Genomic DNA, 56673 nt, shown 5'->3' on the forward strand with positions numbered 1-56673 from the left:
ACAGGGCCAGCAGCCCGCCCTCGGGCTTGAGCGGTTCGGCGCGCGGCCGGATCACCGCGCGGTCCACCCAGGCGTCGCCCTGCTCGTCCAGCAGTTCGCCTACCGTGCGGCCGGTCACGGTCAGGCAGTCCAGGTGCAGCAGGTCGCGCAACTCGCGCAGGATGGCCTGCACGCCGCCGGCCGCGTACAGGTCTTCCATGTAGTGCGAGCCCGTGGGCTTGAGGTCGACCAGTACCGGCGTCTCTTCCGACAACCGGTTCAGCCGCGCGGCGTCCACCGGCAGCCCGAGCCTCCCGGCGATCGCCGTCAGGTGCAGGACCGCATTGGTCGAACCGCTGATCGCCAGCAGCACGCGCAGCGCGTTGTCCACCGACTTGCCGGTCACGATGGCATCGGGCCTCAGGCCTTCCCGCGCCAGGCGGACCGCCTGCGCGCCCGTGGCCTCGGCGGCCCGCAAGCGGTCGGCGTGGACCGCCGGGATCGCCGCCGTATGCGGCAGCATCATGCCCAGCGCCTCGGCCACGCAGGCCATGGTGCTGGCCGTACCCATGACCGCGCAAGTCCCTGCCGTGGTCGCCAGATTGCCTTCGATCGCGCCGATCTCGTGCGCGTCGATGGCACCCGCGCGATAGCGGCCCCAGTGGCGCCGGCAGTCGGTACAGGCGCCCAGGCGCTCGCCCCGGTGGCGCCCGGTCATCATGGGCCCCCCCACCAGTTGGATGGCGGGACATCCGGCCGACAGCGCCCCCATCAGCTGCGCGGGTACCGTCTTGTCGCAGCCCCCCACCAGCACCACCGCATCCATGGGCTGGGCGCGGATCATCTCCTCGACGTCCATCGACATCAGGTTGCGGAACATCATGCTGGTCGGATGCAGGAACGGCTCGCCCAGCGAGATGCTGGGGAATTCCATGGGCAGCCCGCCCGCCGCCAGCACGCCCCGCCTGACCGCCTGGACCAGCTCGGGAAAATGCCGGTGGCAGTTGTTGAAATCGCCGCCCGGATGCGCGATGCCGATGACGGGCCGTGCCAGCGCCTCGCGCGTGTGCCCCATGGACAGGGCGAACGAGCGACGCAGGAAGCGCGCGAATTCGGTGTCGCCGTAGTGGGTCAGGCCCCGGTCCAGGCCCCTGGGCGGATCGTCATGCATGGGCCGCTCCCATGCCATCGCGCACGGCCGGGTTCACCATGGCGCGCGGCTGTCGTCCCGCCAGGGCATCGAGCAGATTGGCCACCGCCAGTTCCATCATCGCGCGCCGCGTCTCCACCGTGGCGCTGCCCGCATGCGCCTGCAGCACCACATTGGGCATCGCGCACAGCGGACTGGCCGGGTCCAGCGGTTCGCGCTCCATCACGTCCAGTCCCGCGCCCGCGATGCGGCCTTCCTGCAGCGCGCGGATCAGCGCGGCCTCGTCCACCACCGGTCCACGCGACGTATTGACCAGATAGGCCGAATGCTTCATCGCCGCGAATTCGCGCATGCCTACCGAGCCGCGCGTCTCGGCGGACAGGGGGACATGCACGCTCAGGAAATCGGCCTCGGCCAGCAGTTCATCGCGCGAACGGTAGGCCGCCAGCCCCAGTTCCTCGGATGGCGTGTCGCGGTTGCGATTGTGATAGACCACCCGCATGTCGAAGGCCTGCGCGCGCCGCGCCACCATGCGGCCGATGCGCCCCATGCCCAGCAGCCCCAACGTCTTGCCCGCCAGGTCAGCGGTCAGCGGCGCGGGTCCCTTCAGCCAATCGCCCCGGCGCACGTAGGCATCCCCCTGCACCATATCCCGCGCCAGGCAGATCACGAACCCCATGGTGAGATCGGCCACCGCGCGATCGAGCACGCCTGGCGTATTGCAGACCAGCACGCCGCCGCGCGTGGCGCGTGGCACGTCGATGTTGTCGTAGCCCACGGCGAAGTTGGACACCACCGATACGGCCGGCAACGCGTCCAGCGCATCGGCGTCCATCGGGGTGCGTACCGTGCACAGCACACCGCGCGCCGTCTCGCGGTCGGCGGCGGACACGGCCTGGTCCAGGCGCTGGCCGATGGGGACGTCGACGATCCGGCAGGCCGCCTCGATGGCCGAACGCAGGTCGGGCGGCACGGGTGCGCTGACGATGACAGTAGGTAGGGATTGCGGCATGGCACTTCTCCGGATCAGACGGACGAACGAATGCCGTGCTCGCGCGCGCACGCGCGGACACGAGTGAAAATGGAACGGCAGGAATGGAACGAGCGGGCGTGGCCGGCCCGGGTCAACGCGCGGGCTTTTCCTGGATGGCGCTGCGCAGGCGCGTTTCGGTGTTCTCGACGTGGACCCGCGCGCATTGCCGCGCCGCTTCCGGATCGCCCTTCTCGATGGCGGCCAGCAACCGGGCATGCTCTTTCTGCGCCAGGGCGCCGCGCCCCGATACCTTGGCCGACCGGCTGCGCGAGACCTCCAGGTTCTTGCGCAGCAGGACCGCCAGGAAGTCGAAGAACATGATGTAGTTGCGATTGCGGGTCGCACGCGCCACCGCCCGGTGAAAACGCAGGTCCGCGTCCACCCCGCGCGCGATCTCGCCGCTGTCGATGGCCTTGCCCATCTCCGACAGCGCGGCACGCATCTCGGCCAGGTCCTCGGACGTGCGGCGCTCGGCGGCCAGCGCCGCCGCTTCGATCTCGAACCCCCGGCGCAACTCGACGATGCCCAGGGTCTGCTCGACGTCCTCCTCGCTGGCCGCATGCATGCGCAGCACCGACAGGGGCGTATTCGCGATCACCGCCAGGCCACGGCCTTGCTTGCTGCTGACGATGCCTTCGGCCTTCAGGCGCGAGACGGCCTCTCGCAGCACGGTGCGGGATACGCCCAGCCGGTCGGCGATCACCTGCTCGGGCGGCAGGACTTCGCCAAGCTGGTAACGCCCGCCGGTGATCTCGTCCATCAGCATCCGTGTGATGCGCTCGGTCAGGTTGGGTTCGGCGCGCGCGGGCTCTGGCGTGTCTTTGAGCAGGGCCATGGGAGTCTCCTTTGTACGATAATAGCATTAGACTCCCTCCTCCCATTCGAAGCAGAACCCCTGGCGGCGCAATGCCGGGCCAACGCCGCCATAGGCATCGGCGGCGTAGCGGCTGGATACCGCATCCGACCAGCTCTGCGCGCCTTCGCGCCCCAGGCCGCGCGAATAGGCGTCCATGTCCGCGTCCAAGGCATCGATGGCCCCCGCCACCCGGTCGCGGTCATAGGCTTCCGCATGCCAGCTCGCTTCCAGCGCCATGCGGGGCTTGCGGACCTCGGACGCCGTGTTCAGGTATCCCAGGCACACCCCGGCCAGCGGCGCGACCAGGCGCGGCAGACGCAGCAGTTCGATGACTTCGAGCATGCCGCGGCGCACGCCGCCGATCGGGCAGACCCCCAGCCCGGCGGCGCGCGCGGCCGCCATCATCGTGCCCATCAGGATGCCCGTGTCCAGCGCGCCGATCAGCACGCTGTTGACGTTGTCCAGGACGGCCTGGCGGCGGCCATGGCGGCCGGCCGCCAGCTCGGTCTTGTAGAAATCCATCAGCAGCACGACGAACACCGGCGCGCGCGCTATCCAGGCCTGGTTGCCGCTGCAGCGCGCCAGCGCTGCCTTGGTCCGCGGGTCCCGCACCGCGACCCAGGACACGTTCTGCGCATTGTTCCAGGTGGGTGCCCGGCGGGTGGCCTCGAACACGGCGGCCAACGTGTCGTCGCCCACCGGGCGGTCGGAAAAATCGCGCTCGCTCCGGTGCGCGCAAAGATGTTCCAGCACGGGATTCACGGTGTTCTCCATGGATATGATTATAGTATAATCATATTTAATCTCGCCACCGATGTTTTTCTTCAGGAGCCGTTCCGCCATGCCGCATGCCGATTTCATCCACATTCCCGTGCCCCAGGGCAAGTCCCCCATCAGCCGCGCGGTTGGCGTTCCGCCCGGCGCCATCACCTACTACCTCAGCGGGCAGATGCCCACCGTGGTGGATCCCGCCGCTCCCGCCGACAGCCGCCAGGCCTATGGCGATACGCGCACGCAGACGCGCACCACGCTCGAACGGCTCGACGGCATCCTGCGCGACCTGGGCATGTCCATGCGCAACGTGGTCCACGTCCGCGCCTGCCTGGTCGCCGATCCCGACAAGGGCAACCGGATGGACTTCGAGGGTTTCAACGCCGGCTATGCCGACTTCTTCGCCAGCCAGCCGGACGGGCATCCGGCGCGCATGGTGTACCAGGTGGCTGGACTGGTGAATCCCGGATGGCTGCTGGAAATCGAGGCCATGGTCGCCCGCTGAGCGCGTGGCCGGCCGGTAGGCCGGCCATCGCGGGCCGCTCAGGCCAGGGTGTAGGCCGTCTTCACGGTGGTGTAGAACTCGGCCGCATAGGTCCCCTGCTCGCGCGGTCCATAGCTCGATCCCTTGCGGCCGCCGAACGGCGCATGCGGATCCACCCCGGCCGTCGGGCAGTTCACCATCACCATGCCGGCCTGGGCATGCCGCTTGAAGTGCGTGGCATGCTTGAGCGAGGTCGTGCAGATCCCTGCCGACAGGCCGAACTCGGTATCGTTGGCCAGGGCCAGCGCCTCGTCATAGTCCGCCACGGGAATCACCGCCGCGACCGGTCCGAAGATTTCCTCGCGGCAGATGCGCATGTCGTTGGAACAATCGGTGAACAGCGCCGGCTCCAGGTAGTAGCCCTCCCTGGCGCGCGCCACCCGCCGGCCGCCCTGGGCCAGCGTGGCGCCTTCGTCGCGGCCGATGCGCAGGTATTCCTCGTCCTGCTGCAACTGGCGCGCATCCACCACCGGCCCGATGTCGGTGCCGGGCGCCAGCGCGTCGTCCACGCGCAGCGCGGCCATGCGTTCCTTCATCGCCCGCACGAAGCGCTCGTGGATGCCGCGCTGGACGATCAGCCGGCTTGACGCGGTGCAGCGCTGTCCGGTCGAGAAAAAAGACCCCTGGACGGCGCACTCGACGGCCTGGCCCAGATCGGCATCGTCCAGCACGACCAGCGGATTCTTGCCGCCCATTTCCATCTGCACCTTGGCCAGCCGCCGCGTGGCGGCCTGCGCCACCTGCCTGCCGGTCGCCACCGACCCGGTGAAGCTCAGCGCGTCGATGCGCGCGTCGTCCAGCATGGCCTGTCCGACCACGGCGCCGCGTCCCATGACGAGATTGAAGACCCCCTCGGGCAGGCCGGCGCGGCTGATGATCTCCGCCAGCGCCCACGCGCTGCCGGGCACCAGGTCAGCCGGCTTGAAGACCACCGTGTTGCCGTACGCCAGTGCCGGGGCGATCTTCCAGGCGGGGATGGCCAGCGGAAAATTCCATGGCGTGATCAGCCCCACGACGCCCACGGGTTCGCGCGTGACCTCCACGTCCACGCCGGTCCTGGCCTGGGGCAGCCGGTCGCCCCGCACCCGCAGCGCCTCGCCGGCGAAGAAGCGGAAGATGGCGGCCGCGCGCACCGTCTCGCCCACGGCCTCGGGCAGGGTCTTGCCCTCCTCGCGGGCCAGCAGCCGCCCCAGTTCGTCCTTGCGCCGCAGGAGCTCGACGCCGATCGCATCCAGGCATTCGGCGCGCTGCGTGGCGCTGGCCAGGCCCCATCGGTGGGCCGCGTCGCGCGCCGCGGTGATCGCCAGGTCCACCTGCGCCGGGGTGGCGTGCGCGTATTCGCCGACCAGGTCGGCCACGTCGGAAGGATTGATGTCGCGCGTGGCGCCGTCGCCTTCCAGCCATTGTCCCGCTATGTAGTTCGCATGCATGTCTTCGATTCTTCCGTGGCTGGCGCCGCTCAGGGCAGCATGACCTCGATCAGTCGCGGTCCGCGTTCGGCCATGGCGCGCCGGAACGAGCGCCGCAATTCGCTTACCGTCGTGGCGCGTTCGGCATGGACGCCGAAACCCGCGGCCATGCCCAGCCAGTCCAGGTCGGGGCGCGAGAGCTGCAGCAGGTCCCTCACCGGCGGCGAAGCGAGTTCATAGCCGTTGCGGCGCATCTCGTCGATCAGGATGTTGTAGCGGCGGTTGGACGCGATGAGGATGGTCACGTCGGCGTTCTCGCGCGCCATCGACCACAGGGCCTGTACCGTGTAAAGCGCGCTGCCGTCCGATTGCAGGCCCACGACCTTGCGGTCCGGCGCGGCGATGGCGGCGCCGAACGCGGCCGGTATGCCCTGGCCGATCGCGCCGCCGGTCAGCACGATGCTGGCATGGCGCGCGGTCCGCGCGGCAATGGCGTTGAAGGGGAAGGCCAGGGTCTTGCCCTCGGCCGAGATGATGGCCTGTTCCGGCAGCCAGGCGGCCACCACCCGCGCGGCGCTTTCGGGCGTCAGGTCCTCGCCCAGGTCCTGGTCGCTCACGCGCTCGGCCGGCGCCAGGCCGCGCCGGGCCAGCTTCAGGTCGTCGGCCAGGGCCGCCAGCGTGGCGGAGCCGCCCCGCCCTTCCTGGCACAGCTCGACCATGCGCGCCGGATCGCCCAGGTAGCTGGGATAGCCCTCCACGCCGAAGAAGGCCACCGGCCGCCTGGCGCCGACCAGCGCCACGAGCTCGAAGCCCAGCAGATAGGCGTGGGCCTGCTCGGCAGCGGGATTGAAGCGGCGGATGGCCGGCAGGCCGCCGCCGTGTTCGCTGCGCGCGGGAAAAGTCTCGCCCACGACCTCGACGTTGGCCAGGCCCTGGAACCGCAATGCTTCCATCAGCGCCGGCTCGTGCAGGGCGTCGCCGCCCAGCAGCAACAGGGTCTTCCTGCCCGCGGCGACATGTGCCGCCACCTGTTCGACCAGGCTGGCTTCCAGCACCGCCGGAGAGTCCGGCACGCGGGCGGCGAACACGGGCTCGTCCATCGCCGCCGCCTGCAGGTCCATGGGCAGGATCAGGGTATGGATGCCTCCTTGCGGCGCCATCGCATTGGCCAGGGACTGGCGTACCGACATCACCAGCGACGCGGGCGAATCGGCCCGGTAGACGCCGGCCGATACCGGCCGCGCCAGCGACTCGATATCGCTGGCCAGCGGCGGATCGGCCTCGACGTGCCAAGACATGTGCTCGCCGATCACGTTGTAGACCGACGAGCCGGCTCGCCGGGCGTTGTGCAGGTTGGCGATGGCGTTGGCGAACCCGGGTCCCAGGTGGGTCAGCGTCATCGCCGGCGTGCCGCGCATGCGGTAATAGCCGTCGGCGGCGCCGGAACATACGCCTTCGAAGGCGCACAGGATGGGCCGCACCTGCGGCACGGCATCCATCGCGCCGACGAAGGGCAGTTCGGTCGTGCCGGGATTGGCGAAACAGACCTCGATGCCGGAGGCGGCGGCGCTGCGCAGCAGCCATTCGGCACCGGTCTGCCGGGTGGGAACGTTCATGCCACCAGCTCCTGCCGGGTCGCCTCGACCAGCGCGGCGTCGATGATGTCCATGCCCCGTTCGAACAGGGGCATGGGCGTGTTGAGCGGGAACAGGAAACGGATCACGTTGCCGTAGCTGCCGCATACCAGCAGGATCAACCCGCGCGCCAGCGCGTGCTCGCGCACGGCCTGGGCCAGCGCGGCCGAGGGCCGCCCCTGTTCGTCCAGCAGTTCCATGGCCAGCATGGGACCGAGGCCGCGTACCTGGCCGATGCAGCCATGCCGGGCCCGCGCCGCCTCCAGGCGCCCACGCATCACGCGGGCCAGCTCGTTGCCGGACTCGAGCAGGTTTTCCTGCTCGAACACATCCAGGACGGCATGCGCGGCGGCGATCGCCAGCGGCGCGCCCGCGTAGGTGCTGCCCAGGCCGCCGGGCGCCACGGCATCCATGACCTCGGCACGCCCGACCACGGCCGACAGCGGCATGCCGCCGGCCAGGCTCTTGGCCACCGTCGTCAGGTCCGCCGCCACGCCGAAGTGTTCCATCGCGAACATCTTCCCGGTACGCCCCATGCCGCACTGGATCTCGTCGGCGATAAGCAGCATGCCGTGCCGGTCGCACAGCGCGCGCAGTCCGCGCATCAACGCCTGGGGCGCCGGATGGAAGCCGCCCTCCCCCTGCACGGGCTCGATCACGATGGCGGCCACGCGGGCGGCTTCGACGTCGTAGCGCAGCAGGTCCTCGAGCGCGGCCAGGGACCGGGCCACCGCCTCGGACGTGTCGGCGGACGGAAACGGCACGCGATAGACGTCTCCCGGGAATGGACCGAAACCCGTCTTGTAGGGCGCGACCTTCCCGGTCAGCGCCAGCCCCATCATCGTGCGTCCATGGAAGGCGCCGGTGAAGCCGATGACGGCGGTCCTGCCCGTGGCCGCGCGCGCGATCTTGACCGCGTTCTCCACGGCTTCCGCCCCGGTGGTGAAGAACACCGTCTTCTTGTCGAAATCGCCCGGCACCAGCGCGTTCAGGCGCTCGGCCAGCCTCACGTAGGATGCGTAGGGCACGACCTGATAGCAGGTGTGCGTGAAACGCCGCGCCTGCTCGACGATGGCGGCCTCCACCCGGGGATGCCTGTGGCCGACGTTCAGCACGCCGATGCCGCCGGCGAAGTCGATGTAGCGGCGCCCCGTCTCGTCGGTCAGTTCGCTGCCCGCCGCCTGCGCGGCGTAGATTTCCGTCACCAGGCCCACGCCTCGCGGGCAGGCCGCATTCTTCCTGTCGGTCCAGCTCGCGGTCACGACCCTTCTCCCTGTTGGTTGGCGTCGGCCAGGCCGACGATGTCCTGCGCGAACACGGTCTGTTCGGCATCGCCGACCAGTTCCGGCTCGGACGGATGCTCCACGTAGCGGCAGATCAGCCAGACGCCGTCCTGCGGGTTCTCGACCAGCTCCACGACCGCCCCTTCGTTGGTACGCAGCCGGGCTCCCGGCTTGATGTGGATCAGATTCAGCGCATTGTGTCCGCTCATGCTTCACCCTTCGGCGCGGATGTTGGCCAGCCGCGCCACCTCTTTCCACCGCGCCAGCTCGGCGCGGTTGAAGGCGGCATAGGCGGCCGCATCCTTGGTCGAGACCTGGAATCCCACGGTCTCGAAACGCTGCACGTTCTCGGGCTGCTGCGCGCCGCGCACGATGACCTCGCCCAGCTTCCTGACGACGTCGGCCGGCGTGCCGGCGGCCGCGTAGGCGCCCAGCCAGCTGGTCACGACGAAGTCCGGCATGCCCGACTCCACCATGGTCGGCACGTCGGGCAGTTCCTTGGTGCGGTTGGCGCTGGTCACCGCGATGGCGCGCAGCGTGCCTGCCTTGACCAGCGCGTTGACCGCGGGCGCGTTGGCGAATGCCATGTGGACGTCGCCGTTGCGCAGGCCCGAGATGACCTCGCCGCTGGACCGGTAGGGAATGTGGATCACCTTCGTGCCGGCCTGGAGGTTGAACAGCTCCGAGGTGAAGTGGGCCGAGGTGCCTACGCCGTTCGTGGCGTAGTTCAGCTTGCCGGGATTGGCCTTGGCGTACGCGATCAGTTCGCTCACGTTGCGCGCTTTCACGTCGCGCCCCACCAGCAGCACATTGACGAACTCCGCCACCTGCGCCACCGGCGTGAAGCTCGCCTGCGGGTCCACCGGCAGGTTGGGATTCAGGATGACCGGCAGGATCAGGCCCCCCAGCCCGCCCGACAGCAGCACGTGGCCGTCGTGCGGCTGTTGCAGCACGTATTGCTGGGCGATGGTGCCCGTGCCGCCGCCCTTGTTCTCGACGATGGCGGGCTTGCCGAATTCCTTGCTCAGGATTTCCGCCATCAGCCGGCCGGCGATGTCGGTCACGCCCCCCGGCGGATAAGCGACCACGACCTTCATCATGCGCGACGGAAAGCCGTCCTGGGCCCACGCGGGACAGCCGCCCAGCGCCGCGGCGCCGGCCAGCATCTTCAGCACATCTCGACGATCCATGTTTCGTTACCCCCAGTCAGAAGAAGACGGTCAGCGCCTTGCCCAGCAGCACGGTCTGGTCCAGCAGGATCTCGCGCCGCAGGACCTTCCAGCCCGAGTCCGTGCGGCGCAGCGTGTCGTTGCGCTTGCCGACGAACCAGGCGACCTCGGTATCCAGGCGGTTCTGGTAGACGATGAAGCGCGACCGGGTCCGGACTTCCTCCTCCAGCCCGGCGCCGGAGGTCTCCAGGATGCGCACGTTGGTCAGGAGGTGCGAGGTGCGCGAGGCCGGCTCCTCGGCCCAGTGCATGCCAGTGTTGATCTGCTCCACGCGCTGGCGCAGCGTCTGGATGCCTTCGTCGAACCACGCCGCTTCCACGCCCTCGCGGGTGCGTTCGCGCTCGCGGTTGTCACGCCTGACGTTGCGCGCGATGGGCATCCAATAGCGGATGTCCTCGTGCAGCAACGTCAGCCATTCGTCGAAGCGGCGCTCGTCCAGCAGGTCGGCCTCGCGGTAGAAGAACTGCTCGATCTCGCGCAACAGGAAGGCATGGTCGGTATTCAGGTGAGTGTCGGTCATGGCGCGCTCCGCTTATTCGTCGTAGGTGGGCATGAGTTCGTCCCACGAGCGCCCTTCCATGAACTGCGCCCATCTCGCGTAATAGTTCCGGTTGTTCTCTTCGGTGAACTCGCCCGTCGTCACCGCGCCGCGCAGGCCGGGCACGGGCTTGGCGTGTCCGATGCCCATCTGGTAGTTGTAGTGCAGCGTGCGGGCGATGGTCCCGGTGCTCGACTCGGTGGCGTAGCACCAGTTCTCCATGTCGTCGGACTCGGTCATGCCGCCCGGCCCCGAATAGCGCAGGTAGTAGGCGCGCGCCGCGTCCTTCACCTCCTGCGGGGCGTCCTTGTCCACGAGATAGATGCGCCACATCTCGGTCTCGGTCGCGCTGACCGGGTGGAATACCGCGATGGTGCGCGGCTGGCGGCCGTGCACCGCCATGTTGGGAAATATGGTGCCCACGCTGTGCAGCACGCGCATGGTGCCGGCCAGGTTCTTCTCGCGCTCCTCGTATACCTTGCGGTAGTACTGCTCCACCTCGGGATAGTTCGCGAAGATCGGCGTGTACGGGTTCTCTTCGTAGTACGGCGCGCGGCCGACCAGCCCGTGCCCCAGGTCCTTGAAGGAGATCGACACGCGATGGGGCGTGGGATCGCGCCGGCCCTTGCCGCCCGGTCCGATGCCCACGACGTCCACCGAGCGGTGGCTGATGTCGTGGTAGAGATCGGCGTTGAAGTTCTCGGCCGCGGTCTTCCAGTTGCAGGGAATGCGCCACTTCTGCACGCCGCCTATCATCTCCGATCCGCCGGGACTGCCGTCACGGTGGTCCAGGGCGAAATCCAGGTACAGCTTCATGTCGCCCAGGTACTCTTCGAACGACGGCGCGTTCTCGTCCCAGGTGGCCCAGATCGTGCCCTTGTAGTTGACCAGCTTGGCCACCGACTTCAGGCCCCAGTTCTTCTTGTCCAGCTCGCCGTAGTAATGGGTCTTGAAGCCCGGTACGCCCACCAGCTCGCCAGCCCGCTCCACCAGCTTGCCGTCGGTGGAATAGCTCCAGCCGTGGTAGGGACAGGTGAAGGTGCGATTGTTGCCCTGGTCGTAGCGGCACAGCCGCATGCCGCGATGCAGGCAGCTGTTGAGCAGGACCTGGAGCTGCCCCTGCCGGTCCCGGGTCAGGATGACCGAATCATTGCCCATCCGGCTGACGAAGTAATCGTCGGGATTGGGCACCATGCTCTCGTGCCCGACGAACAGCCAGGCTCGGGAGAAGATGCGCTCCAGTTCTTCCTGGAAGATGTCTTGGTTGACATAGACTTCGCGGCTGACCGTGCCCTGCTCGGCATCGACCAGTTGCTGCGGGGACCACTTCCGACTCATGTATCGTTCTCCGGAATGCGTGAACGGCGGCTGGAATGCGGGCGCGGCCGGATGGCGCGCCGGCATCCTGCCGGACATGTGTCAAAGGTAGAGGCGAGGCCTTCGGGTGTCTACGCAGCCCCAGCCATACCGGGTATGGCTGACGTGAATATCGGCCCCGCGCCCGCGCGGCGGGGCGTCCTCAGCGCAGGACCATTTGCGCGCCGTAGCGGGACAGCAGGCCCCGCGCGGCCCGGACTTCCCACAGCCCGTCGCCGCCCTGCACGCGCGCCATCATGCGGGCCATCAGGGCCAAGTGCCCGGCATCGGGGACGGGACAGGCGTAGCGCACCAGGTTGGTCAGCGCACGCAGCGCCAGCAGCGGAGAATCCAGCGCGCAGGCGGTTTCCAGCGCCCGCTCCAGCCATGGCCGGAACACGCTGGCCGGCTGTCCCTGGCGGAACAACTGCTTGCCCTTGATGCGCTCGAACTCGGACTGGAGGTAGCGGGCCTGGGTCTGCGTGACTTCGCGCAGCCCATGCGTGGTGGCGTCCAGCCCGGCACCGACGTCCTCCACCAGGTCGCATGCATCGGTCCACCGCGCGACCAGCAGGGGCGCGATCCCCTTCATGATGGCGGGAATCCGCTGCACGCACGAGGCCATCTCCGCCAGCGCCGTGGCGTCTCCGCGCACGGCCTTGACCCAGGCCTCGCTGGTCTCGGCGCAGACGGCCCACAGCGGCGTTCCCATCTCGCGCGCGATCTGCAAGGCTTCGGACGACAGGGTGGCGACCTCGTCGACCTCGCGGTTCAGCCGGTGCAGCTCGGTGGCCGACACCAGCGCGTACAGCAGCGAATAGCGGTGGCCGATGCGCCGCGCATGCGCCACCGATTCACGAGAGGCCTGCAAGGCGTCCTCGACCCTGCCGGTATGCCAGCAGGCGATGGACAGGACGGCCAGGTTGGTGACGCGGGCGTCCTCGCCCAGGGCCAGGTTGGCATGCTGGGGCTGGTAGGCCTTGGCGCCGTGTTCGAGATCCGCCACCGCCTCGGCAAAGCGCCCCAGGAAGAAATGGCTGTAGCCCCGCGCATAGTAGGCGTGGGACAGCAGGTTGGGATCCCCGGCGGTGCCCGCCATCCGCAGCAGCGTTTCCGCCAGCGTCAGCGTCATCGAGAAATTGGCCCATGAGCTGGCGCTGGTCCACAGCCCCCAATAGATCGGGAACAGCCGGGGGTCGTCGCCCAGCGGCTGCGCCAGGGTCAGCGCCGAGCGGAAGGTCTCCACCGCCTGCTCGGAACCGAAACCGTAGAGCGCGCACAATTGGATGCCGAACTCCATCCGGATGCGCAACTCCTCCATGATGGCGTCGATGCCCTCGCCCTGCCGCTCGAACCATTCCAGCGCGCTGCGATAGTAGCTGACCGCCTCGCGATATGCGCATTGCGCGGCCGCCTTGCGCGCGGCCTCCAGCAGGTACTTGACGGCGGGCGCGCGGCTGCCGGCGCCGGAGTAATGCCAGGCCAGCACCTCCGGGTTGCCCTCGGCCAGGCTGGATTCGAGCCGCCGGGCCAGGCGCGCGTGCGCCTGGACCCGCGCCACGCGCGTCTGCGACTGGTAGGCCGCCTCGCGCAGCAGGGTATGGCGGAAGGCGTAGGCCTTTTCGTCGCAGCGCACGATGATGTTCTGGCGCAGCATGATGGCCAGCGCCTCGGCCAGCTCGGCGCGAGGCTCGCCCGTGGCGTCGGCCAGCAGGTCCAGCGTGAACTCGCCGCCCACTACCGAGGCGAATTGCGCGACGGGGCGCGCGCGGCCCACGCTGTCGATGCGAGCCATCAGCAAGTCCTGCAGCGAAGCGGGCAGCGACCACGGCGCGGACGGATCCCGCCGGTCCGCCAGCACGTCGCGGGTCAGTTCCTCGGCATACAGCGGAATCCCTTCCGAGCGCTTGATGATGTCGCGCAACAGCTCCGCGTCGATGTCCTCGCCATCGGCCACCGCGTGCACCAGGTCCACCACGGCGAAATCGTCCATGGGCCCCAGGTCCAGATGATCGACCGCGACCGTGTGCTTCCACGGCGGCACGAACTCGGGCCGGGCGGTAATGAGCAGCATCCGGTCGGGCAAAGGATGCTCCACGAGCAGGGCCAGGACGTCGCGCGTGGAAGGATCGGCCCAATGCACGTCGTCGAAGCAGATGACGCCGCCTTCGGGCACCATGACCCGCAGCAATTCGTGGCACAAGGCGCCGATCTCGTCCACCGCGCCGGGCATGCCCGGGCCGGGTGTACCCGCCTGTGCCCCGACCATCATGCGCTGGCCGATCGTCTCGAGTATGCGCTGCGCGCTTTCGGGCAGGGATGACGGTTCGGCGGCAAGGCGCTCGCAGGCGCGCATCCATCGCACGAAGGGGTGATAGGGCATCTGCCTGAGCTCGGACGAGCATTGCAGGACGACGCGCTCGACCTGCAGGGTGTCGCAGAAATGCTCCACGAGAAAGGACTTCCCGAGCCCCGCCTCGCCGCGCACCAGGCCGACGTAGCACCCTCCCCGGTGGTAGGCGTCGACGAGCCGCGCCATTTCCTCGTCCCGCCCGCAGAACGCGCGCGCAGCGTCCTGCCGTTCCGGGGAATGCTTGCCGCTGACCAGGAAAACCTGCACCTCGACACCGCGGGACCAGTCGGTCAGCTGTCCCGCCGGCTCGATACCGTACTCGTCGCCCAGCAGGTGCAGGGTGACGTCGCTGACGGCCACGCCGGCCCCGCCGGCCATGGCGCCAAGCTGGAGCGCCAGGCGCGACACCATCCCGCCCGCGTCGGGAACGTCGTTCTCGGCGGAACTGATGGCGATGCCGGTATGCACGCCCAAGGCGACGCGCACCGGCAGGCTGCTTTCCTCGTCGCCCCAATGCCGCGACCAGATGCTGTTGTGGCACACCAGCGCCGCCGTCACGGCGCGCCGCGCGGAATCCTCCTGCGCGAAGGGATAGCCGAAATAGGCCAGCAACCCGCTGGGAATGCGCACGACGTGGGCGCCCGCGGCCCGCAGCGTCGGTTCGCAGCAGGCCATCAGCTGACGCTGGACCTCGACGATGTCCTCGGGTTCGCCGGTCACCTCGAATTCGCAGGAAAGCACGGTCAGTTGGCGGCGCTCGCCCATCGACGCCTGCCGGCGCGCTCCAGCCTCGCGGCCCGTGCCAGGCGCCTCGAGCAGCGCCGCCACCGAAGCATCCGGCGTGGTTCCCAGTTCCATGTCGAGCAGGTGGCGATAACGCTGAAACTCGCGCCTTGCCCGATCCAGCTGGCCGGCTTTCACCAGCAGGCGCAGCATCTGGTGCCAGGCCGTGTCGTCCAGCGGCGCGACGGTCACCCATTGTTCGGCGCATTCGATGCCCGCCTGCAGGTTCCCTTCCCGCTCGTGGCTCTCGACCAGCATCCCCAGTGCCTGGAGATAGCGCTGGTGATATTGCTCCCGGCGCATCTGCACCCAATTACCGAAGTCGGGCGCATCGTCCAGCTCCAGCCCCTGCAGGAATTCGCCGCGATACAGCGCCACCGCATGCGCGATGCGCTCGGAGTCGATCACCGCACCCATGGCCAGCGCGCGCTGCTCCCCATCCAGCACGGAAGTGAAGGCTCCGACATCGGTCCACAAGCCGGCCTCGGCGCGCAGCCTGAGCACGTCGCGGCTGCTTTCGATCGCATCGGGCTTGAGGGCGTCCTTCAGCAGGAACAGCATGCGCCGCAGGTTTTCCCGGCCGGCCTGCACGCTGGCGTCGGGCCACAGCATGAAGGCCAGCGCCTCGCGCGTATGGAAGCCGCCCTCGAGTGCCAGGTACGCCAGCAACGCTCTTGCCTTGTTGTAACGAATGGAAAGCGGTCCATCCGCGCTTTCCATGGCCAGGGGCCCCAACAGGTACAAAGAGAGCGAAGATCGCATAGCCTCGTGGATTCCGCGCAATAGATGTCTGAAGAGAACCGTGCCGGGAGCGAGCCCGCCAGGCTTACCGCCGCGGCCGAGTCCCAAGCTTACGGTTCATGCGTGACGGCTGTTTCAAGCCGCGCGCCGAAGCCTTTTCGTGGCCCCTTATTTTGCGTTTGGGTGACTTAAATACATCATTTATAGACCGCTTGCTAGAGGTTGTCGTTCCGCGAATCTTTTCCAATTGAAAAGAATGTCACAATCATGCGAACTTGGCATGTGCAACATGTTTCAGTCGGTTTTACGCTGACAAAAAGACAAGACATGAATCGCCGCAGCGAAGGCAGGCCCGCGCTCGGCGGGCCGGGCAGCTCAGTGCACGCGCCGCGCCTTGGCGGCGATCAGCGCGGCGAAGAAGGCCGCGAGTACGAACGCAAGAAATGCGCCCAGGTAGGGCCCCTGCCGCAGGCCCGCATCCAGCATCACGCCAAAGGCAAGCGGTGCCAACGCCGAACCCGTGTCCATGCCGGAGTATACCAATCCGTAGACCGAGCCCGTGGCGCCGCGCGGCGTGACCCGGCGTACCAGCATGTCGCGGGACGGCCCCGCGACGCCCGCGCACAACCCCGCCAGGGCGACGCAGGGTACCGCCGCCGCCACCGGCAGCCAGCCGGTGGCCAGCAGGGCCAACAGCGCGCCGGCCGCCACGAAGGACATGCCGACGATGCGCTCGCTGTAGGGACCGCTGGAGACCAGGAATCCGCCCAGCACCATTCCGCAGGCGCCGGCCACCATGTAGCCGGACAGCGCGGTACTGGCGGTCACGCTGGAGATGCCGTAGATGGAACCCAGGATGGGAATGGTGTAGTTCTGGACCGCCGAGATCGCGACGGACGAAAACATGAAGAACAGGAAGGCCCCCCAGACTACGGGGTTGATCAGCAGCGCGCCCAGCGACGTACCCGCCGGGGCCGCGTCCAGGCGGCGCCCGCGGGCGGGGCGGCGTGCCGCCTCCACCGCCAGCAGGCGCCGGCCCACCACCGTCATGGCCAGGATGACTGCCACCAGCAGGCCCGCGCCGAAGGCGGCGACCCGCCAGTTGAACAGGTGGGTGAGCGTCGTGATGAATATGGGCGTGGTGGCCCAGCCCAGATTCCCGGTGATGCCGTGCGCGCTGAAGGCGTGTCCCAGGCGGGGACTGCTGACACGGCGGTTCAGGATGGAGAAATCAACCGGGTGGAACACCGAATTGCCGATGCCGGCCACCACGGCCGCGGCCATCAGCCAGCCATAGTTGCTGGCCAGCCCGAGCAGCAGGCCCGCCACGACGAAGCAGGCGAGCCCGAACCACAGGACCGGACGCGCGCCCGCACGGTCCACCACGAAGCCGGAACTGGCCTGGCCCACGCCCGAGATCGCATAGAACACCGCGACCAGGACCCCCAGTTCGGCAAATCCCAGTCCGAACTCCGCCGCCAGCGGCGCGAACAACGAAGGAATCACCAGTTGGAAGAAATGGGAGCTCGCATGGGCGATTCCCACCAGTCCGATGACTTTCCAGTCGAGCCTGCGCCGGGCGAACCTCATCCCGGGGGCGGCCAATGCTTGCTGCACGTCGTCTCCTGCTTTATTGCTCTGCGGACTGCGCCGCGAATCCCGCCGTGCCGGCCCTAGGCAGATCGCCGGATGACCGGCCAGGCCCGCTGCAGGTAATACATCATCGACCACACGGTCAGCACGGCGGCGATCTCGATCAGCCTCGACCCCCACCAAAGCGTGTCGATGCCGGCCACGCGTCCGCCGTACAGCAGGCACGGGATCGCGGTCATCTGCGCCGCGGTCTTGAACTTGCCCAGCCAGTGCACGGCGACGCTGGTGCTGGCGCCGATCTTGGCCATCCATTCGCGCAGGGCCGAAATGGTGATCTCGCGGCCGATGATGACCAGTGCGATCATGGCGTCGACCCGCCCCAGGTTCAGCAGCACGAGCAGCGCCGCGCTGACCATGAGCTTGTCGGCCACGGGGTCCAGGAAGGCGCCGAACGAGGATGTCTGGTTCAGCCGCCGCGCCAGCCAGCCATCGAGCCAGTCCGTCAGCGCGGCGAAGATGAACATGCCCGTGGCCACCGCATCGCGCACGGCCGTGGGCAGCACATGCTCCGGTACGTAGTACACGCTGACGACCAGCGGGATCATGGCGATCCGCACCCAGGTCAGGATAATCGGCAGGTTCAGAGGCATGGTCGAATGCTAACAGGCTACGGGGAAAAGTTCTCGGCAGGGGTCAGTGCAGTTGGCGGTGGATGCGCTCGGCCAGTTCCAGGGAGATGCCCTCGACGGACGCCAGGTCCTCCACGCTGGCCGAGATCACCCCGCGCAGGCCGCCGAAGCGCGCCAGCAGGCGCTGCCGGCGCTTGGCGCCGACACCCTCGATTTCCTCCAGCCGCGACACGTTGCGGGCCTTGGCCCGCCTCGCCCGCATGCCGGTGATGGCGAACCGGTGCGCCTCGTCGCGGATCTGCGCGACCAGCATCAGCGCGGCCGACTCGCCCCCCAACGCCAGCGGCTCGCGGCCGTCGGCGAAAACCAGCGTCTCCAAGCCCACCTTGCGCCCTTCCCCCTTGGCGACGCCGACCAGCAGCCCGATGTCCAGCCCCAGTTCGGCGAACACCTGGCGGGCGATCTCGACCTGCCCCTTGCCGCCGTCGATCAGCACGACGTCGGGCATGATCCCTCCCCCATCGGCGATTTTCTCGTAGCGGCGCGTCAGCACCTGCCGCATGGCCGCATAGTCGTCGCCGCCGGTGATGTCGTCGATATTGTAGCGACGATACTCCTTGGGCTGCATGGCATGGTGGTGGTAGACCACGCACGAGGCCTGCGTCGCCTCGCCGGCGGTGTGGCTGATGTCGAAGCACTCCATGCGCAGGGTTTCCAGCGCGGCCTCGTCGGCGTCTATGCCCAACACCTGGGCCAGGGCCGCGGTGCGCGCCTGCTGCGACCCGGCCTCGGCCAGCACTCGCGCCAGCGCCAGTTCGGCGTTCTTCCTGGCCTGCTCGAGCCAGCTCTTGCGCACGCCCTGCGGTTGCTTGACGAGATTGACCTTCGATCCGGCCTGCTCCGCCAGCATCGCGACCAAGTCGGCGTCGGGCAAGGGGTGCGACACGACGATGGTGCCGGGCAAGGCACGGTCAATGTAGTGCTGGGACATGAAGGCCTCCAGCACCTCGGCGGGCGAATCGCCATCGGTATGCGAAGGGAAGAAGGCCTTGTCGCCCAGGTGGCGCCCGCCCCGCACCATCGCCAGGTTCACGCAGGCCTTGCCCCCCTGCATGTCGACCGCGATCACGTCGGTATCGCCGCTGCCCCCCTCCATGGTCTGCTGGTGCAGCACGCGCGACAGGGCCGACAACTGGTCGCGCAGGGCGGCGGCTTCCTCGAAGCGCATCTCCTGCGAGGCGGCGAACATCCGCGTCTCGATGTCCGTGAGCACGGCCTGGGTCTGGCCGCGCAGGAACTGCGTGGCCCGGTCCACGTCCAGGGCGTAGTCCTCTTGCGAGACCAGGCCCACGCACGGCCCGGAACAGCGGTGGATCTGGTACAGCAGGCACGGCCGCGACCGGTTGGCGAAGACCGTGTCCTCGCAGGTGCGCAGGCGAAAGACCTTCTGCAGGATCTGTATGCTTTCGCGTACCGCCCACACGTTGGGGAAAGGGCCGAAGTACTGGTTGGCGCGGTCGGTGGTCCCGCGATAGTACGCGATGCGGGGGAACGCATGGCCGCTGACCTTCAGGTAGGGATAGGACTTGTCGTCGCGGAACAGGATGTTGTAGCGCGGCGCCAGCGACTTGATCAGGTTGTTTTCCAGCAGCAGCGCCTCGGCCTCGGAGCGCGTCACGGTGACCTCGACCCGCGCCACGCGGGCCAGCATATGCGCGATGCGCGGGCTGCCCACCTGCTTCTGGAAATACGAGGAAACGCGCTTCTTCAGGTCCCGCGCCTTGCCGACGTACATCACCTCGCCTTCCGCGTTGATGTGCCGGTACACGCCCGGCAGGTGCGGAAGCTGCGCCAGGAAGGATTTGATGTCGAAGGCCTGCCCGGGCTCTTCCGCGGCGGCCGGAGCGGGCGACGCCGGGGGCGCCACGGGCGCGTCCGGCTGCGCCGTCGTCTCCGGGGCCTGGTTCTCGTCCTTCTTGCGGCCGGCCATGTCGCCCTCCTCAGGCGCCGGCCCGCGCCAGGGCCTGGACCGCCTTGCGGGCCTTGCGATAGGCCGGATCGGCCGTCAGCGCCTGCCAGTCCTGCGCGGCGAACCTCGGCTTGAGCGACCGGATGCGCGCCACCGAGGCCGGATCCTGGACCCAGTCGAGCCGGCCCAGCAGGTCGTCCGCCATGTCGGGCCGGTTGCAGACCAGCACCATGTCGCAGCCCGCGCGCAACGCGGCCATCGCCCGGCCATGGATGTCGCCCGCCACCGAGGCGCCTTCCATGGTGAGATCGTCGGAGAACACCACGCCGCCATACTGGAGGCGCTTGCGCAACACGGTCGTCACCCACTTGCGCGAGAACCCGGCGGGCGACTTGTCGACCCGCGGATAGATGACGTGGGCCGGCATCACGGCGCCCAGGATGGCATCGCCCAGCCAGCGATAGGGCTGCGCGTCCTCGCCCAGCACCTCGTCCAGCGACCGGTCGTCCACCGGGATCTCGTAGTGGGAATCGGCGGCGGCAAAGCCGTGGCCGGGGAAATGCTTGCCGCAGGCGGACATGCCGGCCAGCGCCAGCCCCTGGATCAAGGCCCGGGCCAGCATGGCCACCACGCGCGGATCGCGATGGAAGGACCGGTCGCGGATGACGCGGCTTTCGCCGAAATCCAGGTCCAGCACCGGCGTGAAACTCAGGTCCACGCCGCAGGCACGCAGCTCGGCGGCCAGCACCCGGCCGGTATCGGTCGCCATGCGCATGGCTTCGAGCGGGTCGCTTTCCCACAGGCGGCCCAGGGCCCGCATGGGCGGCAGCGCCGTGAAGCCATCACTGCGGAAACGCTGGACCCGTCCGCCCTCGTGGTCGACCGCGATCAACAGCGGCTCGCCGCGGGCGGCGTGGATGTCGGCGGTCAACCTGGTCAGTTGCGCCCGGTCGCGGAAATTGCGGGCGAACAGGATCACTCCGCCCACCAGCGGGTGGCGCAGCCGCTCGGCCTCGGCCGCGGTCAGTTCGAAACCCGCCACGTCCACCATCACGGGGCCGGGTGCAGGCAAGGAAGAAAGAGATGCAGTCATGATCGGATCCGTCACGGGCGCCGCGTCTCCACGATGACGTAGGCGGCGACCATGTCGTGTTCGTCGGTCAGCGATACGTGGGCGGCGCCGAAGCGCGCCTCGTACCAGGTCTTGAGCGGCTCGGCCAGGACCACGACGGGCCGCCCGCCCGGCGCGTTGAGCGTTTGCATGCGGCGCCAGGTCATGGGCATGCGCATGCCCAGTCCCACGGCCTTGGAAAAGGCCTCCTTGGCGGCGAAGCGCGTGGCCAGGAAACGCACGCCGCGCTGCGGGTCGCGGCTGCGGCGCGCGGTGAATTTCGCGAATTCCTCGGCGCCCAGGATCTTCTGCGCGAAGCGGTCGCCCCGGCGCGCCAGGGCCTGCTCGATGCGTTCGACCCGCAGCAGGTCAATGCCGATGCCGGCCAGGGCGGGAAGCGCACCGTCGCGCAGCGGCTCGGGCATCAATGCGCCGGCCTCGGCAAGGCACCGCTGCGCGCGGTGATCATCAGGGCCTTCATCTCGCGCACCGCCGTCTCCAGGCCGCAGAACACGGACTGGGCGATGATGGCGTGGCCGATGTTGAGCTCGGCGATGCCGTCCAGGGCCGCGACCGGCTGCACGTTCTCGTAGTGCAATCCATGGCCGGCGTTGACGCGCAAGCCCTGCCGCAACCCGACCGCCACGGCGTCCCGGATGCGCGCCAGTTCCCGCTGCGCCGCATCCGCCACGGCCTCGGCATACGCGCCGGTATGCAGTTCGATCACGGTCGCGCCCGTGCGGGCGGCGGCCTCGATCTGGTCCGCCTGCGGATCGATGAACAGCGACACCCGCACGCCGGCATCGTGCAACCGCGACACGGCGGCCTTCACATCGTCGAAATGCCCCAGCACGTCCAGTCCGCCTTCGGTGGTGAGCTCCTGGCGTTTCTCGGGCACCAGGCAGACGTCCTGTGGCCGGATCCGGCAGGCGATCTCCAGCATTTCCGGCGTGATGGCGCATTCCAGGTTCATGCGCGTGCGCAGCTTGCCCCGCAGGCTCTCGACATCCGCGTCCTGGATATGCCGGCGATCCTCGCGCAGATGCAAGGTAATCAGGTCCGCGCCCGCCTCCTCTGCCACCAGCGCGGCCCGGACCGGATCCGGATAGGAAACGTGCCGCTGCTGCCGCAGCGTCGCCACGTGGTCGATATTGACGCCCAGATCAATCATAGATATCCAACAATTCCATCCATTCAGCCCCTCTCGCCGGTCAATCGGCGGCTTTTCCAGGATGCGGTGGATCCGGCTCCGCCGGTCCGCCCGCATCACCCCCGGGGGGGCGCGCGTCAGCGCGCAGGGGGGGAAAACTCCTCAGGTCTCGCAATACCTGCCGCGTCGCCATCGGCCGGCCATTCATATGATAGTCCAGCCGTTCCCGCAGCAAGCGGCGCAGCTCGGGCTCGGCGGCGACATCGTCGAAGCGGCCCGCGGCCAGCGCCAACAGCGACTCACCGGTAATGGGCGTGCCCAGTTGCGGCGCTTCGGGCTCCTCGGGCTCCGGCCCGGCTTCCAGCGGCACACGGTAGCGCATGCCGGCTTGCACGGGCTCGTCGTTGCCCGTTGCGGCCGGGTCGAAGCCATAGCCGATCTCGCACAGCAGCCGCCATTCGAACTCCCTCAAGGCAGCCGACAACCGGGGCTGCGCGGCCAGCCTGGACAAGGCGTCGACATAGGCGTCGTACAAGGATTCGTGCGGATCGTCGCGTCCCAGCAGGCGCAGCAGCAGCTCGTTCAGGTACCAGCCCGACATGGCTGCGGCCCCTTGCAGGCGCTGGGGTGCCCCGGACCACTCGGCCCGCACCAGGGTCTTGATCTCGCCCGCGCCGCTCCAGGACAGGCTCAGCCGCTGGAAGGCGATCAGTACCGGCCGCAGCGCCGAATGAGGCCGCTTCGCGCCCTTGGCCACCAGGGCCAGCCGTCCGTGGGAACGCGTGAACACGTCCAGGATCAGCGAGGTCTCGCGATAGGGATAACTGTGGATCAGGAAGGCGGGGACATCGTCCACCCGGTGCCCACGGCCACGCGGACGCGCCTGCCTGGCGGGCGCCGGAGCGGCCGCCAGGGGCGTCCGCCGGAACAGCGATCCTGCGGCGTCGGGCAAGATCTCGTCCGGCGCCACGGGATCCCGGGAATTACTCATAACCCAGGTCGCGCAGCGCGCTTTCGCGCTCGGCCCAGCCCTTGCGCACCTTCACATAGATTTCCAGGTGCACCGGCTTGTCGATCAGCTTGGCGATGTCCTGCCTGGCCTCGGTGGCGATGCGCTTCATGCGTTCACCCCCGGTTCCCAAGAGGATAGGCCGATGGCTGTCCCGGTCGACGATCACGCAGGCCGCGATGCGGGTCACGCGGGGCTGCTCTTCCCATTGCTCGATCACCACGGTGGACCCGTAGGGCAGCTCGTCGCCGACCAGGCGGAAGATCTTCTCGCGTATGAGCTCGCTGGCGATGAAGCGCACCGGCCGGTCGGTCAGGGTGTCTTCCTCGAACATGGGCTCGCCTTCCGGCAGCCCCTTGGCGATCTCGTCCAGCAGGTGATCGAGCTGGCGCGACTTGGCGGCGCTGACCGGCACGACGGCATCGTAGGGATGCAGCCCCATGATGCGCGACACGTAGGGAAACAACGCGTCGCGGTCCTTGAGCAGGTCGGTCTTGTTCACGGCCAGGATGCGCCGCGCCCGCGCCGGCAACAGCGGCAGCAGGTTGGCATCGCCCTCGGACCACTTGCCGGCCTCGACCACGTGGACCACCACGTCCACGTCGGCCAGCGCCTGGGTCACCACGCGGTTCATCATGCGGTTCATCGCGCCGCCGTGGCGGGTCTGGAAACCGGGCGTGTCGACGAACACGAACTGCTCGGCGCCACGCGTGAAGACGCCGTGGATACGGTGGCGCGTGGTCTGCGCCTTGCGCGAGACGATGCTGACCTTGGCGCCGATCAGCGCGTTCAGGAGGGTCGACTTGCCGACGTTGGGCCGGCCGACGATGGCGACGAAACCGCAGCGGCTGGCGGTGGAGGAATCAGAAGACATGGTCATTTCTTGCCGGCGGGCTGCCCCGAGGCGGACAGGGTTTCGCCGGGAGGCTGCGGCGCCGGAGGCGCTGCCTGGGGTTCTTTCCGGGGCGCGGCCGCCGGGACGGGCGCCTTGCCCTCGGCGGCCTGGGTCGAGGTGATCTTGGCGACGGGCGCCTCGATCACGGCGGCCCTGGCCGGAGCCGAAACGGCGGCCGCCTCTACCTTGGCGGCGTTGGCGGGTTCGTCCGGCACTTCCTGCGCCACCGCAACCGGCAGCGACAACTGGGCCGTCTTGCGCGCGCGGGGCGAACGCTTGGCCGGCGTCGGATTGGCGGCCAACGCGGCTTCCAGCGCCTGCTTGGCGGCCGCCTGCTCGGCGGCGCGGCGGCTGCCGCCTATGCCGACCACCTGCACGTCCAGCTTGGGGATGGCGCACTCGACCTCGAATTCCTGGCTATGCGCCGCGCCGTGCGTGGCCACCACCGTATAGACCGGCAACGCGATCTTGCGGCCCTGCAGGTATTCCTGCAGCAGCGTCTTGGCGTCCTTGCCCAGCGTCTTGGGATCGACGGTCTCGAGCACGGGCTTGTAGAGCCGGGCGATCACGGCGCTGGCCGCGTCGAAGCCGCCATCCATGAAGATGGCGCCGAAGATGGCCTCGAGCGTGTCGGCCAGGATCGACGGCCGGCGAAAGCCACCGCTCTTGAGTTCGCCTTCGCCCAGCCGCAGGAAGCGGGACAGTTCCACCCGCTGGGCGATGTCGGCCAGCGACGCCTGCTTGACCAGGTTCGCGCGCAGGCGCGACAGGTCGCCCTCGTCGATGCGGGCGAAGCGGTCATACAACAGGGAGGCGATCGCGCAGTTCAGGACGCTGTCGCCCAGGAACTCCAGGCGTTCGTTGTGCTTGCTGCTATGGCTGCGATGCGTCAGCGCCTGCTCCAGGAGGCTCTTGTTCCTGAAGGTGTAGGCGAGGCTGGTCTCGATATTCATGGCTCCCCCTACGCGCTGCGCGCGCCCGACGTGGTGAGCCCCCAGCCGCTACGCGGCAGCCCCCCGAGGGGGCGGGGCCCCGCCTTGGGGCGGCCCGGCGCCGAGCCCCCCGGGGCGGCACTGGCGGACCGGCGGAGCCGGATCCGCTGTGCCCATGGGTACGACCCGGCTGATGACGGATGGGGAAGCTGCGTGGCGGGGCAATGCGCATGCGCGGCCGCGCCGCCAGGCGCGGGGGGCGCTTGCGGCCGGGTGCGACAGGCGGAGGTAGGCGACGAATTCATGCGGTGCGGCGCATGGCGCAAGACATCAATGGAAGCGGCCAATCCGTTTCAGGTCCCCGAAGTTCATCCAGACGAAAAACGCCTTGCCCACGATATTCGAATCCGGCACGAAACCCCAATACCGGCTGTCCGCGCTGTTATCCCGATTATCGCCCATGACGAAATAATTGCCTGCGGGCACTTTGCAACGCACGCCCTCGCGGGAGTATTCGCAGGCGTCGCGGTTCAGATAGCCCCCAAAAGGATCGATTTCCGGCGAACGTCGCTCATCTATCAATATCTGATGATTTACGCCCTTGAGGTTTTCATCATATAGCGCGGCGTAGGAAACCCGGTCTGGGTCGAAATATTCCCCTACCTTTTTCATGGGTATTTCCTGCCCGTTGATGGTCAGCCGCTTGTTCAGGTAGGCCACCTCGTCGCCCGGCACGCCGACCACGCGCTTGATGTAGTCGACCTGCGGATCGACCGGATAGCGGAAGACGACGACGTCACCGCGCTGCGGGTCGCCCAGCGGGACGACCTTCTTGTCCACGATGGGCAGGCGCAAGCCGTACGAAAACTTGTTGACCAGGATCAGGTCGCCGATCTGCAGCGTGGGCATCATCGAGCCCGAGGGGATGCGAAACGGCTCGACCACGAACGAGCGCAGCACGAACACGAACAGGATGACCGGGAAGAAACTGACGGAGTACTCCACCCACCAGGGCATCTTGCCGGCGCGGTCCACCGCTTCCTGGCGCTGGCGTTCGACCTCGGCCTCGCCGCTGGCGGCGCGCACCGACTGGGCGCGCCCGGCGTCGAACTCGGCCGCGGCGCGGGCCATGCGGGCGGTACGCTGCGGACGCAGGGACACGCGGTCGAATGCCCAGACGATGCCGGTCACCACCAGCAGCACGAACAGGATCAGCGCGAAATTCAGGCTCATGCCCCCTTCCCCTCGATATGGTTCACAACACCGCGGTTCATTTGTCCTCCACCTGCAGAATGGCCAGGAAAGCTTCTTGCGGAATCTCGACGCTGCCGACCTGCTTCATGCGCTTCTTGCCGGCCTTCTGCTTTTCGAGCAGCTTCTTCTTGCGGGAAATGTCGCCGCCATAGCACTTGGCCAGCACGTTCTTGCGCAAGGCCTTGACGTTCTCGCGCGCGATGACCTCGGCGCCGATCGCGGCCTGGATGGCCACGTCGTACATCTGCCGGGGAATGAGCTCGCGCATGCGGGCGGTCACGTCCCGCCCGCGGGCACGGGCGTTGGCACGGTGCACGATGAGCGACAGCGCGTCGACCTTGTCGCCGTTGATCAGCAGGTCGACCCGCACCACGTCGGCGCTGCGGTATTCCTTGAACTCGTAGTCCATCGAGGCATAGCCCCGCGACACGGACTTGAGCTTGTCGAAGAAGTCCAGGACGATCTCGGCCAGCGGGATCTCGTAGGTCAGGTGGACCTGGCGGCCGTGGTAGGCCATGTTGATCTGGATGCCGCGCTTGGCCGTGCACAGGGTGATGACCGGCCCCACGTACTCCTGAGGCATGAACAGCGTGACCGTGACGATGGGCTCGCGCACGTCGGCGATCTTGCCCACCTCGGGCATCTTGGACGGGCTGTCGACCATGACCACCGAACCGTCGCGCAGTTCGACCTCGTAGACCACCGATGGCGCGGTGGTGATGAGGTCCATGTCGAACTCGCGCTCCAGCCGCTCCTGCACGATTTCCATGTGCAGCAGCCCCAGGAAGCCGCAGCGGAAGCCGAAACCCAGCGCCTGCGAGACTTCCGGGTCGTACATCAATGCGGCATCGTTGAGCTTGAGCTTTTCCAGCGAGTCGCGCAGCGAGTCGTACTCGCTGGATTCGACCGGATACAGGCCGGCGAATACCTGCGGCTTGATCTCCTTGAAGCCCGGCAGCGGCGCGGCGGCCGGCTTGGAGGCGTGGGTGATGGTGTCGCCCACCTTGGCGTGCTTGAGTTCCTTGATGCCGGCGATGACGAAGCCCACTTCCCCCGCCGACAGGTGCGTGCGGGCTTCGGACTTGGGCGTGAACACGCCGACCTGTTCGCACAGGTGCGCGGCGCCCGTGGCCATCAGCAGCAGCTTTTCCTTGGGCTTGAGCACGCCGTTGACCACGCGCACCAGCATCACCACGCCCACGTAGTTGTCGAACCAGGAGTCGATGATGAGCGCCTGCAGCGGCTCGGCGGCATCGCCCTCGGGCGGCGGGATGCGGGCGATGACCGCCTCCAGGATGTCGTCGATCCCCATGCCGGTCTTGGCGCTGGCCGGGATGGCGTCATCCGCCGGGATGCCGATGACTTCCTCGATTTCCTGCTTGGCCGTTTCCGGGTCGGCCTGCGGCAGGTCCATCTTGTTCAGCACCGGCACGACCTCGACGCCCAGCTCGATGGCCGTGTAGCAATTGGCCACGGTCTGGGCCTCCACGCCCTGCGAGGCGTCGACCACCAGCAGCGCCCCTTCGCAGGCCGACAGCGAACGGCTGACTTCATACGAGAAGTCCACGTGCCCCGGGGTATCGATCAGGTTCAGGTTGTAGGTATTGCCGTCCCGCGCCTGGTAGCGCAACGCGGCGGTCTGGGCCTTGATCGTGATGCCGCGCTCGCGCTCGATGTCCATCGAGTCGAGTACCTGGGCCTCCATTTCCCGGTCCGACAAGCCCCCGCAGCGGTGGATGATGCGGTCGGCAAGCGTCGATTTGCCGTGATCGATGTGGGCGATGATGGAGAAATTGCGAATGTGCTGCATGCGATCCAAATGATGAGCCCACCCCCTACGCGCTGCGCGCGCCCCCTCGAGGGGGCGGCACTGGCGGACCGGCGAAGCCGGTCCGCGGTGCCCTTGGGGATTTGCAAAAAAAGGGGGCGCAACGCGCCCCGCCTGTATCGGCCGTGCGGGACGTTCCCGCACGGCTTGCCTGATAGATATGTCGCGACCCGGCATTTTACCGCCGAGCGCGAATGTCTGCCGGACTACCTGGTGGGCCGTATCGGCACCCACTGGGTCAGGTCGTCGCGCCGGACCAGCACGCCGTGGACCTTGCTCCGGTCGATCTTGGCCACCAGCCCGTTGAACTGCGACGCGCCGGTGATTTCGGTATTGTCCAGGGCCAGGATGACGTCTCCCTGGCGGATGCCGGCCCGCGCCGCGGGGCCGTCGGCGGCGTCCACCTGCACCCCGCCCCGGACCCGCAGCTCGCGGCGGCGGGCTGCCGGCAGGTCGGACACCACCAGGCCCAGCACGTTGGTCTTCTGGGCCTGGCCGCCGCCCTCGTCCTGGCGGGCGGCAGCGGCCTTGTCGGGTTCCAGCTCGCCCACGGTGATGGACAGGTCGCGGGTACCGCCGCGCCGCCAGACCTGGATCGTGGCCTTGGTGCCCGGCTTGGTCTCGCCCACCGTGCGCGGCAGGTCAGACGAACGTTCGATCGTCTTGCCGTTGAATTTCAGGATGACGTCGCCCGGCTCGATCCCGGCCTTCTCGGCGGGGCTGCCCGGCTCGACCATGCCCACCGAGGCGCCGGCGGTCCGGCCCAGCCCGATGGCGTCGGCGACTTCCTTGCTGACTTCGCCGATCTGCACGCCGATGCGGCCACGGATGACCCGGCCGCTGGAACGCAACTGGTCGGCCACGCGCATGGCTTCGTCGATGGGAATGGCCAGCGAGATGCCCATGAACCCGCCGCTGCGGGAAATGATCTGCGAATTGATGCCCACCACCTCGCCGCGCATGTTCAGCAGCGGACCGCCGGAGTTGCCGGGGTTGACCGCCACGTCGGTCTGGATGAACGGCAGGTAGTCGCCCGTGTCCCGGCCCGTGGCGCTGACGATGCCCGCGGTGACGGTGGAGTCGAGCCCGAATGGCGAGCCGATGGCCAGGACCCACTCGCCCTTGCGCAGCTGGGTGGGATCGCCCGGCTTGAGCGGCGTCATGCCGGTGGCCTCGATCTTGATCAAGGCCACGTCGGTGCGCTCATCCGAGCCGATGACCTTGGCCTTGAACTCGCGCCGGTCGGTCAGGGTGACGTAGATGTCGTCGGCGCCGTTGACCACGTGGTGGTTGGTCAGGATGTAGCCGTCGGCCGAGATGAAGAACCCCGATCCCACGCCGCGCGGAACCTCCTGGCCCTCGTCGTTGTTGCCCGGCGGGGTCGGCTGCCGGGGCCCCCGGCCGGGAGGCACGAAATCAGGACCGAAGAACCAGCGGAAAAGCTCGTAGGGGTCCTGGCCGCCCCCGCCGCCATAGGGGCCGCGTGCCACGGCCCGTGCGGTGGTTCGGATGTTGACCACGGCAGGATCGGCCTTGGCCACGAGATCGGTGAAATCCGGCAAGGCACGGGTCTGCGCCTGCGCGGCCGGCTGGCCGGCGGCCAGCAGCAGCGCGGCGAACAGGACGAGCAGGAACGCGGTGCCCAGGGTCGAGCACACCCGTTTCATCGGATGCGGATAGCACGCAGCACCATGGAAAACTGACATGTAAGCTCCGGGTAAAGAAAAGGCTCGAACCGGCGGCGCTCAAGGCTTGCGCGCGGCCACCGGCGTATAGCTTATCGAATCGGCGATCTGTTGAATCGTACCGAGCGGCGCTTCGCCCAGCACGGTGATCCAATGGTCGCCCAGGCGGCGCCCCACCACATTGATGGCGCCGCGGGCGCCCGGCCCGACCTGCCGCGGATGCGATTCGCTATAGGGCTCGATGAAGACGGAAATCGCCGCCAGGCCATCCGACAACATGACCTGCTTGACGTCGGGCTTGCCGCCCATCGAACGCTGGACTTCCATCATCCTGTGGAAACCCACCGGTTCGCCCACCTTCCAGCCGAGATCGGCCAGCTTGACCGGCTTCAATTGCGTGCGCACGACGCGCCAGCCCTCGGTCTTCCAGCGCGGCTTGAGTTGCTTGCGATCGACATCCGCCCCCACCTGCAGCGCAATGAAGGCGACCTGCTCGACCACGTCGTCCTCGGGCGACAGGGTCTGGGCCCGCAGCAGCAGCCCGGAGCTGCTGTCGGCGCACAGCCGGTAGCCGTAGCGATCGGCATCCCGGGGGCGCAGGGTGATGACCTGGCAGTCCCGGTCGGCCACCCGTTCCGGCTGGGGCTCGACGCTGACGTCGTAGTGCTCGCCCAGTTGATCCGGGCCGCCTATCATCAGGCCGGGGAAACGATCGCGCGCGGTTCGGGTCTCGACCAGCACGGCGCGCTTCTGCGGCAGCAGGCACTGGATCTCGTCGTCCTTGCGCAGAAACTCCAGCGGCTGGCCGTCCAGCAGCTCGAGGCGCTCGTGCTCGCTCTTGCCGTCGTAGATATGGGTGATGCGGGAGGACTGCATCGAGGCGCCCTGCTGATACGCGAAGACGCCGGAATAATTGAGTTCCCGGGCCGAGGCCTGGATGCGCTGCAACAACCCGGTGCCATCGGCCGGGGCCGCGGGGGCCGGGGGCTGGGCCTGGGACGCGATCGTCACCAGGCACAGCATGGCGAACGCCAGGGAACGTGTGGACCACACCACGGCCGAACGACTAACCTCCGACACGAGACCTTCCTTCAACGTTGCCCTGCGGCGGATTCGAAAGAGGTGGCCGACACCTGCCGGATGGCGCTCCGGCCGGCGATCTGCCGGTGGGCCTCGAGGTATTCGCCCAGCGAAACATCGACCGCCGGCTCGGCCCGGCGCGCCGCGGCCGGCGCGGCGACCTGGACGACGGCCGGCGTGGCGGCGGGCTGGGCGCTGGCGGAAAATTCGACCGGTGCGCCCTGCCCGCCGAAATAGGGCTGGGCGATCCAGGTGACCGAGGCGACGGCGGCCGCCGCGGCCAGACCGGGAAAACCATAGCGCGTCATGAACCGGCGGGAAATCGTCCGCCGGGGCGCCGCGACGATGGGCGCCTCGTGTTCCAACGCCTCGAGGAAGCGCCGGTGGAAGCCGGACGACACGGGCAGCGCCAGTTCGGGCGTGCGCACCACGTCGCCGACCAGATGGTAGAGGTCCCAGTCGGCGCGGCCTGCGCCCGTCGCCAGGTAGGCGGACACTGCCGCTTCCGCTTCATCGGCCTCGTCGGCGAGTTCGCCGTCCATGTAGGCCGACAGCCATTCCTCGACGCGGGCCTGATTCAACCCGTCCAGATCGTCCTGCGCAGACGCGGCCGCTTCCCGGCCGAAACCGACGGACTCATTCCGATGCGATGTCACCTGCATTTCCATAACCTCCGGGGCTGCCGATTGCCCGGTTACCTGCCATTTTGCCCAAAATTCATGCCGCCCTGCTCCCCTGGCTACCAACGCTTGTCGTCCTGGGTATCCAGCAGGGGCCGCAATCGGGCCGCAATTGCCTCGCGCGCCCGGAAGATCCGGGATCGCACGGTGCCTATGGGACATCCCATCGACTGGGCGATGTCCTCATAGCTCATTCCTTCAATCTCGCGCAACACGATAGCCGTTCGCAGCTCCTCGGGAAGAGCTTCGATCGCCAAATTGACCGTTTCGGCAATTTCGCGGGTCGCCATCATGGATTCTGGCGTGTTGATATCGCTTAGGTTGTCGGTTTCGTCGAAAGTTTCACCATCCTCGTTCTCGTATTCGGACGGCGAGCTGGGACGCCTGCCCGAAGCCACCAGGTGGTTCTTGGCGGTATTGATGGCGATGCGGTAGAGCCAGGTATAGAAGGCGCTTTCCCCGCGGAACTGCGGGAGCGCGCGATAGGCCTTGATGAAGGCCTCCTGGGCGACGTCTTCGATTTCGCTGGGATCGCGGATGAAACGCGACAGCAGGCGCAGGATCTTGCGCTGGTACTTCAGCATCAGCAGTTCGAACGCCTTCTTGTCGCCCCGCTGCACGCGGGCGACCAGCTCGGCGTCGATCTCGCGCTCGCTCGTCATGCCGAGGCCCCCAGGCGGGGATCACGAGCCTGGGGCGCGACCAGCAGGCCTTCGCCCCGCTGCTCGGTCCAGGCGACGGCCATGCGCAGTTGCCGCCATTCCCTGGCCTCCAGGCTGTCGGCCCACACGGTGAGCGTCGCACGCGCGGGGGCCCGGGGCCGTCCGGGCGGCGGCGCGAGGTCGCCCTGCAGCGTCAGCCAGCCCAGCGGAGAATGCCAGATGTGGCGGGGACGGAAACGCCGCCAGCCCTGGTGGTCGGCCAGCGCCCAGTTGCCGCCGGCATCGACGGCAAGCGCCCGAAACGGCTGGCGCGCCCGGCGTTGGCAGACGATGGCGCCCAGCGCCAGCCCCAGGCCGGCAACCGGGGCTGCCGCCCAGGCCAGCGGCGAACCGGCCAGCGCGAACCAGGTCCCGGCGGCCGCGGCCCATCCCGCTGCCAGGGCGATGCAATGCCCCAGCAGGCCGGCGCGGCGCGAAGGCCGCAGATGCGCCAGCATGGACAGACCGGAGGGTGCCGTCCCGATATCGCTCAAATCAGACCTTGCGCACGATCATCGTGCCGTTGGTACCGCCGAACCCGAAGGAGTTCGACAGCGCGACGTCGATCTTCATCTGCCGCGCCTGGTTGGCGCAGTAGTCCAGATCGCACTCGGGGTCCTGATTGAAGATGTTGATGGTGGGCGGAGCAACCTGGTTATAGACGGCCAGCGTCGTGAACACGGCTTCGATGCCGCCGGCGGCGCCCAGCAGGTGGCCCGTCATGGACTTGGTCGAGCTGACCACGATCTGCTTGGCGTGGTCGCCGAAGGCCAGCTTCAGGGCCTCGGTCTCGTTCTTGTCTCCCAGCGGCGTCGAGGTGCCGTGGGCATTGACGTAGTGAACCTCTTCCTTGTTGATCCCGCCGTTGCGCAGCGCGTTGACCATGCCGCGGCAAGGTCCTTCGCGGTCGGGCGCCGTGATGTGGTGGGCGTCGGAGCTCATGCCGTAGCCGGCGAATTCGCCATAGATGCGCGCGCCGCGCTTCTTGGCATGTTCGTATTCCTCGAGCACGAGCACGCCCGCGCCCTCGCCCAGCACGAAGCCGTCGCGATCGCGGTCCCAGGGACGCGACGCCGTCTTGGGATCGTCGTTGCGGGTGGACAGCGCCCGCATGGCGGCAAAGCCGCCGATACCCAGCGGCGACACGGTGGACTCGGCGCCGCCGGCCAGCATGACGTCGGCATCGCCGTACTCGATCAGGCGCGCGGCGTCACCGATGCTGTGCAGGCCGGTGGTGCACGCCGACACCACGGCGTAGCTGGGTCCCTTCATGCCATAGCGTATCGACAGCTGGCCCGAGATCAGGTTGATCAGCGACGCCGGGACGAAATAAGGCGAAATGCGGCGCGCGCCGCGCTGCAGGTAATCGGCCTCGGTTTCCTCGATGCGGGGCAGGCCGCCGATACCCGAGCCGACGATGACGCCGACGCGTTCGGCGTTGGCATCGGTGATTTCAAGCCCGCTGTCCTTCAAGGCCTGCGCGCCGGCCGCGATGCCATAATGGATGAAGGTATCCATCTGGCGCACTTCCTTGGCGGGCACGAACTGGCTTGCGTCGAATCCTTTGACTTCACCGGCGATATGGCAGTTGAAATCGGTGGGGTCGAAGCGGGTGATGCGGTCTATGCCTGAACGGCCGTTGACGATGTTGTCCCATGCGGAGGCGATGTCATTGCCCACAGGGGAAACGATACCGAGACCGGTGATGACGACGCGTCGCTTCACTGACTACTCCTCAAGTGCGCGGAGAAAAAGCGAATCCGGCAGCTGCCCTCCCGCCGTTGGCTCCGGCAAGGTCGCGCATGGCCGCGCCGAACTTAAAAAACGAAGGCGGCCGATGAGCCGCCCGCGTCATCGCACGAAAACGATTTACTTCTTGATGTGCGCGCCAACGTAGTCGATGGCTTGCTGCACGGTCGTGATCTTCTCGGCTTCCTCGTCGGGAATCTCGGTCTCGAACTCGTCTTCGAGCGCCATGACGAGTTCCACCATATCGAGCGAATCGGCACCGAGGTCGTCGACAAAAGAAGATTCGTTCTTGATCTCGGCTTCGTTGACGCCGAGTTGCTCAGCGACGATCTTCTTGACGCGCTGTTCGATGCTATCCATGGAGATCCTCCAAAAGGGTCTATATCTAACTGAATTATAGCCAAGCTCGCCTGTCTAAAGCGGCCCGGCCGGACGAATGCATATCGCGGTTGCAATACGCGGAAATCAATTCATGTACATGCCGCCGTTGACGTGCAAGGTGGCACCGGTTACATATCCGGCCCCCGGCGAAGCCAGGAAGGCGACGCTGTGGGCGATGTCCTCGGGACGGCCCAGCCGGCCCAGCGGGATCTGTCCCAGCAAGGCACCGGTCTGCTCGTCCCCCAGGGCGCGGGTCATGTCGGTATCGATGAAACCCGGCGCCACGCAGTTGACGGTGATGTTGCGACTGCCCAGCTCCCGCGCCAGCGCGCGGGTCATTCCGGCCACCCCGGCCTTGGCGGCGGCGTAGTTTGCCTGGCCGGCGTTGCCGCTGGCCCCCACCACCGAGGTCACGTTGATGATCCGGCCCCATTTGGCCTTCATCATCCCCCTCATGACGGCGCGGGACAGGCGGAACACCGCCGTCAGATTGGTGTCGATCACCGCCGACCAATCCTCGTCCTTCATGCGCATCGCGAGTGTATCTCGGGTGATGCCGGCGTTGTTGACCAAAATGTGCAGACCGCCGTCGGCCTTGCCGATCTCGTCCACCAGGGCGTCCACCGCCGCGGCGTCGTTCACCTGCAACACCACGCCGCGCCCCTTGGCGGGAAACCCGCTCAGCGCCTCGGTAATGGTGTCGGCGCCGGCCTGGGTCGTGGCGGTCCCGACCACCGTCGCACCCCGCGCGGCCAATTCCGCCGCGATCGCCTTGCCTATCCCCCGCGACGCGCCCGTCACCAGGGCGACCTTGCCTTGCAATTCCATGATTTTTCCTTATCTCATCCCGGCGCGCCCCAGCGCCCCGGACTTATCCATCCAACCCCGCCCCTTCTCCCGCTCTTGCCAGGATGCGATGGATCCGGCTCCGCCGGTCCACCTGCATCGCCCCTTGGGGGGCGCGCGTCAGCGCCTAGGGGGAGCCCTAATTGGAGGCCACCGCCTCCAGGGCGGCTTGCAGCGACGCCTGGTCCGTCACGGCCAGCGCCGTCAGCTCGGGGGCGATGCGCTTGGTCAGGCCGGTCAGCACCTTGCCCGGGCCACACTCGACGACGTGGGTAATCCCCTGTGACTGCATCAGTTGTATGGTTTCCACCCATCGTACCGGATGCCAGGCCTGGCGGACCAGCGCGTCGGCGATCGCCGCCGGCTCGGTCGGCGCGGCCACGTCCACGTTGTTGAGCACCAGGATATGGGGGGACTGGATGTCGATGGCCTCCAGCGCCTTGGCCAGGGTCTGGGCGGCCGGCTGCATCAGGCTGGAGTGGAAAGGCGCCGAGACCGGCAAGGGCAGCGCGCGCTTGGCGCCCGCCTGCTTGGCGGCCTCGCAGGCGCGCTCCACGGCGGCCTTGCTGCCGGCGATCACGACCTGCGCCGGCGCATTGAAGTTCACGGGCTCGACCACCTCGCCCTGGGCCGCGGCGGCGCAGGCGGCACGCACCTGGTCGTCGGTCAGGCCCAGGATGGCCGCCATGCCGCCCTGCCCCACGGGGACCGCGGACTGCATGGCGTCGGCACGGATGCGGACCAGCCGCACGGCATCTTCCAGCGTCAGCGAGCCGGCGGCGACCAACGCCGCGTACTCGCCCAGGCTGTGCCCGGCGACCACGGCGGGAGCCGGCCCGCCCGCCGCCTGCCAGGCAGCATAGGCAGCCACGCCGGCGGTCAGCATGACCGGCTGGGTGTAGGTGGTCAGGTTCAGTTGTTCGGCCGGGCCGTTGGCCATCAGGCCGCCCAGGTCCTCGCCCAGGGCGGCGCCGGCACGGGCCACGACGTCCGCCACCGAGGCGTTGCCCGCGAAGCCGTCGAGCATGCCGACCGACTGCGAACCCTGGCCGGGAAAGACGAATGCGATTTTAGTCATGGGTAAAGCCCCGCTTGTTCTGTTTTCCTACCGGACTCACATGCGCGCCAGCACGGCGCCCCATGTGAATCCGCCGCCCACGCCCTGCAGCATCACCAGGTCGCCCCGCTTGACGCGGCCGTCGCGGCGGGCGGCGTCCAGGGCCAGCGGCACGCTGGCCGCCGAGGTGTTGGCGTGCAGGTCCACCGTGGACACCACGCGTTCGAGCGGGATGCCGAGGCGCTTGGCGGTGGCGTTGATGATGCGTACGTTGGCCTGGTGGGGAATGAGCCAGTCCAGCTCGGACAGCGGCACGCCCGCTTCCTCCATCACTTCCTGCGCCACGCGGTCGAGCACCGTGACGGCCTGCTTGAAGACCGCCTGCCCCTCCATCCGCAGGAAGGGATCGCCGGTCACCTCGCCATAGGCCACGTTCCCGGCGGCGCACAGGATCTTGGTCTGGCTGCCGTCGGCATGCAGCCTGGCGGCCATCACGCCCGGCTCGGGCGAGGCCTCGAGCACCACGGCGCCGGCACCGTCGCCGAACAGCACGCAGGTCGACCGGTCGTTCCAGTCGAGGATGCGCGAAAAGACCTCGGTGCCGATGACCAGGGCCTTGCGGGCCCGGCCGGCGCGCACGAAGCTGTCGGCGGTGGTCAGCGCGTAGATGAAGCCCGTGCAGACGGCCTGGACGTCGAAGGCGGCGGCGCGCGAGGCGCCGAGCCTGGCCTGGATCAGGCAGGCCGTGCTGGGAAAGACGAAGTCGGGTGTCGAGGTGGCGACGACGATGAGGTCGAGCTCGGCGGCGTCGACCCCGGCATCCTGCAGCGCGCGCCGCGCGGCCTCGGTACCCAGGTCGCTGGACGTGACGCCGCGCTCGGCGATGTGGCGCTGGCGGATGCCGGTGCGCTCGACGATCCAGGCGTCGGACGTCTCGACGCCGCGCTGGGCCAGTTCGGCCGCCAGTTCGTCATTGCTGACCACGCGCTCGGGCAGGCAACTGCCCGAACCGACGATTCTCGACCATGCCGCGGGAGCCGGGCTGCTGGACGGATGCGCCGCTGTTGCACTCATGCAATATCTCCGTGCGAGGACGGCTCGAGGCCGGCCTCATGCTCGGCCCCGCCGGCCGGCACGCTCGTGATCTGCGCGATGGTTTGCGCAGTCCGGCCGAGCAAGCCGCTTTCGACCGCGTCGTAGGCGTCCTGCAGGGCCCATTCGAACGCGTAGGTGTCGGCGGAACCATGGCTCTTGATGACGACGCCGCGCAGCCCCAGCAGTGCCGCTCCGTTGTAGCGGCGCGGATCCACGCGCTGGCGGAAGCGGTTCAGCACCGGCGTGGCGATGGCGCCCATCAACAGCGTGAACAGGTTTCTCTTGAACTCTTCCTTGATGAAGACGCCCAGCATCTTGGCCAGGCCCTCGGAAGACTTGAGCACGATGTTACCAACAAAGCCATCGCAGACAACCACGTCCACGGTGCCCTTGAAGATATCGTTGCCCTCGACGTTGCCGTGGAAGTTCAGCGCGCTGCCGCGCAGCAACTCGGCGGCCTGCTTGACCACGTCGTTGCCCTTGATCGCTTCCTCGCCGATGTTGAGCAGGCCCACGGTGGGCCGCTCGCGATGGCCGACGCTGGAAACCAGCGCCGAACCCATGATGGCGAACTGCAGCAGGTGCTCGGCCGTGCAATCGACGTTGGCGCCCAGGTCCAGGATGACGGTCATGCCGCCCGACTGGTTGGGTATGGCCTTGGCGATGGCGGGACGATCGATGCCATCGAGCGTCTTGAGCACATAGCGGGAAATGGCCATCCATGCGCCGGTATTGCCCGCCGAGACGCAGGCGTCGGCCTGGCCGTCGCGCACGAGTTCGGCGGCGATGCGCATGGAGGAATCTTTCTTGCGGCGCAGCGCGACCTCGACCTTGTCGTCCATGGTGACGACTTCGGTAGCAGGCACGATGCGCAGCCTCTCCCGCTGGGCGGAAGAGGCCTTGGCCTGCGCCAGGCGGGCTTCGACCTGGTCGGCCAGGCCGACCAGCAGCAGCTCGACACCGGGATGGCGGTCGGCGAACGCCAGGGCAGCAGGAATCGTCACGGGCAAGCCGAAATCGCCTCCCATGCAATCGATCGCGATACGGATCATAGCCATGGACGCAGAAACGCCTGCCCGCGCGCGCGGCGGCTGCCCGGATCGCTACAGACGCAAGCTGTATCGGTCATCGGCAAACCTGGTTCGGCGGGACAGACAAGACCGGAAAAACCATTCCGCAAGTGCCCAGGGGAGGAACGCCGACCTTGCGGCCTCGCGGCGTCCGCATTCCACCCCTGAGTAAACGACCCCAGTGCAAGGGACTGCCCAGGGCCGTTCGGTATCACTCGTCGTTCTTGGTCTTGAGGACTTTGCGACCGCGATAGATGCCGTTGGGGCTGATGTGGTGACGCAGGTGCGTCTCGCCCGTGGTCGGTTCGACCGCAACGGGGGGATTGGTCAGGAAATCGTGCGCGCGGTGCATGCCACGCTTGGAAGGCGACTTTTTGTTTTGCTGAACGGCCATGTGACTGGACTCCTAGGAACGGCGCGCATTGTAAGCCAGATGCCTACGCGTGACCGCCGCGAGTTCTAAAACCTGCTTTCTCGAATGATGACGGCGGTCTGCGCAGGCTTGCCCGAAACGCCGTCCAAAAACCCAAACTACTACGAAAACGCTTACAACGATCGCTTACTTGTCCGCATCGCGCCGGACGCGAAGCCCGAGGCCCCAATCCGGTTCGCTGCGACTATACACAAAATATGTCGCTTATTTGCCGACATCGCCCGTCGAGCCTTTCAGCCCGGCCAGCACCGCGAACGGCGACGGCTTTTTCTCGGGCGCATCGCCCGAGGATCCGCCCCCGCCGTCGGGACAGACGTCGTGCCGAGGGACGTACGGCACGCTCAGGATCAGCTCGTCCTCGACCTGCTCGAACAGATCGAAGCGACGCGACCCCAGCACTTTCTCGAAATCCTGCCCCGAACCGAGCTCTTCCAGGTCGGACTCGTCGAACGAGTCCGGGTCGTCGAGCTCGGCCTCGGTTTCGACCAGCTGCAGCGCGACCTCGGATTCGATGGGCATCGCCAGCGGCCCCAGGCAACGCTGGCACTGCACGGTCAGGACCGTTTCGACAGCGAGCCGGATCAGGGGTTCGCCCAGCGGACCGCGGTCGGCCTGGGCCGACCAGCGCACTACCGCGGAAGGATCCTGCTCGGGCAAGCCGTCCAGCAACCGGACGAAACGCGCGAGCGGCGCGCTGCCTTCGAGCGACCGCCCGAGCCGAACGAACTCGAACGCATCGATGTGGCGCACCGCGCCGGGTTCGCTGGACTCTTTCACGACCTGCCGCCTTGCATGTTTTTCCCTTGGTGGAAAAGAAGCTCGGGAAAACGTTGGATAATAGCGTGAAAACCCGAAAAGAGTCAAACAAGTCAAACACTTATCCCACCATGGCAAGCTCCGAAACCACGGCGCGGTCCCTGATCCTCGCCTCGACCTCCCCCTACCGCCGCGAGCTGCTCGAACGGCTGAGGCTTCCCTTCTCCGTAGCCGCGCCCGGCGTGGACGAAACACCGGTTCCGGGCGAAGCGCCCGAGGACCTGGCCCTGCGACTGGCCCTGGCCAAGGCCCGCGCCGTGAGCCAGGCCCGTCCGGGCGCCCTGGTGATCGGTTCGGACCAGGTCGCGACGGTGGACGGGGCCCCCATCGGCAAGCCCGGCGGCTTCGAGCAGGCGCTCGCGCAATTGCAGGCCATGCGCGGCCGCACGGTTTTCTTCCACACCGCCGTGGCCGTGGATGACGGCCGGCGGCCGGCGACCGCCGTCGTAAGCACGCGATGCATGTTGCGCGAACTGTCCGACCGGGCGCTGCGCGCCTACCTGCACGCCGAGCGCCCCTACGACACGGCCGGCAGCGCCAAGGCCGAGGCGCTGGGCATCGCGCTCATGGAGCGCATAGAAAGCGACGACCCCACCGCCCTGATCGGCCTGCCGCTGATCGCCCTGACCCGGCTGCTGGCCGGCTTCGGCATGGACCCGCTGGACGCGCTCGAGGAGCCCCGGGCATGAAATCCTCCGGCATCCTGCACCTGGTCCCCGTCTCGCTGGGCGACGCGCCGCCCGAGCGCTGGCTGCCCGCCGAGGCCCGTGCCCTGGCCGGCCGGCTGGACACCTACATCGCCGAGAATGCCAAGACCGCGCGCGCTTTCCTGAAGGCCATCGGCACCGTGCGGCCCATCCAGGAAATCACCATCCACACCCTGGATGCCCGTACCGACGACCGCGACATCGCCGCCTGGCTCAAGCCCATCGCGGCGGGCGGCGAAATCGGACTGGTCTCAGAGGCCGGCTGCCCGGCGGTGGCCGACCCCGGCGCGCGCGTGGCCCGCGCCGCGCATGCCATGGGCATACGCGTGCAGCCGTGGGTGGGCCCCTCCTCCATCCTGCTCGGCCTGATGGCCAGCGGCCTGGACGGCCAGCGCTTCGCCTTCCACGGCTACGCGCCGGTCGACGCGGGCGAGCGTGCTCGCCAGTTGCGAGAGTGGGAGCAAACCTCGGCGCGGCACAACCAGACCCAGCTCCTGATCGAGACGCCCTATCGCAACGGCGCCATGTTCGCGACGATGCTGGCCACGCTGCGGCCGGCGACCCTGCTGTGCGTCGCCCGCTCGCTCACCACGGATCGCGAATGGGTGCGCACGAACAGCGTCGCGGACTGGAAGCGCCTGCCGCCGCCCGACCTGGACAAGCAGCCCACGCTGTTCCTGTTCCTGGCCAAGGGCTGACCAGGCACTGCATCACATGCGATAAACGGATAACCAAGCACGAAAGAAATCGTTGGGCGGCCAGCCTTCCGTCTCTAGCATCCTTGGACATGAACGACCGGCATGCGGGAGAAGGCGCTCTTCTCCCGCTGCGGTCCCCCGCACTCCGGCCCACGGCCGGTTCCAGGAGAGACGAACATGGCGGTACGCGATTTGCACCCCCTGCCCGGCATCGAAGCCTCGGTCCGGCACGATGCCGATGTGCTGATCATAGGAGGCGGCCCGGCCGGCACGTGGGCCGCCGTCAGCGCGGCCGCACGCGGCGCGCGCGCGCTGCTGGCGGACAAGGGATACTGCGGCACCTCCGGCGCGACCGCGCCCTCCGGCACCGGGGTATGGCACGTCCCGCGCGACACCGCCGCGCGCGAGAAGGCCAAGGCCAGCCGACTGGAAATGGGCGGCTTCCTGGCCGAGCACGCCTGGATGGACCGCGTGCTGGAACAGACGTGGAACAACATCGAGACACTGACGGAATGGGGCTACCCCTTTCCGCAGGACGAACACGGCCAGTTGCACCGGACCTCGCTGCAGGGCCCGGACTACATGCGGCTGATGCGCAAGGCGGCCAAGCAGGCGGGCGCGCGCATCCTCGACCACAGCCCGGTGCTGGAGCTGCTGGTGGACGAGCACGGCACGGTCTGCGGCGCCTTCGGCATCAACCGCCAGACGGGTTCGACGTGGGTGGCCCGCGCCGGCGCGGTGGTGCTGGCCACGGGCGGCTGCGCCTTCCTGAGCCGCGCGCTGGGCTGCAACGTCCTGACCGGCGACGGCTACCTGCTCGGAGCCGAAGCCGGGGCCGAGCTGTCGGGCATGGAGTTCTCCAACGCCTATGGACTGGGCCCGGCCTTCGCGTCGGTCACCAAGTCCCTGTTCTACAACTGGGCGACCTTCTACGACCGCGATGGACAACGCATCGAGGGGGCGGGCTCGTCGCGCGGACGCGGCGTCATCGCCAGGACGCTGGCGACCCAGCCCGTCTACGCCTGCCTGGACCGCGCCGACGCATCCATCCGCGCCTGGATGCGCACCGCCCAGCCCAACTTCTTCGTCCCCTTCGACCGGCAGGGCATCGATCCCTTCACCCAGCACTTCCCGGTCACGCTGCGCCTGGAAGGCACGGTGCGCGGCACCGGCGGCCTGCATGTGGTCGACGATGACTGCGCCACGACGGTGGCCGGGCTGTATGCCGCGGGCGACGCCGCCACGCGCGAGCTGATCTGCGGAGCCTTCACCGGCGGAGGCAGCCACAACGCCGCATGGGCCATGTCCTCGGGTTTCTGGGCCGGTGCCGGCGCCGCCCGGTTCGCCCGCGAGGCGCGCGCCTTCGGCCATCGCAACGTCCATCGCGCCGGCGTCGCCGGGCTGGGCGGCAACCCGTCCGCCCCGTGGGACGCGGACGCGGTCATCCGCGCGGTGCAGGCCGAGGTGTTTCCCACCGAACGCAACTGGACGCGCAGCGGACCGCTGCTGGAGGACTCGCTGCGACGGCTGGATGCACTATGGGCCCGCGTGCGCCACGGACGCCCCGCGGGCACGGGCACGCAGTGGGTGCGCGCCCGCGAGGCGGCGGCCATGCTGGCAACCTCGCGCTGGATGTATCGCAGCGCCCTGCGACGCACCGAAACGCGCGGCATGCACCGGCGCGCCGAGCACGCGGCCGTCGACCCCGCCCAGCACCATCGGCTGGTCAGCGGCGGATTGGACGAGGTCTGGGTGCGCACGCAGGCCGTCTCGACGCCCGCGACCCCGGGCGCCTACACGGGCAAGGTGGCGGCATGATCGAGATCGTCAGCGCCGAACGCTGCACCGCCTGCAACATCTGCGTGCACGCCTGCCCCACGAACGTCTTCGATCTCGTTCCCGGCGGCCCGCCGCGCATCGCGCGGCAATCCGATTGCCAGACCTGCTTCATGTGCGAGCTCTACTGCCCGGTGGACGCGCTGTACGTGGCGCCGTCGGCCGACGCCGCGCAGGCGGTCGAGGAAGCCGCGGCGCAACCCTTGATGGGCAGCTACCGTGCCGCGATCGGCTGGGGCGCCGGGCGCACGGCGACGGCACGGCGCGACAGCAGCTTCGAGCTGTTGATACGCGCGCATTGATAGAGCCCCCCTACGCGCTTGCGCGCGCCCTGCACGGGTGAGCCCCCAGTCGCTACGCGGCAGCCCCCCCCACAGGGGGCCGGGGCCCGCCCTGGGGCGGCCCGCGCCCCGTGGGGGCGGCACCGGCGGACCGGCGGAGCCGGATCCGCTGTGCCCTGGCAACGGCTGGGGGCATCGTCATTTTCAACAAGGATAGGAATATGCGGTTCATTCGTTATGCGGCGGCGGCGGTGGTGTCGGGATTGGTGGCGGCGGGCGCGCAGGCGCAGGGCTGGCCGGAGCAGGTGCGGTTCGGCGGGTTCGGACAGGGATTCGGCAAGCCCTATGGGCTGGCGGTGCTGGCGATCGCCCAGGGCAAGGGATTCATCGCCGATGAATTCAAGGGCACGCCGGTCAAGCTGAGCTTCGAGTACTTCACGGGCACGGGGCCGGCGATCAACGAGGCCATCGCCAACAAGCGGCTGGATTTCGCCCAGTACGGCTCGCTGCCCAACATCGTCGGCCGCGCCAACGGGCTGCCCACGCGCATCGTGGCCTCGTACGGCTACACCACCATCTTCGGCGTGGCCCGGCCCGACCTGCCGGTCAGGTCGTTCAAGGACCTCAAGGGCAAGCGGGTGGCCGTGGCCAAGGGCACGGTGCTCCACTGGGCCTTCCTGAAGGCCCTGGAGGGAAACGGCCTGACCCTCAAGGACGTGACCCTGCTCGACCTGGCCACCGCAGACCAGTTGGCGGCGCTCACGGCAGGCAGCGTGGACGCGGTGATCGGTTCGAGCGTGCTGCTGTCGCTGCGCGACAAGGGACTGGCCAAGGTGTTCTACAGCTCGCACGACATCGGCCCCAAGGCAGCCGGCTTCGGCGCGATCACGGTGACGGAATCGTTCGAGCAGCGCTACCCCGAGGCCACGCAGCGCGTGGTGCGCGGGCTGGTGCGCGCGGCGGAGTGGCTGGGCCATGAGGAGAACCGCGAGGAAGCCCTGCAGATCTGGACCCGCTCCGGCGTGCCCTACCCGGCACTGCGCGACGAATATGCGGGCGTGGCGCTCAAGGACGTATTCAATCCGCGCATCGACGAGTTCTTCATCTCCCAGTACCGCGACGCCATCGCCTTCAGCCGGGAACAGAAACTGATCCGCTCGGGCATCGACCTGCAGCAATGGTTCCTGCCCCGGTACGTCGACCAGGCGCTCGACCAACTCGGCCTGCAGCGAACCTGGCCACGGCGTGACGCCAGCGGCAAGCCGCTGGAAGGCTGAGCGGAGCGACAGCCATGGCTTCCCATACCGACGCCCGCCTGGACGCGATCGCCGTCCCCGCCTCCACGCCTCGCCCTCGCCCTTCGCGGGCCTGGCGCGCCGCGCTGCTTCCCCTGCTGCTGCCGGCCTTGGCGCTGTGCGCCTGGCAACTGGCCGCCTCGCAGGGCTGGGTGGCACCACAGATCCTGCCGGCGCCGGAACAGGTATGGGCCAGCTTCGTGGAACTGCTGGAGAACGGCGACATCGCCGCGAACTTCGCCGTCAGCCTGCACCGCATCGGCATGGGTTTCCTGCTGGGCGCCGCGCTGGGCCTGGCCACCGGCATCGCGCTGGGGGTCTCGAACACCGCGCGCGACTATCTCGACCCGCTGCTGCGCGCGCTGTTCGCCATTCCGTCCATCGGCTGGATACCCATCCTGATCCTGGTCTTCGGCATCGCCGAGACGCTGAAGATCCTGATCATCGCCAAGGCGGTCTTCGTGCCCATCGTCATCAATACCGCCCAGGGCATACGCGACATCCCCAAGACCCACCTCGAAACCGCGCGGGTGCTGCGCCTGCGGCCCTGGACCCGCTTCATCCGGGTGATCGCGCCCGCCAGCCTGGGCCCGGTCTTCAGCGGCGTGCGGCTGGGTCTGGGCCACGCGTTCATCGCCCTGATCGTCGTCGAGATGCTGGCCGCCACCGAGGGCATCGGCTACATGATGGTGTGGGGCCGCAAGCAGTTCCAGACCGACATCGTGATCGTCGGCATGATCGTGGTGGGGCTGGCGGGCTTCGCGCTGGATCGCGCCCTGCTGGCCATCGAGCAGATCCTGAACCGCAAGGTGCCGCCCCATGGCTGATACCGCCTGGCAAGGGCCGCTGGCCGCCCTCTCGCGCACTCCACCCCGCGTGCGGCGCGGCGCCGTCCTGCCCGCCGCCCTGGTGCTGGCGTGGCTGGCCGTGGTCGATACCGGCTTCGCGAGGACTCCGCTGCTGGTTCCGCTGCACCAGGTGCTGTCGGCGCCGTTCGTGGATCCGGACGGCCGGCAGATCTGGACCGCGCTGGCCGCCAGCCTGGCGCGGGCCACGGCCGGCATCGCGCTGGGCGCGTCCGCCGGCGTCGCGCTGGGTGTCGCCCTGGGACTGTCGCGCCCGCTCCAGCGCGGAATCGCTCCCACGCTGCACGGGCTGCGCCAGATCGCCCTGTTCGCATGGATTCCGCTGCTGACCGCCTGGTTCGGCACGGGCGAGATCGCCAAGGTGGTCTTCATCTCGCTGTCGGCCTTCTTTCCCGCCTTCCTGAACACCGAGCAGGGCGTGCGGGCGATCGCGCCCGCCTACTGGGAAACCGCGGCGGTGCTGCGGCTGCGGCCGTGGCGCCGAGTGACGAAGATGGTCCTGCCCGCCGCGCTGCCCGCCATCCTGATCGGCCTGGAAATCGCGCTGCTGACTGCCTGGATAGGCACGGTGGGAGCCGAGTACGCGATCGGCGTCGGCCGCGGCCTGGGTTCGTTCCTGGTGGCGGCGCGGGAACTGTTCCGCATGGACCTGGTGCTGGCCGGGGTCGTCGCGCTGGCGCTGGTGGGCTATGCCTGCAACCGGGCCTCGCGCCATGTCTTTTCACGCATCATCACCTGGCGGGACCGCTAATGACGACATCTTCCCCTTCCCTGGCCCGGCCCGGATCCTACGCGCTGTCCCTGCGCCGGGTGGGCAAGCAATACACCGTGGACGACCAGCCGCTGCCGGTCCTGGAGCGCATCAACCTGGACCTGCGGCACGGCGAATTCCTGAGCATCGTGGGTGCGTCCGGCTGCGGCAAGTCGACGCTGCTGCGCCTGGTGGCCGGCCTGGACGCGGCATTCGAGGGCGAGATCCTGATCGACGGCCGGCCCATCGCCGGACCGGGCATCGAACGCGGCATGGTGTTCCAGGACCACCGTCTCTTCCCCTGGCTGAGCATCGCGGACAACGTCGCGCTGGGACTCGACAGCCTGGATCTCGATCCGCGCGACCGCGACCGGCGCGTGGCGGCGATGCTGGAACTGGTGGGGCTGTCCGCCTTCGCCAAGGCCCATCCCCACCAGCTTTCGGGCGGCATGGCCCAGCGCGCGGCAATCGCCCGCGCATTGGTGTCGGAACCGGAGATACTGCTGATGGACGAGCCCTTCGGCGCCCTGGACTCGCTGACGCGTGTCCACCTGCAGGAGGAGTTGCTGCGCATCTGGTCGCAGCGGCGGGTGACGGTGATCGTGGTGACCCACGACGTGGAGGAAGCCGTCTACCTGAGCGACACGGTGGCGGTCATGGCGCCCCGCCCCGGCCGCGTCGTCGGCGCGACCCGGATCGACCTGCCGCGCCCTCGCGATCGCGCGGATCCGCGCTTCGGCGACATCCGGCGCGCCATCCTGGGACAGTTGCGGCACTGAGGCCGCCGCGCATCGCGCCCCGGGGCCCCCCGGGGCGGTCCGTCACTTCCAGTGCCAGAAGCCGCCGGCACCGCCCAGGCCGGTCTTGGCCAGCCCGGCGCCGAAGGACACGCCCACGCGCTTGGCGACCCGCTCGGCGAAGTTCTCCCGGACCGTGTAATCCACCACCGTGTCGGCCTGGATGACGTCGCGCGCGACGCTGTCCACCGTGCCCAGTTCGTCGGCCAGGCCCAGTTCGACGCTCTTGGCGCCCGTCCAGATCAGGCCGGTGAACATGTCCGGCGTTTCATGCAACCGCTCGCCGCGCCCTTCCCGCACCGCGCCGACGAACTGCTGGAAGATTTCCTGGACCAGCGCCTGGGCGTGGGCCTGCTGCCCGGGATTGGCGGGCGAGAACGGATCCAGCAGCGCCTTGTTCTCTCCGGACACGACCAGGCGCCGTTCGATTCCCACCTTGTCCATCAGGCCGGTGAAGCCGAAGCCTTCCATGATGACGCCGATGGAGCCGACCACGCTGGCCTTGTTGACGTAGATCTTGTCGGCCGCGGCGGCAACGTAGTAGCCGCCGGAGGCGCAGATTTCCTCGACCACGGCATACACGGGCTTGTCGGGATTCTGGGCGCGCAGGCGGCGGATCTCGTCGAAGATCATGCCGGCCTGGACCGGGCTGCCGCCCGGGCTGTTGATGCGCAGGACCACTCCCTTGGCGTTGTCGTCGTCGAAGGCGGCCTGCAGCGCTGCGTTGATCTTGTCGGCGCTGGCCTCGCCCTGGGCATCGATGACGCCGTCCAGTTCGATCAGCGCGGTATGCGGGTCGGGCGTGCCCGAACCCGAACCCCTGAACAGCACGCCGGTGGCGGCGAGCACCAGCAGGACCACGATGGCGAGCATCAGCAGCCGGAAGAAAATGGTCCAGCGCCGCCTGGCGCGCTGCTCCTTGAGCGAAGCAAAGACCAGCTTCTCCAGCACGTCGCGCTCCCATTCCCCCGGAGCGCGGGACGAAGCATCGGGCGGGGAGGAATAGGCATCCTGGGACATGAAGACAACTCGCTATGAAAGGTCGAAGGTAAGCAATCGCTAGGATAGGGCAAGTCGCGGCGCGGCGACAGCGGCCCTCGCGGCCAGGGCCGGTTCACACCGCGCGCCTTGCGCGGGTCCTAGGCCGCCCGGGCCGCGATGCGGCCGTGCAGCCAGTCGCCCAGTTCGGCGATGCTGCCGGCCAGTGTCTGCGGCGCGCATCCGGCCAGCTCGTCCACGGCGTGCGCCCCATAGGTCACGCCCACGCCATGGATCCCGGCGTTGCGGGCCATCTGCAGGTCGTGCGACGTATCGCCCACCATGACGGCGGATGCCGGATCGGCGCCCAGCTCGCGCATGATCTCGAACAACATGGCCGGGTTGGGCTTGGAGAAGGTCTCGTCGGCGCAGCGGGTGGTGTCGAAATACCGCCGGATGCCGGTGGCGTCCAGCGCCCGCTCCAGGCCGACGCGGCTCTTGCCCGTGGCCACCGCCAGCCGCGCGCCGCGCTCGGCCAGGCGCGCCAGCATCTGCTCGGCGCCGGCGAAAAGACGCAGCTGCGGATCGCGGGTCAGGTAATGGAAGCGGTAGCGCGCGACGAAGGCCTGGACCTGGTCCTGCGCCAGCGTGGGAACGGCCGCCATCAGCGCGTCCTGCAGGCTCAGGCCGATGACCCAGGCGGCGGCCTCGTCGGGCGGCACCGGCAGCCCGAGGTCGCGACAGGCGGACTGGATGGCGGCGATGATGGTCGGCGTCGAGTCCATCAGGGTGCCGTCCCAGTCGAACACGATCAGCGAATAGCCCGGGAGGGGTGAAGTCATGGATGTTCCAGTTGCTGTAGGAATTCGACGCAATCTTCGGGCAGACGGGCTTCCAGCGCCAGGGACTCGCCGGTCAGCGGATGCGGGACGGCCAGGGTGTGGGCGTGCAGGAACATCCGGCGGAACCCGCGCCCGGCCGCAGCCGCGTTGGCGTGGTCGTCGCCGTACTTGTCGTCGCCCACGATGGGAAATCCGCAACTGGTCACGTGCACCCGGATCTGGTGGGTCCGCCCGGTCTTGAGCTCGGCGTCCAGCAGGGAATACAGGCCGTAGCGCCGCTTGAGGGTGAAGATGGTGTGGGCCGCCTGACCATCGGGATCGACCTTCACGCGGCGTTCGCCCGACTGGGTGGACCACTTGGTGAGCGGCTTGCGCACATGCTGCCGGTCGTTGACCCAGTCCCCCACGACCAGGACCAGGTAATGCTTGTTCCAGAGGCCGTTGCGCAGCGATTCGTGCAGGCCGACCAGGGCGCTGCGCTTCTTGGCCACCAGCAGCAGCCCCGACGTGTCGCGGTCGAGCCGGTGCACCAGTTCCAGGAAGCGCGCCTCGGGCCGCGCCCGCCGCAACTGTTCGATGACGCCGAAATCCACTCCGCTGCCGCCGTGCACCGCCACGCCTGCCGGCTTGTCGATCGCCAGCAGCGCGTCGTCCTCGAACACGATGGGGAATTCGCCGGGAGGCACGAAGCGCACCGGCGCCTCGGGCAGCCGGAACGGCGGCACCCGGACGACGTCGCCGGCGGCGATCCGGTGGTCCACCGGCACCCGGCCACGGTTGACCCGCACCTGGCCGCCCCGGATGGCCTTGTACAGGTGGCTCTTGGGCACGCCCTTGCACAGGCGCAGCAGGAAATTGTCCAGCCGCTGGCCATCGTGCGCCTCGTCCACTTCGACCAGGCGCACGGCGGGGGCCGCGGCCGGTTCGGGGTTCCGGGGCGGGCGGCCCTGGCCGGGCGTGGATTTCGCTTTGCGCAACAATGGTAGCGACATATAATCCTGAAGCCTGATCGAATCAGGCGGGTTGGAGCACAGGGTTGACGTACACGTTGTGTCCCTGAACCGCGCTTCCGGCGTCGAGACGCGCTTTCATGCGGCGTTTCCGCCAGATGTGCGCGAGACACCTTTCCGAATCCAGGCCGCGTCCCAATCGGGCTGCCGCCTGCCGCTGAATGTTTCGCGGCAAGCCGTGCAGCCTTTGCAGCACGCCGCCGGGTCAGGACAGGTCGCAAAGTGTGCCGGAATTGTACCCGTCCCGCCCGCCGGATTCTTCCGGGCCGTCATGGTCGCCCGCCCGTCGCGCCGCAATGGCTTCGAACCCGAAGCCCAACCGCGCGACGACGGATATGCGCCCGCGGACGCAAGTACAAAGAAACCGTCGTATACGCAAAGGCTCGCCCAAGAGGCGAGTCTGTCTGGCTCGCAAATACCGTGAACACCACTGCTTTCGATACCGCAACCGTCCCTCGCCCCCACCGCAAGCCGCGGTCAGTGGGCGACGGCCGCGGCATCCACGGTGCCTGCGCTCTCTCCCGACCTTGCGCATTCCCGCCCGGCCGGTCATCGTGACCTGAGTCCGCGGGGTGCGGCTTTTCGCGCACCGGTTTCCTCCACTCGCTCCGCGCACCGCGCATCTTCCCGACGGCCCGAGGCTGCGCGCCGGTTTTCGGCGCGACACGACCACGGAGAACTTCATACATGAAGCGCATGCTGTTCAACGCAACGCACCAGGAAGAACTGCGCGTTGCCATCGTCGACGGGCAGAAGCTCATCGACCTCGACATCGAAACCGCCGGCCGCGAACAACGCAAAGGCAACATCTACAAGGGCGTCGTCACCCGCATCGAACCCAGCCTGGAAGCCTGCTTCGTCAACTACGGCGAGGAACGCCACGGCTTCCTGCCCTTCAAGGAAATCGCCCGCACCTACTTCAAGGAAGGCGTGGACGTGCGCAGCGCCCGCATCCAGGACGTGCTGCGCGAAGGCCAGGAACTCATCGTCCAGGTCGAGAAGGAAGAGCGCGGCAACAAGGGCGCAGCCCTGACCACGTTCATCTCGCTGGCCGGCCGCTACCTGGTGCTGATGCCCAACAACCCCCGCGGCGGCGGCGTGTCGCGCCGCGTCGAGGGCGAAGACCGCCAGGAGCTGCGTGAAACCATGGAGCAGCTCCAGGTTCCGCAGGGCATGAGCATCATCGCCCGCACCGCCGGCATCGGCCGCAACGTCGAAGAGCTGCAATGGGACCTGTCCTACCTGATGCAGCTGTGGACCGCCATCGACGGCGCCGCCCGCGAGAATGCCGGCCCCATCCTGATCTACCTGGAATCGAGCCTGGTCATCCGGGCCATCCGCGACTATTTCTCGCCCGACATCGGCGAGATCCTGATCGACACCGACGACATCGCCGACCAGGCCTGCGCCTTCATGAGCGTGGTCATGCCGGACAACGTCCAGCGGGTGAAACGCTACCGCGACGACGTGCCCCTGTTCTCGCGCTTCCAGATCGAACACCAGATCGAGACCGCCTACGCCCGCACGGTGCCCCTGCCCTCCGGCGGCGCGGTGGTGATCGACCACACCGAGGCCCTGGTCGCGGTGGACGTCAACTCGGCGCGCGCCACCAAGGGCAGCGATATCGAGGAAACCGCGCTGCGCACCAACCTGGAAGCGGCCGACGAAGTGGCCCGCCAGTTGCGCCTGCGCGACCTGGGCGGCCTGATCGTCATCGACTTCATCGACATGGAAGACGGCAAGAACCAGCGCGCCGTCGAGCAGCGCCTGCGCGAAGCCCTCCATTTCGACCGCGCCCGCGTGCAGATGGGCAAGATCTCGCGCTTCGGCCTGATGGAGCTGTCGCGCCAGCGGTTGCGCCCGGCGCTGAACGAGGGCTCGCACATCACCTGCCCGCGCTGCAACGGCACCGGCGTCATCCGCGACACCGAGTCCAGCGCCCTGCAGGTGCTGCGCCTGATCCAGGAAGAGTCCATGAAGGAAAACACCGCCGCCGTGCACGCCCAGGTGCCGGTGGAAGTGGCCACCTTCCTGCTGAACGAAAAGCGCACCGACATCGCCAAGATGGAAGCGCGCCTGAAGGTCAACGTCATCCTCATTCCCAACAAGCATCTGGATACGCCGCACCATCTCATCGAGCGCCTGCGGCACGACGACCCCAGGCTGGAGAGCACCAAGGCCAGCTTCGAGCTGGCCGAGGCGCCCGAGACCAACCTTGCCTATTCCGCGCAGGAACACGAGGTCAAGGCCCGCCCCGAGGCGCTCGTCAAGGGTATCACCCCCGCCCAGCCGGCACCCGTCTCCTCCACGCCCTCGTCCGGCGCGAATGGCTCGCGAGCCAAGGCCGAGCCCGCCGCGGCGCCGTCCGCCGGCGGTTTCTCGGCCCTGGTGTCGCGCCTGTTCGGCTGGCTGAAGGGCAGCCCCGCCCAGCCGGCCGAGCCGGCCGCCCGCCCGCGCAAGGAAGAATCGCGCGAGGAACGGGACGCCCATCGCAACCGCCGCCGCCCGCCCCAGGGCGGCAACCGCGGCCGCCGCGACAACCGCGAGGCGCGCCCCGATGACCGCGAGCGCCAGGAAGGCGAGGAAGGCCGCAAGGAAGCCCGCGATTCGCGCGGACAGCGCCGCGATGGCCGCCGGGACGACCGTGCCCGCGCGCCCAGGCAGGAAGAGCAGCGCCCCGTGGCCGTCGCGCCCGTCGCCGATGACGCCGAGCAACAGTCGGGCGAGGCTCGCAACCGCAACCGCCGCGGCCGCCGCGGAGGACGCCGCGAGGACCTGCCGGCCGATGAAGCCGCCGGCTCGACCGTTGCCGCGGCCGCCGTCGTGGCTGGCGAGGCCGTCGCACCCGTCGCCGCCCCCGAGGCCCCGATCGTCCCCGACGCGCCCGTGACCGCCGAGCCGCAAGGTCTCCAGGAAGAGGAACCGCTCGCCGCCGCCGATGGCGCCGATGGCGAACCGGAACGCAAGCGCCGCCGCCGTCGTGGCCGCCGTGGCCGCCGCCAGGGCGAAGCCGGCGCCCAACTGGGCGAAGATGGCCTGCAGGACGACGAGGCAGCCGATGACGAAGACGCCGCTCCGGCGTCCGCCCCGGCCCAGCCGCTGGCCACGGTATCCGAGCCCATCCTGATCACGGCCGAGGCCCTGCCCATCGACACGCCCGCCCCCGTGGTGGCGGAAGTCGTGCACGCGCCGGCCCAGCCCGCCCAGGAAGCCCAGCCGTCGCAAGAGGCCGCTCCCCAGGCCGAGGAAACCGCCCCCGTGGCGGCTCCGCAGGCGGTCGAGGAACCCGCGCCCGCCATTGCCGCCGAGGCCCCTGTGCAGCAGGCCGCCGAAGCTCCGGTCCAGCCGGCCGAGCCCGCAGGCGAGCCCGCGCCCCAGGCCGAGGCTCCCGCCGCGCAGCCTGAACCGGTTGCCGCGGAGGCCCAGGCCGAGGTGCCCGCGCCCGTGGCCGAGACGCCTGCTCCGCAACCGTCCTCCATCCTTGATACGCCGGCCCAGATCGTCGTTCCCCAGGCCGCAGCGTCCCACGACGAACTCGTGCGCGTGGTCGAGCAGGCCGGCATGCAGTGGGTGGAAACGGACAGCGCCAAGCTGGCGGCTGCCCGCCAGGCCGCTCCCGCCGCCGCGCCGGTCCGCCTGGGCCGCGAGCCGCGTGTCCGGCCGCCGGCGGCCGCCGAGGCGCTGGTCCAGGTGGAAACCCGTCCCGAGCTGCGTCACTGATCACGCAGCCGGGCCGTCACGAATGCCGCACGTTCGCGTGCGGCATTTTTTTTGCCCGGAGTCCGGCCTGCCAGCCCACGGCATCATGTTGCACGGGCGGCCGCCGAAGCGGTGCCGCAAAATCACCACAAGGCTGCCCGAGCCCGGCCGCAACGCCTAGAATGGCGGCTTGGCCTGCCCTACGGGATATCCCCCCATGTCCAGCAAGAAGACCCTCGAGAACTCATGGCTGGGGAATATCCCGCTGACCGGCAAGGTATCGCTGCTGGTGGGCTCGCTGCTGACCCTGTTCATCGTCTCCAGCATCGGCACGTCGCTGGTCCTGGAACAGGAGAAGCAGAACCGGGCCGCCTTCCGCGCCACGGTCGACCTGCTGCGCGAGATCGAGCAGACCAATCGCGTGCTGTACCAGCGGCAGTCCGAACTGCGGCAGTTGCTGCTGAGCCCGGGCGAGCCCGACACCAAGACGCTGCAGACGGCCAATGCCGCGATCACGCAGCACCTGGACCACCTGGAACAGCAGGTCCGGAACGACGCCGCGCAAAGCACCCGGCTGGACACCATACGCGGCCTGGACGCCAGTTGGCGCAACAATGTCGAACAACAGGTGCTGCCCGAGCTGCGGCGCCTGGCCAAGGAGTCGCCGGCCGAGGCCGCCAGCCAGCGCGAGCGGCTCTTCCCGAAGTTCACCGCCAGCACCCCGGTCGCCACACCGGCCATCGTCGCGGCCCTCGACGGGTTCGGCACCTATGCGCGGCGGCAGTTGGAAGAGCGCGAGAGTGCCCTGGAGCAGTCTGAATCCCAGCGCGAGTGGCTGCTGTGGGGCACGCTGCTGCTGGCCGCGCTGTGCGGCGTGGCGGCCTTGCGGCTGTCGGCCACGCTCGTGACCCGGCCCTTGCGCCTGATGAGCGAGAGCATGGAGCGCCTGGCCCGGCACGACCACGCCATCGAAACGCCCCGGCTCGACCGGCGCGACGAGATCGGCACCATCTCCAGGGCCTTGACCGAGTTCAAGCAGATGGCCATCGACATCTCGGACCAGAATTGGGTGGGCCACTGCGTGGGACGGATCGCCGACCGCCTGCAGCGCGCGTCGTCCCATGCCGAGTTCGCCCAGGCGCTGCTGTCGCAACTGGGCACGGAGCTGGGCGCGGGCGTGGCGCTGTTCCACCTGCGCGCGGAGGACGACGTCCTGCATCCGGTCGGACACTACGGATACCAGCCCGATCCCGCGGACCGGATCCAGCCGTTCAGGATGGGCGAAGGCCTGGTCGGCCAATGTGCCCGCGAAGCCCGGGTCATCGAGCTCGACGCGGTGCCGGACCATTACCTGCGCATGCGGTCCGGCCTGGGCGAGGCCGTGCCTCCCCGCCTGATGCTGATCCCCGTCCTGTCGATGGAGCACGTCCTTGCCGTCATCGAGCTGGGCCTGATGGGGCCCCTGGACGTCCGCCGCCGCCGCCTGCTGGAAACCCTGCTGCCCGTCGTCGCCCTGTCGCTGGAGAACATCACGCGCTCGGTGCGTACCCGGGAGCTCCTGGAACGCACGCAAAGCCAGGCCGCCGAGCTGCGCACCTCCGAGGAAGAACTGCGCACGCAGCAAGAGGAGCTGCAGGCCTCGAACGAAGAGCTGCGCCAGCAATCCGAGATCCTGAACCAGCAGAAGACGCTGCTGGAAGCCCTGCAGCGGGAGACGGCCGACAAGGCGGACGCGCTGGCCCGCGCCAGCCAGTACAAGTCCGACTTCCTGGCCAACATGTCGCACGAGCTGCGCACGCCGCTCAACAGCCTGCTGATCCTGTCCAACGACCTGGCCGAGAACCGCGAAGGCAACCTGAGCGAAGACCAGGTCGAATCGGCCCGCATCATCCACGAAGGCGGCACCAACCTGCTGCGCCTGATCAACGACATCCTGGACCTGTCCAAGATCGAGGCCGGGAAGATGGAACTGTCGCTCGAACAGGTGGACCTGCGCGTTTTCGCGGCCCGGCTCAAGCGCCAGTTCGATCACGTGGCGCGCGGCAAGGGACTGCGTTTCGCGGTCGAGATCGCCGATGCGCTGCCGTCCGCGGTGCAGGCCGACGGCGGCAAGCTCGAGCAGATCGTGACCAACCTGCTCGGCAATGCCTTCAAGTTCACCCAGTCGGGCGAGGTCCGGCTGGTGCTGCGGCGCCCGGCCGCCGATCTTCCCGGCTTTCCGGCGGACCGGTCCGTCTCGATCGAAGTGCACGATACCGGCATCGGCATCCCGCCCGAAAAATTCGCGCAGGTCTTCGGCGCGTTTGAACAGCTCGATGCCGGCACCAGCCGCCAGTTCGGCGGCACGGGCCTGGGGTTGGCGATCTCCCGCCGCCTCGCGCGGCTGCACCATGGCGACATCCAGTTGCGCAGCGAGCCCGGGCAAGGCAGCGTCTTCACGGTGCTGCTGCCGCAGGCCCAGCCCGGCGCGGCCGAACCGGCACCCCTTGCCGAGGCGCCCCCCGCGGCCGGCGACGCCACGGCGACGCTGCCGGATACACCGCCCGCCGCCCCCGTGTCCCCGCGCGACACCACCATCCTCGTGATCGAGGACGATCCGGCCTTCGCCCGCGTCCTGGCCGACATGATCCGGCGCAAGGGCTGTACGGCCCTGGTGGCCCACGGCGGCGAAGCCGGCCTGCAGCTCGCCCGCCAGCACCACCCCACCGGCATCATCCTGGACCTGATGCTGCCCGACATGGACGGCTGGACCGTCCTGGAACGGCTCAAGGCCGAGCCCGGCCTGCGCCACGTCCCGGTGCATATCGTCTCGGCGCTGGACCAACCCGCGCGCACGCGGGACTCCGGCATCGCCGGCTACCTGACCAAGCCGGTATCGGCCGACGCGCTCAACGGCGCCATCGACCGCCTGATGCTGCCGACCGAAGGACAGGTCCGGCGGCTGCTGATCATCGATGACGATCCGGCTTCCCGCACCTCGGTGCGGACCCTGCTGTCCTCCCAGCCCGTCGAGATCTCGGAAGCCGGCTCGGCCGAGGAGGCGCTGGCCATGCTGCGCGGCGAAACCTTCGATTGCGTCGTGCTGGACCTGGGCCTGCCGGGCATCTCAGGCTTCGACTTCCTCGAACAACTGTCCACCGTCGAACCGCGCCCGCCGATCGTGGTGTATTCCGCCCGCGAGCTGTCGCGCGAAGAGGGTATTCATAAAAGCCTGTTGATGCAGGAGCTTCCTAACCCTCAGCCGAAGGCATCGGGTTGATGTTGATGGGAGGCTCCAGCAGGAACTCCAGC

General features: G+C 68.5%; 50 protein-coding genes (1 of these 50 cut by a window edge). 11 read left to right on the forward strand and 39 right to left on the reverse strand.

From position 1 onward, the window contains the following. The 4 genes from ABD104_RS23425 to ABD104_RS23440 form a co-directional block, all read right to left on the reverse strand. Nucleotides 1–1150, reverse strand: partial view of an IlvD/Edd family dehydratase gene (locus ABD104_RS23425; RefSeq protein WP_132980463.1) — the 5' portion only. 596 nt of this gene lie to the left of the window's left edge; 1150 of the gene's 1746 nt are visible here — the first part of the coding sequence; the start codon lies at nucleotides 1148–1150; the stop codon falls past the left edge of the window. After that, complete coding sequence (locus ABD104_RS23430) at nucleotides 1143–2141, reverse strand: 2-hydroxyacid dehydrogenase (protein WP_343928306.1); 999 nt, start codon at nucleotides 2139–2141, stop codon at nucleotides 1143–1145. Before ABD104_RS23430 ends, ABD104_RS23425 begins: the two co-directional genes overlap by 8 nt. Nucleotides 2142–2253: 112 nt before the next feature. Then, entirely contained in the window at nucleotides 2254–2997 is a 744-nt protein-coding gene (locus ABD104_RS23435) for a FadR/GntR family transcriptional regulator (RefSeq protein ID WP_343928307.1), read from the reverse strand. A 27-nt stretch (nucleotides 2998–3024) separates the two neighbouring features. Beyond that, a complete protein-coding gene (locus ABD104_RS23440; protein ID WP_165963298.1) occupies nucleotides 3025–3780 on the reverse strand; it encodes a nitroreductase family protein in 756 nt (251 codons plus the stop codon). 79 nt (nucleotides 3781–3859) lie between these two features. On the opposite strand from ABD104_RS23440, the gene ABD104_RS23445 reads away from it, so the two are divergent. Continuing rightward, nucleotides 3860–4294 carry a RidA family protein gene (locus ABD104_RS23445; protein ID WP_165963297.1) on the forward strand — a complete coding sequence of 145 codons (435 nt, stop codon included), beginning with the start codon at nucleotides 3860–3862 and terminating at the stop codon, nucleotides 4292–4294. Between the two features lie 38 nt (nucleotides 4295–4332). Here ABD104_RS23445 and ABD104_RS23450 read toward each other — a convergent pair whose 3' ends face one another. The 32 genes from ABD104_RS23450 to ABD104_RS23605 form a co-directional block, all read right to left on the reverse strand. After that, entirely contained in the window at nucleotides 4333–5763 is a 1431-nt protein-coding gene (locus ABD104_RS23450) for an aldehyde dehydrogenase family protein (RefSeq protein WP_087840571.1), read from the reverse strand. 29 nt (nucleotides 5764–5792) lie between these two features. Beyond that, a complete protein-coding gene (locus tag ABD104_RS23455; RefSeq protein ID WP_087840569.1) occupies nucleotides 5793–7358 on the reverse strand; it encodes an acetolactate synthase large subunit in 1566 nt (521 codons plus the stop codon). Further along, a complete protein-coding gene (gabT, locus tag ABD104_RS23460) occupies nucleotides 7355–8638 on the reverse strand; it encodes a 4-aminobutyrate--2-oxoglutarate transaminase (RefSeq protein WP_087840567.1) in 1284 nt (427 codons plus the stop codon). Before gabT ends, ABD104_RS23455 begins: the two co-directional genes overlap by 4 nt. Beyond that, nucleotides 8635–8868, reverse strand: a complete 234-nt coding sequence (locus tag ABD104_RS23465) for a hypothetical protein (protein WP_087840565.1) — start codon at nucleotides 8866–8868, stop codon at nucleotides 8635–8637. Before ABD104_RS23465 ends, gabT begins: the two co-directional genes overlap by 4 nt. Before the next feature lie 3 nt (nucleotides 8869–8871). Next, the gene (locus tag ABD104_RS23470; protein ID WP_087840563.1) at nucleotides 8872–9849 is read right to left on the reverse strand and encodes a Bug family tripartite tricarboxylate transporter substrate binding protein; all 978 of its coding nucleotides are present in this window, start codon (nucleotides 9847–9849) and stop codon (nucleotides 8872–8874) included. Between the two features lie 16 nt (nucleotides 9850–9865). Further along, nucleotides 9866–10408, reverse strand: a complete 543-nt coding sequence (locus ABD104_RS23475; protein ID WP_087840561.1) for a 3-phenylpropionate/cinnamic acid dioxygenase subunit beta — start codon at nucleotides 10406–10408, stop codon at nucleotides 9866–9868. Nucleotides 10409–10420: 12 nt separating this feature from the next. Next, nucleotides 10421–11764, reverse strand: coding sequence for an aromatic ring-hydroxylating oxygenase subunit alpha (locus ABD104_RS23480; protein ID WP_087840656.1), 1344 nt, complete (start codon nucleotides 11762–11764; stop codon nucleotides 10421–10423). 181 nt (nucleotides 11765–11945) lie between these two features. Then, nucleotides 11946–15587, reverse strand: a complete 3642-nt coding sequence (locus ABD104_RS23485) for an AfsR/SARP family transcriptional regulator (protein WP_343928308.1) — start codon at nucleotides 15585–15587, stop codon at nucleotides 11946–11948. A gap of 447 nt (nucleotides 15588–16034) precedes the next feature. After that, nucleotides 16035–17249, reverse strand: coding sequence for an MFS transporter (locus ABD104_RS23490; RefSeq protein WP_087840558.1), 1215 nt, complete (start codon nucleotides 17247–17249; stop codon nucleotides 16035–16037). An 83-nt stretch (nucleotides 17250–17332) separates the two neighbouring features. Next, the gene (gene pgsA / locus ABD104_RS23495) at nucleotides 17333–17902 is read right to left on the reverse strand and encodes a CDP-diacylglycerol--glycerol-3-phosphate 3-phosphatidyltransferase (RefSeq protein ID WP_087840557.1); all 570 of its coding nucleotides are present in this window, start codon (nucleotides 17900–17902) and stop codon (nucleotides 17333–17335) included. 43 nt (nucleotides 17903–17945) lie between these two features. Then, on the reverse strand, nucleotides 17946–19871 hold the full coding sequence (gene uvrC, locus ABD104_RS23500) for an excinuclease ABC subunit UvrC (protein ID WP_087840556.1): 1926 nt from the start codon (nucleotides 19869–19871) through the stop codon (nucleotides 17946–17948). 10 nt (nucleotides 19872–19881) lie between these two features. Further along, nucleotides 19882–20943: a beta-N-acetylhexosaminidase gene (nagZ, locus tag ABD104_RS23505; protein ID WP_087840655.1), complete on the reverse strand. Its 1062-nt coding sequence runs from the start codon at nucleotides 20941–20943 to the stop codon at nucleotides 19882–19884. Between the two features lie 11 nt (nucleotides 20944–20954). Next, nucleotides 20955–21386: a holo-ACP synthase gene (gene acpS, locus ABD104_RS23510; RefSeq protein WP_087840555.1), complete on the reverse strand. Its 432-nt coding sequence runs from the start codon at nucleotides 21384–21386 to the stop codon at nucleotides 20955–20957. Next, the gene (gene pdxJ, locus ABD104_RS23515; RefSeq protein WP_087840554.1) at nucleotides 21386–22132 is read right to left on the reverse strand and encodes a pyridoxine 5'-phosphate synthase; all 747 of its coding nucleotides are present in this window, start codon (nucleotides 22130–22132) and stop codon (nucleotides 21386–21388) included. The genes acpS and pdxJ overlap by 1 nt, the downstream gene beginning before the upstream one ends. 40 nt (nucleotides 22133–22172) lie before the next feature. Further along, entirely contained in the window at nucleotides 22173–23102 is a 930-nt protein-coding gene (gene recO, locus ABD104_RS23520; RefSeq protein ID WP_279815239.1) for a DNA repair protein RecO, read from the reverse strand. Beyond that, nucleotides 23095–23994, reverse strand: a complete 900-nt coding sequence (gene era / locus ABD104_RS23525; RefSeq protein WP_087840551.1) for a GTPase Era — start codon at nucleotides 23992–23994, stop codon at nucleotides 23095–23097. Before era ends, recO begins: the two co-directional genes overlap by 8 nt. A gap of 2 nt (nucleotides 23995–23996) precedes the next feature. Then, nucleotides 23997–24968 (reverse strand): ribonuclease III, encoded by a 972-nt coding sequence (gene rnc / locus ABD104_RS23530; protein WP_087840550.1) that lies wholly within the window; start codon nucleotides 24966–24968, stop codon nucleotides 23997–23999. 309 nt (nucleotides 24969–25277) lie between these two features. Continuing rightward, nucleotides 25278–26180 (reverse strand): signal peptidase I, encoded by a 903-nt coding sequence (lepB, locus tag ABD104_RS23535; protein WP_343928309.1) that lies wholly within the window; start codon nucleotides 26178–26180, stop codon nucleotides 25278–25280. A 37-nt stretch (nucleotides 26181–26217) separates the two neighbouring features. Continuing rightward, nucleotides 26218–28011, reverse strand: a complete 1794-nt coding sequence (gene lepA / locus ABD104_RS23540; RefSeq protein ID WP_279815232.1) for a translation elongation factor 4 — start codon at nucleotides 28009–28011, stop codon at nucleotides 26218–26220. A gap of 224 nt (nucleotides 28012–28235) precedes the next feature. Beyond that, nucleotides 28236–29696 (reverse strand): DegQ family serine endoprotease, encoded by a 1461-nt coding sequence (locus tag ABD104_RS23545; RefSeq protein WP_343928318.1) that lies wholly within the window; start codon nucleotides 29694–29696, stop codon nucleotides 28236–28238. A gap of 78 nt (nucleotides 29697–29774) precedes the next feature. After that, on the reverse strand, nucleotides 29775–30794 hold the full coding sequence (locus tag ABD104_RS23550) for a MucB/RseB C-terminal domain-containing protein (RefSeq protein WP_243724645.1): 1020 nt from the start codon (nucleotides 30792–30794) through the stop codon (nucleotides 29775–29777). Nucleotides 30795–30805: 11 nt separating this feature from the next. Continuing rightward, nucleotides 30806–31384: a sigma-E factor negative regulatory protein gene (locus tag ABD104_RS23555; protein WP_371696135.1), complete on the reverse strand. Its 579-nt coding sequence runs from the start codon at nucleotides 31382–31384 to the stop codon at nucleotides 30806–30808. A gap of 149 nt (nucleotides 31385–31533) precedes the next feature. After that, nucleotides 31534–32136, reverse strand: coding sequence for an RNA polymerase sigma factor RpoE (gene rpoE / locus ABD104_RS23560; RefSeq protein ID WP_087840542.1), 603 nt, complete (start codon nucleotides 32134–32136; stop codon nucleotides 31534–31536). After that, entirely contained in the window at nucleotides 32133–32633 is a 501-nt protein-coding gene (locus ABD104_RS23565; protein ID WP_343928310.1) for a protein YgfX, read from the reverse strand. Before ABD104_RS23565 ends, rpoE begins: the two co-directional genes overlap by 4 nt. Before the next feature lie 37 nt (nucleotides 32634–32670). Next, nucleotides 32671–33900, reverse strand: a complete 1230-nt coding sequence (gene fabF / locus ABD104_RS23570) for a beta-ketoacyl-ACP synthase II (protein ID WP_343928311.1) — start codon at nucleotides 33898–33900, stop codon at nucleotides 32671–32673. Between the two features lie 144 nt (nucleotides 33901–34044). Beyond that, entirely contained in the window at nucleotides 34045–34284 is a 240-nt protein-coding gene (acpP, locus tag ABD104_RS23575; protein ID WP_087779058.1) for an acyl carrier protein, read from the reverse strand. 105 nt (nucleotides 34285–34389) lie between these two features. Then, nucleotides 34390–35133, reverse strand: coding sequence for a 3-oxoacyl-ACP reductase FabG (gene fabG, locus ABD104_RS23580; protein ID WP_087840536.1), 744 nt, complete (start codon nucleotides 35131–35133; stop codon nucleotides 34390–34392). Between the two features lie 157 nt (nucleotides 35134–35290). Then, the gene (gene fabD / locus ABD104_RS23585; protein WP_343928312.1) at nucleotides 35291–36229 is read right to left on the reverse strand and encodes an ACP S-malonyltransferase; all 939 of its coding nucleotides are present in this window, start codon (nucleotides 36227–36229) and stop codon (nucleotides 35291–35293) included. A gap of 36 nt (nucleotides 36230–36265) precedes the next feature. Further along, nucleotides 36266–37282, reverse strand: coding sequence for a beta-ketoacyl-ACP synthase III (locus ABD104_RS23590; protein WP_087840532.1), 1017 nt, complete (start codon nucleotides 37280–37282; stop codon nucleotides 36266–36268). After that, nucleotides 37279–38355 carry a phosphate acyltransferase PlsX gene (plsX, locus tag ABD104_RS23595; RefSeq protein WP_279815347.1) on the reverse strand — a complete coding sequence of 359 codons (1077 nt, stop codon included), beginning with the start codon at nucleotides 38353–38355 and terminating at the stop codon, nucleotides 37279–37281. The genes ABD104_RS23590 and plsX overlap by 4 nt, the downstream gene beginning before the upstream one ends. A 229-nt stretch (nucleotides 38356–38584) precedes the next feature. Continuing rightward, nucleotides 38585–38767 (reverse strand): 50S ribosomal protein L32, encoded by a 183-nt coding sequence (gene rpmF / locus ABD104_RS23600; RefSeq protein ID WP_087840528.1) that lies wholly within the window; start codon nucleotides 38765–38767, stop codon nucleotides 38585–38587. 243 nt (nucleotides 38768–39010) lie between these two features. Beyond that, entirely contained in the window at nucleotides 39011–39583 is a 573-nt protein-coding gene (locus tag ABD104_RS23605; RefSeq protein WP_087840526.1) for a YceD family protein, read from the reverse strand. A gap of 110 nt (nucleotides 39584–39693) precedes the next feature. Here ABD104_RS23605 and ABD104_RS23610 point away from each other — a divergent pair, with 110 nt between their 5' ends. The 8 genes from ABD104_RS23610 to ABD104_RS23645 all read left to right on the forward strand — a co-directional run bounded on the left by ABD104_RS23610 (nucleotide 39694) and on the right by ABD104_RS23645 (nucleotide 46835). Then, entirely contained in the window at nucleotides 39694–40311 is a 618-nt protein-coding gene (locus tag ABD104_RS23610; RefSeq protein ID WP_087840524.1) for a Maf family nucleotide pyrophosphatase, read from the forward strand. Then, on the forward strand, nucleotides 40308–41027 hold the full coding sequence (locus ABD104_RS23615; RefSeq protein WP_279815221.1) for an SAM-dependent methyltransferase: 720 nt from the start codon (nucleotides 40308–40310) through the stop codon (nucleotides 41025–41027). The genes ABD104_RS23610 and ABD104_RS23615 overlap by 4 nt, the downstream gene beginning before the upstream one ends. A 177-nt stretch (nucleotides 41028–41204) precedes the next feature. Continuing rightward, entirely contained in the window at nucleotides 41205–42845 is a 1641-nt protein-coding gene (locus tag ABD104_RS23620; RefSeq protein ID WP_087840519.1) for an FAD-binding protein, read from the forward strand. After that, nucleotides 42842–43165, forward strand: coding sequence for a 4Fe-4S dicluster domain-containing protein (locus ABD104_RS23625; protein ID WP_087840517.1), 324 nt, complete (start codon nucleotides 42842–42844; stop codon nucleotides 43163–43165). Before ABD104_RS23620 ends, ABD104_RS23625 begins: the two co-directional genes overlap by 4 nt. A gap of 200 nt (nucleotides 43166–43365) precedes the next feature. Next, nucleotides 43366–44421, forward strand: coding sequence for an ABC transporter substrate-binding protein (locus ABD104_RS23630; protein WP_279815219.1), 1056 nt, complete (start codon nucleotides 43366–43368; stop codon nucleotides 44419–44421). Nucleotides 44422–44435: 14 nt separating this feature from the next. Continuing rightward, on the forward strand, nucleotides 44436–45266 hold the full coding sequence (locus ABD104_RS23635; protein ID WP_343928313.1) for an ABC transporter permease: 831 nt from the start codon (nucleotides 44436–44438) through the stop codon (nucleotides 45264–45266). Further along, nucleotides 45259–46056, forward strand: a complete 798-nt coding sequence (locus tag ABD104_RS23640; protein WP_343928314.1) for an ABC transporter permease — start codon at nucleotides 45259–45261, stop codon at nucleotides 46054–46056. Before ABD104_RS23635 ends, ABD104_RS23640 begins: the two co-directional genes overlap by 8 nt. Beyond that, nucleotides 46056–46835 carry an ABC transporter ATP-binding protein gene (locus ABD104_RS23645; RefSeq protein WP_343928315.1) on the forward strand — a complete coding sequence of 260 codons (780 nt, stop codon included), beginning with the start codon at nucleotides 46056–46058 and terminating at the stop codon, nucleotides 46833–46835. Before ABD104_RS23640 ends, ABD104_RS23645 begins: the two co-directional genes overlap by 1 nt. A gap of 42 nt (nucleotides 46836–46877) precedes the next feature. Here the strand turns inward: ABD104_RS23645 and sppA are convergent, their stop codons facing one another. The 3 genes from sppA to ABD104_RS23660 form a co-directional block, all read right to left on the reverse strand. After that, nucleotides 46878–47873, reverse strand: coding sequence for a signal peptide peptidase SppA (sppA, locus tag ABD104_RS23650; protein WP_087840509.1), 996 nt, complete (start codon nucleotides 47871–47873; stop codon nucleotides 46878–46880). A 119-nt stretch (nucleotides 47874–47992) separates the two neighbouring features. Then, a complete protein-coding gene (locus tag ABD104_RS23655; protein WP_087840508.1) occupies nucleotides 47993–48673 on the reverse strand; it encodes an HAD-IA family hydrolase in 681 nt (226 codons plus the stop codon). Beyond that, nucleotides 48670–49665 (reverse strand): RluA family pseudouridine synthase, encoded by a 996-nt coding sequence (locus ABD104_RS23660; RefSeq protein ID WP_087840507.1) that lies wholly within the window; start codon nucleotides 49663–49665, stop codon nucleotides 48670–48672. The genes ABD104_RS23655 and ABD104_RS23660 overlap by 4 nt, the downstream gene beginning before the upstream one ends. A gap of 705 nt (nucleotides 49666–50370) precedes the next feature. Here ABD104_RS23660 and ABD104_RS23665 point away from each other — a divergent pair. Then, entirely contained in the window at nucleotides 50371–53403 is a 3033-nt protein-coding gene (locus ABD104_RS23665; protein ID WP_343928316.1) for an Rne/Rng family ribonuclease, read from the forward strand. Between the two features lie 196 nt (nucleotides 53404–53599). Then, entirely contained in the window at nucleotides 53600–56641 is a 3042-nt protein-coding gene (locus ABD104_RS23670) for a response regulator (protein ID WP_343928317.1), read from the forward strand. Nucleotides 56642–56673: the final 32 nt, after the last annotated feature.

The organism is Pigmentiphaga daeguensis, assembly GCF_039523035.1.
Classification (GTDB): Bacteria; Pseudomonadota; Gammaproteobacteria; order Burkholderiales; family Burkholderiaceae_B; genus Pigmentiphaga; species Pigmentiphaga daeguensis.

Coding starts and splice junctions, on each gene's coding strand:
- ABD104_RS23455 (WP_087840569.1), bottom strand. CDS start 7,358: ATGAACGTTCCCACCCGGCAGACCGGTGCCGAATGGCTGCTGCGCAGC.
- ABD104_RS23590 (WP_087840532.1), bottom strand. CDS start 37,282: ATGAGTGCAACAGCGGCGCATCCGTCCAGCAGCCCGGCTCCCGCGGCA.
- rnc (WP_087840550.1), bottom strand. CDS start 24,968: ATGAATATCGAGACCAGCCTCGCCTACACCTTCAGGAACAAGAGCCTC.
- lepA (WP_279815232.1), bottom strand. CDS start 28,011: ATGCAGCACATTCGCAATTTCTCCATCATCGCCCACATCGATCACGGC.
- ABD104_RS23430 (WP_343928306.1), bottom strand. CDS start 2,141: ATGCCGCAATCCCTACCTACTGTCATCGTCAGCGCACCCGTGCCGCCC.
- fabG (WP_087840536.1), bottom strand. CDS start 35,133: ATGGAATTGCAAGGCAAGGTCGCCCTGGTGACGGGCGCGTCGCGGGGG.
- ABD104_RS23645 (WP_343928315.1), top strand. CDS start 46,056: ATGACGACATCTTCCCCTTCCCTGGCCCGGCCCGGATCCTACGCGCTG.
- ABD104_RS23660 (WP_087840507.1), bottom strand. CDS start 49,665: ATGTCGCTACCATTGTTGCGCAAAGCGAAATCCACGCCCGGCCAGGGC.
- ABD104_RS23635 (WP_343928313.1), top strand. CDS start 44,436: ATGGCTTCCCATACCGACGCCCGCCTGGACGCGATCGCCGTCCCCGCC.
- ABD104_RS23445 (WP_165963297.1), top strand. CDS start 3,860: ATGCCGCATGCCGATTTCATCCACATTCCCGTGCCCCAGGGCAAGTCC.
- rpoE (WP_087840542.1), bottom strand. CDS start 32,136: ATGACGAGCGAGCGCGAGATCGACGCCGAGCTGGTCGCCCGCGTGCAG.
- ABD104_RS23480 (WP_087840656.1), bottom strand. CDS start 11,764: ATGAGTCGGAAGTGGTCCCCGCAGCAACTGGTCGATGCCGAGCAGGGC.
- ABD104_RS23655 (WP_087840508.1), bottom strand. CDS start 48,673: ATGACTTCACCCCTCCCGGGCTATTCGCTGATCGTGTTCGACTGGGAC.
- ABD104_RS23450 (WP_087840571.1), bottom strand. CDS start 5,763: ATGCATGCGAACTACATAGCGGGACAATGGCTGGAAGGCGACGGCGCC.
- ABD104_RS23670 (WP_343928317.1), top strand. CDS start 53,600: ATGTCCAGCAAGAAGACCCTCGAGAACTCATGGCTGGGGAATATCCCG.
- plsX (WP_279815347.1), bottom strand. CDS start 38,355: ATGATCCGTATCGCGATCGATTGCATGGGAGGCGATTTCGGCTTGCCC.
- recO (WP_279815239.1), bottom strand. CDS start 23,102: ATGAGTAATTCCCGGGATCCCGTGGCGCCGGACGAGATCTTGCCCGAC.
- ABD104_RS23625 (WP_087840517.1), top strand. CDS start 42,842: ATGATCGAGATCGTCAGCGCCGAACGCTGCACCGCCTGCAACATCTGC.
- ABD104_RS23630 (WP_279815219.1), top strand. CDS start 43,366: ATGCGGTTCATTCGTTATGCGGCGGCGGCGGTGGTGTCGGGATTGGTG.
- ABD104_RS23470 (WP_087840563.1), bottom strand. CDS start 9,849: ATGGATCGTCGAGATGTGCTGAAGATGCTGGCCGGCGCCGCGGCGCTG.
- fabD (WP_343928312.1), bottom strand. CDS start 36,229: ATGACTAAAATCGCATTCGTCTTTCCCGGCCAGGGTTCGCAGTCGGTC.
- ABD104_RS23620 (WP_087840519.1), top strand. CDS start 41,205: ATGGCGGTACGCGATTTGCACCCCCTGCCCGGCATCGAAGCCTCGGTC.
- lepB (WP_343928309.1), bottom strand. CDS start 26,180: ATGAGCCTGAATTTCGCGCTGATCCTGTTCGTGCTGCTGGTGGTGACC.
- era (WP_087840551.1), bottom strand. CDS start 23,994: ATGTCTTCTGATTCCTCCACCGCCAGCCGCTGCGGTTTCGTCGCCATC.
- ABD104_RS23565 (WP_343928310.1), bottom strand. CDS start 32,633: ATGCTGGCGCATCTGCGGCCTTCGCGCCGCGCCGGCCTGCTGGGGCAT.
- ABD104_RS23545 (WP_343928318.1), bottom strand. CDS start 29,696: ATGAAACGGGTGTGCTCGACCCTGGGCACCGCGTTCCTGCTCGTCCTG.
- ABD104_RS23640 (WP_343928314.1), top strand. CDS start 45,259: ATGGCTGATACCGCCTGGCAAGGGCCGCTGGCCGCCCTCTCGCGCACT.
- acpP (WP_087779058.1), bottom strand. CDS start 34,284: ATGGATAGCATCGAACAGCGCGTCAAGAAGATCGTCGCTGAGCAACTC.
- ABD104_RS23610 (WP_087840524.1), top strand. CDS start 39,694: ATGGCAAGCTCCGAAACCACGGCGCGGTCCCTGATCCTCGCCTCGACC.
- rpmF (WP_087840528.1), bottom strand. CDS start 38,767: ATGGCCGTTCAGCAAAACAAAAAGTCGCCTTCCAAGCGTGGCATGCAC.
- uvrC (WP_087840556.1), bottom strand. CDS start 19,871: ATGGCCGGCCGCAAGAAGGACGAGAACCAGGCCCCGGAGACGACGGCG.
- ABD104_RS23490 (WP_087840558.1), bottom strand. CDS start 17,249: ATGAGGTTCGCCCGGCGCAGGCTCGACTGGAAAGTCATCGGACTGGTG.
- ABD104_RS23615 (WP_279815221.1), top strand. CDS start 40,308: ATGAAATCCTCCGGCATCCTGCACCTGGTCCCCGTCTCGCTGGGCGAC.
- ABD104_RS23475 (WP_087840561.1), bottom strand. CDS start 10,408: ATGACCGACACTCACCTGAATACCGACCATGCCTTCCTGTTGCGCGAG.
- sppA (WP_087840509.1), bottom strand. CDS start 47,873: ATGTCCCAGGATGCCTATTCCTCCCCGCCCGATGCTTCGTCCCGCGCT.
- nagZ (WP_087840655.1), bottom strand. CDS start 20,943: ATGACTGCATCTCTTTCTTCCTTGCCTGCACCCGGCCCCGTGATGGTG.
- pdxJ (WP_087840554.1), bottom strand. CDS start 22,132: ATGATTGATCTGGGCGTCAATATCGACCACGTGGCGACGCTGCGGCAG.
- acpS (WP_087840555.1), bottom strand. CDS start 21,386: ATGCCCGAGCCGCTGCGCGACGGTGCGCTTCCCGCCCTGGCCGGCATC.
- ABD104_RS23465 (WP_087840565.1), bottom strand. CDS start 8,868: ATGAGCGGACACAATGCGCTGAATCTGATCCACATCAAGCCGGGAGCC.
- ABD104_RS23435 (WP_343928307.1), bottom strand. CDS start 2,997: ATGGCCCTGCTCAAAGACACGCCAGAGCCCGCGCGCGCCGAACCCAAC.
- ABD104_RS23665 (WP_343928316.1), top strand. CDS start 50,371: ATGAAGCGCATGCTGTTCAACGCAACGCACCAGGAAGAACTGCGCGTT.
- pgsA (WP_087840557.1), bottom strand. CDS start 17,902: ATGCCTCTGAACCTGCCGATTATCCTGACCTGGGTGCGGATCGCCATG.